42 protein-coding genes and 1 pseudogene (2 of these 43 running past the window's edge) are annotated in these 57,671 nt (G+C 73.0%); 27 read left to right on the forward strand and 16 right to left on the reverse strand.

Features of this window, described 5'->3' with window-relative positions:
* The 5 genes from gcvP to JN535_RS00725 all read left to right on the forward strand — a co-directional run.
* A protein-coding gene (gene gcvP, locus JN535_RS00705; RefSeq protein ID WP_205201069.1) for an aminomethyl-transferring glycine dehydrogenase crosses the window boundary here: on the forward strand, positions 1-1,071 show its final stretch. 1,989 nt of this gene lie to the left of the window's left edge; 1,071 of the gene's 3,060 nt are visible here — the last part of the coding sequence; its start codon lies off the left edge, out of view; the stop codon is at positions 1,069-1,071.
* Positions 1,068-2,294, forward strand: coding sequence for a glycine cleavage system aminomethyltransferase GcvT (gcvT, locus tag JN535_RS00710; RefSeq protein WP_205201070.1), 1,227 nt, complete (start codon positions 1,068-1,070; stop codon positions 2,292-2,294). The genes gcvP and gcvT overlap by 4 nt, the downstream gene beginning before the upstream one ends.
* A 37-nt stretch (positions 2,295-2,331) precedes the next feature.
* Positions 2,332-2,709 (forward strand): glycine cleavage system protein GcvH, encoded by a 378-nt coding sequence (gcvH, locus tag JN535_RS00715; protein ID WP_205201072.1) that lies wholly within the window; start codon positions 2,332-2,334, stop codon positions 2,707-2,709.
* 286 nt (positions 2,710-2,995) lie between these two features.
* On the forward strand, positions 2,996-3,250 hold the full coding sequence (locus JN535_RS00720; protein WP_205201073.1) for a helix-turn-helix domain-containing protein: 255 nt from the start codon (positions 2,996-2,998) through the stop codon (positions 3,248-3,250).
* A 79-nt stretch (positions 3,251-3,329) separates the two neighbouring features.
* Complete coding sequence (locus JN535_RS00725; RefSeq protein WP_205201075.1) at positions 3,330-3,758, forward strand: (deoxy)nucleoside triphosphate pyrophosphohydrolase; 429 nt, start codon at positions 3,330-3,332, stop codon at positions 3,756-3,758.
* 294 nt (positions 3,759-4,052) lie between these two features.
* Here JN535_RS00725 and JN535_RS00730 read toward each other — a convergent pair whose 3' ends face one another.
* Positions 4,053-6,146: a glycosyl hydrolase family 28-related protein gene (locus JN535_RS00730; protein WP_205201077.1), complete on the reverse strand. Its 2,094-nt coding sequence runs from the start codon at positions 6,144-6,146 to the stop codon at positions 4,053-4,055.
* A gap of 288 nt (positions 6,147-6,434) precedes the next feature.
* Between JN535_RS00730 and JN535_RS00735 the strand changes: the two genes are divergently transcribed.
* The 3 genes from JN535_RS00735 (at position 6,435) to JN535_RS00745 (ending at position 9,057) form a co-directional block, all read left to right on the forward strand.
* On the forward strand, positions 6,435-6,704 hold the full coding sequence (locus tag JN535_RS00735; RefSeq protein ID WP_205201079.1) for a type II toxin-antitoxin system VapB family antitoxin: 270 nt from the start codon (positions 6,435-6,437) through the stop codon (positions 6,702-6,704).
* Complete coding sequence (locus tag JN535_RS00740; RefSeq protein WP_205201081.1) at positions 6,701-7,111, forward strand: type II toxin-antitoxin system VapC family toxin; 411 nt, start codon at positions 6,701-6,703, stop codon at positions 7,109-7,111. Before JN535_RS00735 ends, JN535_RS00740 begins: the two co-directional genes overlap by 4 nt.
* Positions 7,112-7,182: 71 nt before the next feature.
* A complete protein-coding gene (locus JN535_RS00745) occupies positions 7,183-9,057 on the forward strand; it encodes a lipase family protein (RefSeq protein ID WP_307868025.1) in 1,875 nt (624 codons plus the stop codon).
* Positions 9,058-9,064: 7 nt separating this feature from the next.
* Here the strand turns inward: JN535_RS00745 and JN535_RS00750 are convergent, their stop codons facing one another.
* The 4 genes from JN535_RS00750 to JN535_RS21365 form a co-directional block, all read right to left on the reverse strand.
* Positions 9,065-10,363, reverse strand: a complete 1,299-nt coding sequence (locus tag JN535_RS00750) for an enolase C-terminal domain-like protein (RefSeq protein WP_307868026.1) — start codon at positions 10,361-10,363, stop codon at positions 9,065-9,067.
* A complete protein-coding gene (locus JN535_RS00755) occupies positions 10,360-11,229 on the reverse strand; it encodes an NAD-dependent epimerase/dehydratase family protein (protein WP_205201082.1) in 870 nt (289 codons plus the stop codon). The genes JN535_RS00750 and JN535_RS00755 overlap by 4 nt, the downstream gene beginning before the upstream one ends.
* A 20-nt stretch (positions 11,230-11,249) precedes the next feature.
* The gene (locus JN535_RS00760) at positions 11,250-11,636 is read right to left on the reverse strand and encodes a hypothetical protein (RefSeq protein WP_205201084.1); all 387 of its coding nucleotides are present in this window, start codon (positions 11,634-11,636) and stop codon (positions 11,250-11,252) included.
* A gap of 226 nt (positions 11,637-11,862) precedes the next feature.
* Positions 11,863-13,422, reverse strand: a complete 1,560-nt coding sequence (locus JN535_RS21365; protein WP_205201085.1) for a LuxR C-terminal-related transcriptional regulator — start codon at positions 13,420-13,422, stop codon at positions 11,863-11,865.
* Between the two features lie 384 nt (positions 13,423-13,806).
* Here JN535_RS21365 and JN535_RS00770 point away from each other — a divergent pair, with 384 nt between their 5' ends.
* From JN535_RS00770 to JN535_RS00790, 5 genes are all read left to right on the forward strand, one after another.
* Positions 13,807-15,027: a metal-dependent hydrolase family protein gene (locus JN535_RS00770; protein WP_205201087.1), complete on the forward strand. Its 1,221-nt coding sequence runs from the start codon at positions 13,807-13,809 to the stop codon at positions 15,025-15,027.
* A gap of 215 nt (positions 15,028-15,242) precedes the next feature.
* Positions 15,243-16,652 carry a glutamate decarboxylase gene (locus tag JN535_RS00775; protein WP_205201088.1) on the forward strand — a complete coding sequence of 470 codons (1,410 nt, stop codon included), beginning with the start codon at positions 15,243-15,245 and terminating at the stop codon, positions 16,650-16,652.
* A gap of 93 nt (positions 16,653-16,745) precedes the next feature.
* Positions 16,746-17,483, forward strand: a complete 738-nt coding sequence (locus tag JN535_RS00780) for a hypothetical protein (RefSeq protein WP_205201090.1) — start codon at positions 16,746-16,748, stop codon at positions 17,481-17,483.
* A gap of 51 nt (positions 17,484-17,534) precedes the next feature.
* Complete coding sequence (locus JN535_RS00785; protein ID WP_205201092.1) at positions 17,535-18,218, forward strand: GAP family protein; 684 nt, start codon at positions 17,535-17,537, stop codon at positions 18,216-18,218.
* A gap of 1 nt (position 18,219) precedes the next feature.
* On the forward strand, positions 18,220-19,920 hold the full coding sequence (locus JN535_RS00790; protein ID WP_307868029.1) for a cation:proton antiporter: 1,701 nt from the start codon (positions 18,220-18,222) through the stop codon (positions 19,918-19,920).
* 9 nt (positions 19,921-19,929) lie between these two features.
* Here JN535_RS00790 and JN535_RS00795 read toward each other — a convergent pair whose 3' ends face one another.
* Positions 19,930-20,715, reverse strand: coding sequence for a tyrosine-protein phosphatase (locus JN535_RS00795; RefSeq protein WP_205201094.1), 786 nt, complete (start codon positions 20,713-20,715; stop codon positions 19,930-19,932).
* An 11-nt stretch (positions 20,716-20,726) separates the two neighbouring features.
* Complete coding sequence (locus JN535_RS21100) at positions 20,727-21,284, reverse strand: HdeD family acid-resistance protein (RefSeq protein WP_205201096.1); 558 nt, start codon at positions 21,282-21,284, stop codon at positions 20,727-20,729.
* Positions 21,285-21,595: 311 nt separating this feature from the next.
* Between JN535_RS21100 and JN535_RS20460 the strand changes: the two genes are divergently transcribed.
* Positions 21,596-22,207 carry a DUF308 domain-containing protein gene (locus JN535_RS20460; RefSeq protein WP_240200415.1) on the forward strand — a complete coding sequence of 204 codons (612 nt, stop codon included), beginning with the start codon at positions 21,596-21,598 and terminating at the stop codon, positions 22,205-22,207.
* 556 nt (positions 22,208-22,763) lie between these two features.
* Here JN535_RS20460 and JN535_RS21370 read toward each other — a convergent pair.
* Together JN535_RS21370 and JN535_RS00810 are read right to left on the reverse strand one after the other, a co-directional pair.
* Positions 22,764-24,158 (reverse strand): annotated as a pseudogene (locus JN535_RS21370) (FUSC family protein); the annotation flags it as partial.
* A gap of 549 nt (positions 24,159-24,707) precedes the next feature.
* Positions 24,708-26,360, reverse strand: a complete 1,653-nt coding sequence (locus JN535_RS00810) for a helix-turn-helix domain-containing protein (RefSeq protein ID WP_205201099.1) — start codon at positions 26,358-26,360, stop codon at positions 24,708-24,710.
* A gap of 194 nt (positions 26,361-26,554) precedes the next feature.
* Between JN535_RS00810 and JN535_RS00815 the strand changes: the two genes are divergently transcribed.
* The 9 genes from JN535_RS00815 (at position 26,555) to JN535_RS00855 (ending at position 49,217) form a co-directional block, all read left to right on the forward strand.
* The gene (locus tag JN535_RS00815) at positions 26,555-34,339 is read left to right on the forward strand and encodes a DUF7507 domain-containing protein (RefSeq protein WP_205201100.1); all 7,785 of its coding nucleotides are present in this window, start codon (positions 26,555-26,557) and stop codon (positions 34,337-34,339) included.
* Between the two features lie 168 nt (positions 34,340-34,507).
* Positions 34,508-34,987, forward strand: a complete 480-nt coding sequence (locus JN535_RS00820) for a hypothetical protein (RefSeq protein ID WP_205201102.1) — start codon at positions 34,508-34,510, stop codon at positions 34,985-34,987.
* A gap of 73 nt (positions 34,988-35,060) precedes the next feature.
* A complete protein-coding gene (locus JN535_RS00825) occupies positions 35,061-35,453 on the forward strand; it encodes a nuclear transport factor 2 family protein (RefSeq protein WP_205201104.1) in 393 nt (130 codons plus the stop codon).
* 49 nt (positions 35,454-35,502) lie between these two features.
* Positions 35,503-38,592, forward strand: a complete 3,090-nt coding sequence (locus tag JN535_RS00830; protein ID WP_205201106.1) for an amino acid adenylation domain-containing protein — start codon at positions 35,503-35,505, stop codon at positions 38,590-38,592.
* Between the two features lie 154 nt (positions 38,593-38,746).
* A complete protein-coding gene (locus JN535_RS00835; protein ID WP_205201107.1) occupies positions 38,747-39,232 on the forward strand; it encodes a 4'-phosphopantetheinyl transferase family protein in 486 nt (161 codons plus the stop codon).
* Positions 39,233-39,403: 171 nt separating this feature from the next.
* Positions 39,404-46,579, forward strand: coding sequence for a DUF5979 domain-containing protein (locus tag JN535_RS00840; protein ID WP_240200478.1), 7,176 nt, complete (start codon positions 39,404-39,406; stop codon positions 46,577-46,579).
* A 157-nt stretch (positions 46,580-46,736) separates the two neighbouring features.
* A complete protein-coding gene (locus tag JN535_RS00845; protein ID WP_205201110.1) occupies positions 46,737-47,159 on the forward strand; it encodes a VOC family protein in 423 nt (140 codons plus the stop codon).
* A 100-nt stretch (positions 47,160-47,259) separates the two neighbouring features.
* Positions 47,260-48,567: an amidohydrolase gene (locus JN535_RS00850; protein WP_205201112.1), complete on the forward strand. Its 1,308-nt coding sequence runs from the start codon at positions 47,260-47,262 to the stop codon at positions 48,565-48,567.
* Between the two features lie 47 nt (positions 48,568-48,614).
* Complete coding sequence (locus tag JN535_RS00855) at positions 48,615-49,217, forward strand: hypothetical protein (protein WP_205201113.1); 603 nt, start codon at positions 48,615-48,617, stop codon at positions 49,215-49,217.
* An 84-nt stretch (positions 49,218-49,301) separates the two neighbouring features.
* Here the strand turns inward: JN535_RS00855 and JN535_RS00860 are convergent, their stop codons facing one another.
* The 4 genes from JN535_RS00860 to JN535_RS00880 form a co-directional block, all read right to left on the reverse strand.
* Complete coding sequence (locus JN535_RS00860) at positions 49,302-50,297, reverse strand: DUF2510 domain-containing protein (protein WP_240200416.1); 996 nt, start codon at positions 50,295-50,297, stop codon at positions 49,302-49,304.
* Between the two features lie 173 nt (positions 50,298-50,470).
* Positions 50,471-51,823, reverse strand: a complete 1,353-nt coding sequence (gene clpX, locus JN535_RS00870) for an ATP-dependent Clp protease ATP-binding subunit ClpX (protein WP_205201115.1) — start codon at positions 51,821-51,823, stop codon at positions 50,471-50,473.
* A gap of 208 nt (positions 51,824-52,031) precedes the next feature.
* A complete protein-coding gene (locus JN535_RS00875) occupies positions 52,032-52,979 on the reverse strand; it encodes a permease prefix domain 1-containing protein (protein ID WP_205201116.1) in 948 nt (315 codons plus the stop codon).
* On the reverse strand, positions 52,976-53,320 hold the full coding sequence (locus tag JN535_RS00880; RefSeq protein WP_205201118.1) for a PadR family transcriptional regulator: 345 nt from the start codon (positions 53,318-53,320) through the stop codon (positions 52,976-52,978). Before JN535_RS00880 ends, JN535_RS00875 begins: the two co-directional genes overlap by 4 nt.
* Positions 53,321-53,441: 121 nt before the next feature.
* Between JN535_RS00880 and JN535_RS00885 the strand changes: the two genes are divergently transcribed.
* Positions 53,442-54,152: a metal-dependent transcriptional regulator gene (locus tag JN535_RS00885; protein ID WP_205201119.1), complete on the forward strand. Its 711-nt coding sequence runs from the start codon at positions 53,442-53,444 to the stop codon at positions 54,150-54,152.
* 117 nt (positions 54,153-54,269) lie between these two features.
* Here JN535_RS00885 and JN535_RS00890 read toward each other — a convergent pair whose 3' ends face one another.
* On the reverse strand, positions 54,270-54,896 hold the full coding sequence (locus JN535_RS00890) for a superoxide dismutase (RefSeq protein WP_115942715.1): 627 nt from the start codon (positions 54,894-54,896) through the stop codon (positions 54,270-54,272).
* A gap of 197 nt (positions 54,897-55,093) precedes the next feature.
* Here JN535_RS00890 and arfB point away from each other — a divergent pair, with 197 nt between their 5' ends.
* Positions 55,094-55,531 carry an alternative ribosome rescue aminoacyl-tRNA hydrolase ArfB gene (gene arfB / locus JN535_RS00895; RefSeq protein WP_205201121.1) on the forward strand — a complete coding sequence of 146 codons (438 nt, stop codon included), beginning with the start codon at positions 55,094-55,096 and terminating at the stop codon, positions 55,529-55,531.
* A gap of 36 nt (positions 55,532-55,567) precedes the next feature.
* On the opposite strand, the gene JN535_RS00900 is transcribed toward arfB, so the two are convergent.
* A complete protein-coding gene (locus tag JN535_RS00900; RefSeq protein ID WP_205201123.1) occupies positions 55,568-56,197 on the reverse strand; it encodes a putative glycolipid-binding domain-containing protein in 630 nt (209 codons plus the stop codon).
* Between the two features lie 62 nt (positions 56,198-56,259).
* On the opposite strand from JN535_RS00900, the gene JN535_RS00905 reads away from it, so the two are divergent.
* Positions 56,260-56,679: a VOC family protein gene (locus JN535_RS00905; protein ID WP_205201125.1), complete on the forward strand. Its 420-nt coding sequence runs from the start codon at positions 56,260-56,262 to the stop codon at positions 56,677-56,679.
* On the opposite strand, the gene JN535_RS00910 is transcribed toward JN535_RS00905, so the two are convergent.
* A complete protein-coding gene (locus JN535_RS00910; RefSeq protein ID WP_205201127.1) occupies positions 56,676-57,278 on the reverse strand; it encodes a helix-turn-helix transcriptional regulator in 603 nt (200 codons plus the stop codon). The two genes, JN535_RS00905 and JN535_RS00910, sit on opposite strands and share 4 nt — an antisense overlap.
* Before the next feature lie 232 nt (positions 57,279-57,510).
* On the opposite strand from JN535_RS00910, the gene JN535_RS00915 reads away from it, so the two are divergent.
* A protein-coding gene (locus JN535_RS00915) for a fatty acyl-AMP ligase (protein WP_205201129.1) crosses the window boundary here: on the forward strand, positions 57,511-57,671 show its beginning. The gene runs 1,666 nt beyond the window's last position; the window shows 161 of its 1,827 coding nt (coding positions 1-161); the start codon lies at positions 57,511-57,513; its stop codon lies beyond the right edge, outside the window.

Here is a 57,671-nt window from a genome sequence, read left to right on the forward strand (position 1 = left end):
CACGGGACGAACGCGGCGTCGGCGGCTCTGGCGGGTCTGCGGGTCGACGTGGTGAGGACGGCCGAGAGCGGCGAGGTGGACCTCGACGACCTGCGCGCCAAGCTCGCCGACCACGGTCCCCGGGTCGCCGCGATCATGATCACGTACCCGTCGACGCACGGCGTCTACGAGGAGCACGTGCGCGAGGTCTGCGACCTCGTACATGAAGCCGGTGGTCAGGTGTACATCGACGGCGCCAACCTCAACGCGCTCGTCGGCCTCGCGCGCCCGGGCGAGTTCGGCGGCGACGTGTCGCACCTGAACCTGCACAAGACGTTCTGCATCCCGCACGGCGGGGGAGGGCCCGGCGTCGGCCCGGTCGCCGTCGCCGAGCACCTCGTCCCGTTCCTCCCCGGCGACCCGCTCGCGCCGGGAGCGGCCACCCCCGTCTCGGCGACGCGGTACGGCTCGGCCGGGATCCTGCCGATCTCGTACGCGTACGTCGCGCTCATGGGTCCGGACGGGCTGACGGAGGCGACGAAGACGGCGGTGCTCACGGCGAACTACGTCGCGAGCCGCCTCGCCGACCACTACCCGGTGCTGTACACCGGGCCGAACGGCCTGGTCGCGCACGAGTGCATCCTCGACCTGCGCCCGATCACGGCCGAGACCGGCGTGACGGCGGAGGACGTCGCCAAGCGCCTCATGGACTACGGGTTCCACGCGCCGACGCTGTCGTTCCCGGTCGCGGGCACGCTCATGGTCGAGCCGACCGAGAGCGAGGACCTGGCGGAGCTCGACCGGTTCGTCGACGCCCTCGTCGCGATCCGCGGCGAGATCGACGCCGTCGCGTCGGGCCGCTGGGCCGTCGAGGAGTCCCCGCTGCGCGGTGCGCCGCACACGGCGGCGGCGCTCGTCGCGGAGACGTGGGACAAGCCGTACTCGCGCGAGCTCGCGGCATACCCGGTCGCGAGCCTGCGGTCCGGCAAGTACTGGCCGCCGGTGCGCCGCATCGACGGCGCGCGGGGCGACCGCAACCTCGTGTGCTCGTGCCCGCCCCTGGAGTCCTACGTGACGGGAGACCTCGCATGACCGACAGCACGGAGCAGCAGACCAGCGGGCCCGGCGGGCCGACCGAGAAGCACAGCCCGCTGCACGACGAGCACGTCGCGCTGGGCGCGAACCTCACGAGCTTCGGCGGCTGGCTCATGCCGCTGCGCTACACGTCCGACCTCGCCGAGCACCGTGCGGTCCGGGAGGCCGCGGGCCTGTTCGACCTGTCGCACATGGGCGAGATCGAGGTCGCCGGACCGCAGGCGGCGGCCGCGCTGGACCACGCGCTCGTGGGCGACCTCAGCGCGGTGGTGCCCGGGCGGGCGCGCTACACGATGATCTGCCAGGAGGACGGGGCGGTCCTGGACGACCTCGTCGTGTACCGGCTGGACGAGGAGCGGTTCCTCGTCGTCGCGAACGCGGGGAACGCGGACCTCGTCGCGCGCGAGCTCGCGACCCGTGCCGCGGGCTTCGACGCCACGGTCGACGACCAGGGTGCGCGGACGGCGCTCGTCGCGGTGCAGGGCCCTCGCGCCGAGGAGATCGTCGTGGGCCTGACGGACGAGGCGGAACCTGCCGCCGAGACGGTGCGCGCGATGAAGTACTACGCAGCCGCCCCCCTCGCGCTGCGGACCGCCGCCGGCCCGGTGGAGGCGCTCGTCGCGCGCACCGGGTACACGGGCGAGGACGGCTTCGAGCTGTTCGTGCCGGCCGACCGCGCCACGGACCTGTGGCGCACGGTGCTCGCCGCCGGTGCGCCGCTGGGTCTCGTGCCGGCCGGCCTCTCCGCGCGCGACTCGCTGCGGCTCGAGGCGGGGATGCCGTTGTACGGGCACGAGCTCGACACCACGACGACCCCGTACGAGGCGGGCCTCGGACGCGTGGTGAAGCTCGACAAGGTCGCCGCCGACGGCACGCCGCTCGAGTTCGTCGGTCGGGCCGCGCTCGCGGCGCGCCGGGCGTCCGCGCCCGCGCGCGTGCTCGTCGGCCTCAAGGGCCTGGGGCGCCGTCCCGCCCGGGCGGGGTACGCCGTCGTGCTCACCGACGCCGAGCCCGGGGGAGCGGTGGGGGAGTCCGCGCGCCGGGTCGGCACCGTGACCTCGGGGGCGCCCTCGCCGACGCTGGGCCACCCGATCGCGCTCGCGTACGTGACGCCGGAGCTCTCGGCGGAGGGCACCGAGCTCGCCGTCGACGTGCGCGGCCGCGCGGAGCCCGTGGTGGTCGTGCCGCTCCCGTTCTACCGTCGTCCCCAGCAGTCCTGACCCGCCCCAGCCGTCCCAGAGCTCGAAGGAGAACCCCATGACCGAGGCCCAGTTCCCGGCCCACCTGCAGTACACGGCGGAGCACGAGTGGATCGACGGTTCGGACCCGGCCGTCGTCGGCATCACGGCGACGGCCGCCGAGGCGCTCGGTGACATCGTCTACCTGGAGCTGCCGGAGGTGGGCTCCGAGGTGACGGCGGGCAGCGTCATCGGCGAGGTGGAGTCCACCAAGTCGGTGTCGGAGCTCTTCTCGCCCGTCACGGGCACCGTCGTGGAGGTGAACCATGCCGCGATCGACGACCCGGCGGTCGTGAACTCCGACCCGTACACCGACGGCTGGCTGTTCAAGGTGGACGTCGTGGAGACGGGCGACCTGCTCACCCCGGACCAGTACGCAGCGCACGTCGGGAACTGATCTGGTCGACAAAGTGTGACGCAGATCACACCTCTCAATCGGCGTCGGACGGCGTGTGGAGTCCTTCCACCGCGTCGTCCGACGCCGGTTCCGTCTCCCCGGAAAACCACCCTGACCTGCGAAGACCAGCCCGCGCGCGACGCGCCCGACCGGCTTGTGACGTGCGGTCAGATCTCGGGGTGAAAAGTCGCGTCATGAACGGGACCTTGGTCCATCTCTTCTTGTAGCAACACACCGGAACTCGCCACGTGGGGATGACGTGACCGGAGAGCATCTGGAGGAGAACATGAGCACCATCGAGCTGGTCCGCCCTGCGGCGGCCCCGTCGGAGCTGGTCGCCACGCCGATCGCTCCGCTGACCCGCCGCGAGCGGGTCGTCCTGTCGAACCTGTCTGAGGACGTCACGCTCGAGCAGATCGCCACCAAGCTCTTCGTCACGCGCAACACGGTGAAGTCCCAGGTCCGCAGTCTCTACCGCAAGCTCGGGGTCTCGACGCGCGCCGAGGCCGTGGCGTGGGCGCGGGCGGCCGGCCTGCGCTGACGAACGGCCCGGCGCTCCCGCCTGGCCGCGGGCGTGACCGCGTCACCCGCGCGACACGACGTCGTGCGACACTCCGCGTATGACTCTGCGCAGACTGGTGGTGGCCGCGGCGATCGTCGACGATCTCGTCGCTCCGCGGCTCCTGCTCAGCGCGCGCCGGTCACGACCGTCGCACCTCGCAGGTCGCTGGGAGTTCCCCGGGGGCAAGGTCGACCCCGGGGAGACGCCGACGCAGGCGCTGCACCGCGAGCTGCGTGAGGAGCTGGGCGTCGCCGTCGAGCTCGGTGACGAGCTCGTGGGGCCCGACCACGGGACGTGGATCATCACCGACCGTCACGTCATGCGCCTGTGGTTCGCGCGCATCACCGCGGGGGAGCCGCAGCCGCTCGTGGAGCACGACGAGCTGACCTGGCTCGACGCCGGGAGCTGGCTGACCGTGCCGTGGCTGGACGCGGACGTGCGGATCGTCGAGGCGCTCGCGCGCCAGGTCGCGGCCGAGGCGGTCTGACGCGGCACCCCGTGCCGGCGTCGTGAGGTGCCGTCAGTCGCCGTCGATGACCGGCATCGCGGCAAGCCGGCGTTCGACCTCGCGCCGCGGCCGCAGCCGGACGACGAGCACGTCCGGGGCGTCTCGCGGGATCTCCGCCGGTACGACGTGCGCCACAGGCGAGCGACGACGTCGTCGTCCTGTCCGCGGAGAAGCATCGGCCGACCCTGGCCACCACCCCGTCCGTGAGTGCACGAGAGAGCCGCGGCCGAATCGATCCGACCGCGACTCTCTCATGCGCTCAGCGGGGTGGGGTCAGCCGGCCGGCTGGACCCACGGGGATGGGGCCGGGGGAGCGACGACCGGGGGCCGGTCGGTGCAGCTCGGCGCGTTCGGCACGAACCGGCCGAGCCAGTTGACCGTGCCCGGCTCCCACGGGCTGAGCGACGTGCCGTCGTTGCCGCCGAGGTCGGTGAGCGTGAACTCGGTGCCGCCGTCCGGGAAGTTGAACGCTCCGCAGTTGTTCACGCCCGCCCAGCCGACGTTGCGCGCGTCGACGTTCTCGAACGACGCGCCGCCACGCACACGGGCGCTCACCACGGACGTCCCGGTGCCGTCGACCCGCACGTCCTTGAACGCGACGCCCTCGATCGCGACCTGGTCCTTCACCCCCCAGTCGGAGACCAGCATGATCGCGTTGTAGGTGCTGTCGAGGTAGTGGTCGCCAGTGACCCGGACGTCGGCGTCGATGTCGCGGTCGAGCGCGTAGAACCAGATCGCACCGAGCCCGATGTTCCAGTTGAGCTCGTAGGTGCCCGCGCGCACCGCGGTGTTGTCGGTGAGGTCGAGCCGCCCCGCGAACGGCTCGGCGCCGAACCGCGACCCGACGTGCAGCCCACTGCCCTCGCGCACCGGGTCGGCGACGAGGTTCGCGCGCACCGTGGTGTCCGTGCCGCCGTAGACCGCGATGCCGTTGGCGAGGGTGTTCGACTGGATCGTGTTGTTCTCGAACACGTTGCCGGAGTTCTGCAGCTTCTCCGACCACAGGGCGAGGCCGTCGTCGCCGGTGTTCCGGACGAAGACGTTCCGCACGACCGAGTTCGTCACGCCCCCGTGGAAGTTCAGGGCGTCGGCGATCTGGTCGACGACGACGGTGTTCTCCACGCGCAGGTCGTCCATCGGTCCGTCGAACCACAAGCCGACCTTGGTGTGCTGGATGTACAGGCCGGAGATCGACGACGCGCTCAGCGCCCCGCCGACGCCGTTCACCTGGTCGGTGTCGATGCGCTCGCGCACGTCCCCGACGATCGCGAAGTCGCGCAGGTGCACGTTCGTGCTCCCGCCCTCGTCGGCGTACTTCCCGTAGAACCCGACCCCGGTGTGCACGGACCCGTCGGGGGCGGGCGCGTCGAGCGCGACCTCCTTGCCCCGGAAGATCGTGTACCAGCTGCCGGCGCCCTGGATCGTCACGTCGTCGACGACGACGTGACGGTTCACCTGGTAGACGCCCGGCGGGACGTACACCTCGAGGCGGTGCTTCCTGGCGAACGCGATCGCCTTGTCGAGCGCGTCGGCGGAGTCGCGTCGGCCGGTGGGGTCCGCCCCGAAGAGCAGCGCGTTCGCCGCGAGCAGGCGTACCTTCGGCGGCGCGACCTTCTCGGAGTCGAGCAGGTCGACGACGGTCCACTCCGCGGCTCCGCGCGTGGGCACCGTGAGGCGGACGACGTCGCCCTTCTTGTAGGTCTTCCCGAGCAGGAGCCGCTGCTCGTCGTAGAACTTCATGGGGCGGAACGGCTTCTCGAACGTCGGGGTCGGCGAGGTCTCCGCGGGGACGCACGCGCACTCGGTGACCCACCAGCCGGGCTGGAGGAGGTCCGCCGTGGGGTCGTTGGTGAACGGGTACTGGTTGTACAGGTAGGAGTATGCCGACGTGAGCGTCATACGCCGGTCGAGGCCGACCTTCTTGCCCTGGCGCAGGACCGACACGTCGAGCGGCGACGTGATCCCGCCGCCCGTGGGGGAGTCGGGGATCGAGTACCTGACCGTGATCGCGTTCGCGTCCGCGGGGAGGGTGAACTCCACCTTCTGCCCCGCCGTGAGCCGGACGGCCGAGCGACCCGATGCCTCGGCCTCGATCGTGTAGGCGTCGCGCCCTGGACCGATCACGGTCCCCGTCGTCACGGCGTTCTCCGCCTCCTGCTCGAGGAACGGCACGGCGGCCCCGCGGCCCTCGACGAGTGCAGGGTCGACGGCGGCCCGTGTCACCACGGCCGGGGCCGGCGGCTGGGGCTTGCCGTGGGCGAGGGCCGCCGACGCGGTGCCCGCCACGAGCGTGAGAGCGACCGCCGTCGCGGCCGCGACGCGAGCGCGACGGCGGCGCGCCGAGGGGTGGTTCGTGCTGCGAATCATCGTTGACCCGTCTTCTCTCGGGAGGCGTCCGCCTCCGTGCTCACCGGAGGGCGTGCTGACCTTCCGGCCCGCTGCGCGGTCGCACCTCCGCGCAGGGTCGTCTCGTGCCGAACACTAGAGCGCCGTCGAGGCGAACACAAGGCTCTGTAATGATATTGCGCTCGATAGTCCATTTTTTGCGTGCGCAGTCCGCGCCTGCCGGTCGACGGAGCGCGAGCCGTGGACACCGGTTGAGCACGCGTCTACCCTGGGTAGACGAACTGCTCCGCCATGGTAGAAGGGTGTCCGATGAGCCTCAACATCAAGAACGAGCGCACCCACGCGCTGGTGCGCCGGCTGGCGGAGACCACGGGCCAGTCGCAGACGAGCGCGATCGAGGAGGCGGTCCAGCACCGTCTCGACGAGGTGCTCGAGTCCCGGTCGAGGGGCGACGAGGCCGTCGCGGCCCGACGCGCCGAGATCGCCCGGCTCCTCGACGAGATCCGCGTCGACCTCGACGTCGACAGCGTCCGTGCCGCCGAGGCGTCCCTCTACGACGAGAGCGGTCTCCCTCGGTGATCGTCGACACCTCGGCGATCGTCGCGGTCGTCCTGGGCGAGCCGGGTGCCGACACGCTCTCCGAGATCCTGCTCGCCGCCAGCCGTCCGCGTATGGCCGCACCGACCCTCGTCGAGCTCTACGCCGTCCTGGACAACCGGTCGTCCCCAGCACAACGTCGCCGGCTCGACGCCCTCCTCGAGCTGTACGGGATCGAGATCGAGCCGTTCACGGCCGAGCACGCCGAGATCGCCCGCGAGGCCTACCGGGAGTTCGGCCGGGGGAGCGGACACCCCGCGCGGCTCAACCTCGGGGACTGCTTCGCGTACGCGCTGGCTGCCGCGACGCGCGACCGGCTCCTCTTCGTGGGCGACGACTTCTCGCGCACCGACCTGCGCCCCGCGCACGAGGCCGCACCGCCGGCCTGAGCCGCCACCGCGCGCCGGGCGCCGACGACGGCCGACGCGCGGAGCGGCCCCGTGCCCGGTACGTTCGCGGCGTGAGCCGCCTCGGAGCCAGGATGCGCGCGTCGGTCGCCGCCGCGGGGGAGAGGGTCCCGCCGTGGGCGTCCGTGACGCTCGGGGTCGTGTGCGCGCTCGTCGGCGCGGTGCTCGTCCTGCGCCCGTTCGCGTCGCTCGCGCTCCTGGTGGTCGCGGTCGTCGTGGGTGCCGTCGTCCTCGGCGTCACGGAGCTCGTCGCCGGTCGGTCGCCCGACCGGGGCGACGAGACCGGCCCCGGCGCACCGCAGTCCCCGCGCTGGCCGCACGTCGCGCGCGGCCTTGTGTTCCTGGCGCTCGCGGTCGCGGTCGTCCTGTGGCCGGCTCCGTCGATCGTCGTCGTCGCGGTCCTCGTGGGCGTCGGGCTCGTCGTCGCGGGTGTGCTGGACGGGTTCGAAGGACTGCGGTCGACCGGCGCCGACCGCTGGACGCGCCTGGCGCTCGGTGCGGCCTCGGTGGTGCTGGGCGTGCTGGCCCTCGTGTGGCCCGACGTCACGGTGCTCGTCGTCGCCGTGGTCTTCGGCGTCCGCGTCGTGGTCCTCGGCGTGCGCCTCGTCGTCTCCGGGGTCCGCCGTGCTCGCGCGCAGGCGGGACCGTCCGGCGCCACGTACGGCGCCGTGCCCGTCGGCGCGGGCGGCGCGCTCGCCGCGCGCGAGCCGTCCGAGCCCCGGCGCCACGGCCGGGTCGCGCTCGTCGGGGCGGTCCTCGCCGTCGTCGCGGCCGGAGCGCTCGCCGCCGTCAGCGTCGGCCTGCACCGCGCGGCGCGGCAGGTCGACGCGTTCTACGACCCGCCCGCGTCCCTCCCGGCCGAGCCCGGTCGCCTCGTGCGGGCAGAGCCGTTCACGCGGAAGATCCCCGACGGCGCGACCGCGTGGCGCATCCTCTACACGACCACCCGCGACGAGGGCGAGCCTGTCGTGGCGAGCGGGATCGTCGTCGTGCCGGACGCCCTCGAGGGCGACGCCGCGCCGCCCGTGGTCGCGTGGGCCCACGGCACGACGGGCTCCGCGCGCGGCTGCGCGCCGTCGGTCCTCGACGAGCCGTTCGAGTCCGGCGCGTTCTTCCTGCTCGACGACGTCCTCGCGCACGGCTGGGCGCTCGTCGCCACGGACTACGTCGGCCTGGGGACCGACGGACCCCACCCGTACCTCGTCGGCCAGGGCGAGGCGCGGTCCGTCCTCGATGCCGTCCGCGCCGCGCGCGAGCTCGACGGCGCGACGCTCGGCGAGCAGACCGTCGTCTGGGGCCACTCGCAGGGCGGACACGCCGCACTGTGGACCGGGGCCGTCGCCCCGGAGTACGCGCCCGACGTCCCTCTCGCCGGCGTCGCCGCGCTCGCGCCCGCGAGCGACCTCACCGGCCTCGTCCCCCACCTGGAGAACGTCGCGGGCGGCAGCGTGTTCGCGTCGTTCGTCGTCGAGGCGTACGACGCGATCTACCCGGACAGCGACGCGGCCGGGTACGTCCGTCCCGGGGCGCGGTTCGTCGTGCGGGAGATGGCGTCGCGCTGCCTGTCCGAGCCGAGCACGCTCGTCTCGGTCGCCGAGGCGTTGTCGATGGACCAGCCGCTGTGGACGACCGACCCGACGACGGGCCCGCTGGGCGAGCGCCTGGCCGAGAACGTGCCGACGGGTCCGGTCGCCGCGCCGCTGCTCGTCGCCCAGGGAGCGTCCGACACGCTGATCCTCCCCACCGCGCAGGACGCGTACGTCGGCGCGCGGTGCGCCGCCGGACAACCGGTCGACTACCGCACGTACCCGGGGCGCGACCACGTCGGGCTCGTGCAGGCCGACTCCCCGCTCGCCCCGGACCTCGTGCGGTGGACCGAGGCGCGCCTCGCGGGCGAGCCACCGACCCCCACGTGCGCCGCGGGGTGACCCGACCTCAGGGGGCGACCAGGCCGCCGTCGGGCGCGCGGACGCCCGCGGCCCACGCGTCGTGGCCGGCGAGGTCCGCCGGGTAGCGGGCCGCGGCGCGCTCGTCGAGGTCGACGCCGAAGCCCGCCGCGTCGTGCGGGCGCAGCCACCCGTCGACGATCCGCAGCGTGCCGGGGAAGACCTCGTGCACGGCGTCCGAGTACACGTGGCCCTCCTGGATGCCGAACGCGGTCGACGTGACGTCGAGCGCGACGTTCGCCGCGGCACCCACCGGTGACGTGTCGCCCGGCGCGTGCCAGGCCGTGCGCACCCCGACCATCTCGGCCGCCGTCGCGATCGCCCGGCCCGCGCTGAGGCCGCCGATCGCGCTGATGTGGCACCGGATCAGGTCGACGCCGCCGCCGAGGACGAGCCGCGCGGCGTCGGGGAAGGACGTCGCGAGCTCGCCCACCGCGATCGGCACGGGTGAGGCGGCGCGCACCTCCGGGAGGCGGTCCCAGTGCTCGGGTGCGAGGACGTCCTCGAGGAAGAACGGGCGATACGGCTCGAGCGCCCGGGCGAGCATGACGGCCTGCTTGGGCGTGAGGCGCGAGTGGACGTCGTGCAGCAGCTCGACCTGCTCGCCCAGCGCCTCGCGCGCCGCCGCGAAGAGCCGCGGCGTGCGGCGCAGGTACTCCTCGACGCTCCACCCGTGGGGGTGGGGCGCCGCGGGGTAGCCGGGCTCGGGGTCCGCGGCGGTGCCGTAGTGCCCGAGGCCCGGCTGGCCGGTCTGGATGCGCACGTGCCGCCACCCGGCGTCGACGATCCGCGCCGCGTCGTCGACGGTCTCCTCGACGGTCCGCCCGCTCGCGTGGAGGTACGTGTCGGCCGCGTCGCGGACCTTGCCGCCGAGCAGCTCGTGCACCGGCATGCCCGCGCGCTTGCCGGCGATGTCCCACAGTGCCATGTCGAGGCCGGAGATCGCGTTGTTCCCCACGGGCCCCTCGCGCCAGTAGGGCGCGAGCCGCGCGAGGCGCACGAGGTCCCCGATGTCGCCGGGGTAGCGGCCGACGACGATCCGCTCGAGGTGGCGCTCCACGTACGCGGCCACGGCGTGCCACCGCTGCGTGTACGTCGCGCACCCGAGCCCGTACAGGCCGGGCACGTTCGTGTCGACGCGCACGACGACGAGCGGGATGCCGTCCGGCGCGGTGACGATCGCGCGCACGCCGGTGATGCGCGTGCCGTCGCGCGCGGGCCAGGGGTTCGCAAACGCCGGGTCCACGGGGTCGACGGTGGGCAGCGGCGTGGGCGGGGCGTCGGTCACGGAGACTCCGGGGTGGGACGGGCGTCGGGACGGTGGATCGAGTGCCGTGGGCGGAAGCCGAGCAGCTCGCGCGCGCGGCGCGTGTCGACGAGGCCGTCGCGCGGCCCGATCGCGCGGGTGAGCGGCACGTCGGGGGCGAACCGGGCAAGGAGGTCGGGCGTCGGGGCGTCGAGGAGCGTGTCGTCCGCGGCGAGCCCGACGACGTGCGCGCCCGCCAGGTCGGCCGTCAGCCCGGCCTCGATCGCCCGGACGGCGTCGCGCAGGTCCAGGTAGGCCCAGCCCTCGCGCGCCATGACGCGCGGGTCGCGTGCGACGGCCGTCGCGTTCTCCCGGAGCCCCGCGGCGTCCCGGACGAAGGGGAAGCGGAGCGCGACGACGTCGATGCCCCACCGCCGCCACGCGGCCCGGGCCGCGGCCTCGTCCGCCTGCTTCGAGAGCGAGTACGCGTCGGCGACGTCGGCGGGCACGTCCTCGTCGAGCGGGTAGTAGGCGGGCCGGACGTCGTGCGGGTTCATGGGCACACCGAAGGCGTTGATGCTGCTCGCGATCACCGCACGCCGCACGCCCCGCTCGCCCGCGAGCGAGAGCACCGCCCAGGTCGCGGTCGTGTTGGTCGCGTACACCTCGAGCGGGGTGCCCAGGTCCGGGTGCGGGATCGCCGCGAGGTGCACGACGGCGTCCGCGCCGGCGAGCCCGCGGCTCACGTCCTCCGCGCGGCGGGCGTCGCCGACGACGAGCCGGTCGGCGGGGCACGGGTGCTCGAACGCGGTGGACAGTGCGGTGACCTCGTACCCGCGGTCGAGGAGGTGGCGCACCGTCGCGCGGCCGATGCCGCCGTCGGCACCGGTGACGAGGATGCGCGTCATGGCCTCACCCTACGTCGCCGTCACGGGTGGTCGTCACGTTCTTGCGGTCCGCTTGTCGAGGTCTTGCTCTCGGGCGGGGCGGCGCCCGCTCGTGCGCGGAGCATGCTCGCGACGTCCGCGAGCGTGCTGCCCACCGCGCGCGGCGCGCGCTCGGGGCGGAGGTAGCGCGCGTCGTCGTCCGGGTCGTCGGCCTCGTCGGGCGCCACGTCCGCGCCGGTCCAGGCTCTCGGGGTGTCGGGCGGGACGGGTGCCGCCGTCGTGCCCGGCACCACGCGGGCGCCGCCCGCGCGCCATGCGAGCGTCGCGTCGACGAGGCGCCGGTACACGCCCGCGTCGAGCGGGTCGCGGAGCCACGCGTCCGCCGCCTCGGCGACGTGCCGCGCAAGCCGCGCGTCCTGGTCGGTCATGCGGTCCTCCTCCCGCGCCGGTGCCTTGAGGGGCGAGCCTAGACCCGGCCGGTCGTCGCCACCGGACGGGCCCCGCTCGGAGCGGCGGGTGCCGTCGACCGGCTCGCGGGCGACGACGGGACGCGCACCTCGTGGCGGACCTGCGTCGGATCGAGGTCGCGGGGGCTCGGCGCAGGGCCGGTCGGGTGCGGTCCGGCTCGACGGCTGCCGCGCCCGACGACGAGGGTCAGGGTGTCGGGAGCCTGCTGTCGTCGGTCGCGTTCGTGAGGAAGAGGGCGCTGAGCTCGATCGCCTCGTTCCTCGTCGAGCATCCGAGCTTGCGGTAGAGGGACTTGAGCTGCGACTTGATCGTGTTCGGCGAGACGTGGAACTGGGCAGCCAGCTCGGCGACGGTGCGATGGAGGGGGAGCGCGTACAGCACGCGCCGCTCGCTCTCCGTCAGCGCCGACCGGTTGGGCACGTCGCGCAGCTCGAGGCCGTCGACCGAGCGGTCGAACTGGAGTGCCGAGTGTTCGCCCAGGCGGTCCCGGACCGCGTCGACGAGCTGCCGCGGCGTCGACGCGATCAGCCGACGGATGTCGCCCGTGCTCGCGGCACGAGCGACGGCCAGCGCGGTGTGGTGGCTGACCCTCCCGTTGTGGGCCTGCTCGAGCCATGCCGAGAGCACCACGTGCTCGGCACGCAGACGAGGGCCGAGCGGCGAGTCGCCGGCAAGCCGCCGGAGTGCCTTCGTCGCGGCGTCGAGGCGGCCCAGGTGCAGGTCCACCCGGACGGCGGCGAGCCTGGTCATCGGACCGCACCGGGACCGGTCCTCGGCCAGGCGGCGCGCGGTGACCTCGTCGCCCATCGCGAGCAACGCCTCGATCGACACGGCCGCGACGATGTCGTTCGCGATCGAACCGTGCTGACGCGGATGAGACTCCTGAGCGAGCTCGGCCACCTCGATCGCCTCGCTCGGCCGGTGCTGGGCGACGAGCGCGCGTGCACGGGCGAGGAGCGCGAACGGCCACGTCATCTCCACGCTGTGGTAAGGCTCGAGCCGCGCGAGCCGCAAGTCCATGTCCGCGCTCATCCGGTCGACGGCGATGAGGGCCTCGGCGGTGGCCTCGGTCGCGTGCGTCGACCTCTCGTGCGCCGGGGTGGGGCCGGGCTTGTGCGAGCCCTCGTCGAGCGCCGTGCGCGCGTCGTCCAGCGATCCGCGCAGCGCGTGGGCGAGGGCGAGCCGGCTCAACGCGAACCGCTCGGCATCCGGCTGGATCGAGTGCCGGCCGAGCTCTCTGGCCGTCGCGAACTCCAGGAGCGCCCGGCGTGAGTCGCCGGCCAGGAGGTACGTCGAGCCGACCTGGACGTGCGCGAACCAGAGGGGCCCGTCGGTCCGCTGGTGCCACTCGGCATCGACGTTCGCGAACCGCTCCGCGAGACGCTGGGCGCAGACCACCGCCGCCGCGACGTCCCCGCTGAGGCGGAACGCGAGCATCTGGGCGAGGGCGAGGAAGTCGAACTCCTCCGGGCTCAGGGTCCGCGCCTCGTCGGGATCGATGAGCGGCTTGAACGGGCGGTGCGTCCGGGCGAGGAGGGGTGTCATCGGATGGACGATGCGGAGCGCGAGGTACCGCTCGAGCATCGTGGCCGGCAGCCCTTCGATCGTCCGGACGAGCAGGTCGTAGTGCGAGCTGTAGAGCGGCCAGAGGTTGGTCATCGCCGCCGCCGCGATCGCCTCGGACGACCCCGAGTCGACCGCCTGCTCGAGCGCGGCGAGCGCCGCGTCGGGGTCGTTGAGGTTCACGAAGCCCCCCGCCCGGCGTCGGCGGCAGCTGCTTCCCCGGATCTGCCCCGCCAGGTCTCCGCGCACCGCGGCGGACGTCTCCCCCCGCTGTCGAGAACGTCGTTCGACATCGTCCGTCAAACCTCCAGATCGGCCGCTCCGGGCCGCAGGTCGGTCAATCCGGATCCAGTCGTATCACGGGACCCGCAGATCAGCATGCCCAAGAAGAGGAATGACGGGTGAAAGCGCGGGTGAAAGGCCGGGTGGCGCACCGTATGAGGGGGAGGGGGAAATTGCGGACTCGACGTCCGGTGTGCAAGTAGTGCTGGTTAGCATCGCCGCATGAGCGCATCCACGACGGCAACCCAGCGAATGATTATTCGGAATGTCCGAGTTTTCGACGGCGTGAGCGAAAAGACGCTCGACAATGCGGACGTACTGGTCGAGGGCCAGCACGTCGTCGCCGTCTCGTCGTCACCCGTCGGGGGCCACGAGACCGACGGCGTCATCGAGATCGACGGCGCGGGGAAGTTCCTCATGCCCGGCATGAGCGACGCGCACGCGCATTTGATGGGCAACGCCAACACCATGATGGATTTCGTCCAAGGGCCGACCGGGACGTTGTACGGCAACACCATCGCGGAGGCGCGGCGCATGCTCCTGCGCGGGTTCACGACGGTGCGCGACATGGGGGGTGACACGGCGCCGGTGAAGGCGCTCATCGACCGTGGCGTCTTCGAGGGCCCGCGCATCTTCCCGAGCCAGGCGATGATCTCCCAGACGTCGGGGCACGCGGACTTCGCGTTCGTCTACGACGTGCCCCAGGAGTTCGGCGGTCGACCGAGCCGCACCGACGATCTCCACTTCACGCGCGTCGCCAACGGCGTGCCCCATGTCCTCGCCGCGGTGCGCGAGCAGCTGCGGCAGGGAGCGAGCCAGATCAAGCTCACCCTCGGCGGCGGAGCGGCCTCGATGTACGACCCGCTGAGCACGCTGCAGTACACCCCGGAAGAGATCCGCGCCGCCGTGCAGGCGGCGTCCGACTACGGGACCTACGTCGCCACGCACGTGTACACCGTCGACGGCATCCGGCGTGCGATCGACGCCGGCGTCCGTTCCATCGAGCACGGTCACCTGGCCGACGAGGCCACGATCCGCCTCGTGGGAGAGACCGGGACGTGGCTCTCGATGCAGCCGTTCGCTGAGCCGGACCACCACTACCCCGACCCGGCGCGCGCCGCGAAGAACGCGCAGATCTGCACGGGGACGGAGCAGGTGTACGAGTGGGCGAAGAAGTACGGCGTCAAGACCGCGTGGGGGACCGATCTTCTCCTGGAGCCGCAGTCGGCGTCCCGGCAGAGCGTCATGGCGGCGCGCATGAGCGAGTTCTACAGCAACGTCGAGGCGCTGAGGATGCTGACGTCCGGGAACGCGGAGCTGTTCGAGCTCGCGGGGGAACGGAACACGTACCGTGCCGGAAAGCTGGGCGTCATTGCCGAGGGGGCGTGGGCCGACCTCGTGCTGGTCGACGGTGACCCGCTCGCCGATCTTTCCGTGATCGCCGACCCCGACGCGAACTTCAAGCTCATCGTCAAGGGGGGAAAGGTCGTCAAGAACACGCTTTGACCGCGTCGGAGGTGACCTCGGAGAAATCGGGGTGACCGAAACCAGAGCGGACGTCGGGGCCGTGGGGAATGCGGCGGGAACGCACCGGGCGAGCACGTTCGAGACGCCTTCGTCCGGGCGACGCTCGCCGGCGTCGCCATGACGGCCTCCACCGGGACGGCACGCCGCGACCGTCCACCCACGACCGACCACCCACCGAGCATCAGGAGGACAGCATGACCGTCAACACCACGAAGGCCCGCCAGACGACGAACGTCGACCCCACGCTGAGCGTCAACCCGGTCTTCGTGCGGCCCGGAGAGGCGACGGAGTTCGACAAGTTCACGATGCCCGGGGGCCCGAGCCTTCCGGAGACGGCGTACCAGATCGTGCACGACGAGGCGATCCTCGACGGGAACTCCCGCCTGAACCTGGCGACGTTCGTGTCCACGTGGATGGACGACTACGCGCTCAAGCTCTACAGCGAGTCGGCCGACAAGAACATGATCGACAAGGACGAGTACCCGGCGACGGCAGCGATCGAGGACCGCTGCTGGCGGATCCTCGCCGATCTCTGGCACGTGCCCGACCCCGCCGACACCATCGGGACCTCCGCGATCGGCTCCTCCGAGGCCTGCATGCTCGGCGGGCTGGCGCTCAAGCGTCTCTGGCAGGAGAAGCGCAGGGCCGAAGGGAAGTCGACCGAGCGGCCGAACCTCATCATGTCCGCCGCGGTGCAGGTCGTCTGGGAGAAGTTCTGCAACTACTGGGACGTCGAACCCCGGTACGTGCCCGTCACGCCCGACCACCTGGTGCTCGACGGTTACGACCTCGAGGACTACGTGGACGAGAACACGATCGGCGTGGTCGCCATCCTGGGCCAGACCTTCACCGGGCTCTACGACCCGGTCGAGACGATCGCGAAGAAGCTCGACGAGATCGAGGCGAAGACCGGGCTCGACGTCAAGATCCACGTCGACGGGGCCTCCGGTGCGATGGTGGCGCCGTTCTGCCAGCCGGACCTCGTCTGGGACTTCCAGATCGACCGCGTGAACTCGATCAGCACGTCGGGCCACAAGTACGGCCTCGTGTACCCCGGAGTCGGATGGGTGGTCTGGCGCAGCACGGCGGTGCTTCCCGAGAGCATGATCTTCCACGTCAGCTACCTCGGCGGCGACATGCCGACCCTCGCGCTGAACTTCTCCCGGCCGGGCGCACAGGTCCTGCTGCAGTACTACCAGTTCCTGCGCCTCGGTCGGGAGGGTTACCGCGAGGTCCAGCAGAACTCGATCGACGTCGCCACCTATCTCTCGAGCGGGATCGCCGACATCGGACCGTTCGAGCTCGTGAGCAAGGGCGACACCATCCCGGTGTTCGCCTGGGTGCTCAAGGACGGTTACACGGACAAGTGGACCCTGTACGACCTTGCCGACCGGCTCCGGATGAAGGGCTGGCTCGTCCCGGCGTACCCGATGGCGGACGACATGGCCGACGTCGTCCTGCAGCGCATCGTCGTCAAGGTCGGGCTCAGCCGTGACCTGGCCTCGGCGCTCCTGGCCGACATCAAGGGCGAGGTCCAGTTCCTCGACGCGCTCGACGCGCCGCTCCCGCGGGAGGCCTCGAGCGGGTCGCACTTCCACCACTGAGCCGGCACCGCGGGGCGAGGGCGGTCTCGCCGCCCTCGCCCCGCGGCCGTCCCGTCCACCCGTCCCGCCGGCCCACCGAGGGGAGCCGCCGCCATGAGCGAAGCGGTCATGACCGCGTCCGTCCGGCCACGGCCGTTCCTGGTCCCCACCCTGACGAAGCAGTGCTGGGGGTTCATGATCGGTTCGTCGTTGTTCGCGATCGGCTCGGCACCGGGGTTCGGGTCGTGGGCGGGGTCCTCCGTCGCGAACCTCCTCTACTTCGTCGGGGCGATCTTCTTCACCGCGGCCGGGCTCGCCCAGCTCCTCCTCAGCGGGGCGGTGAGCGTCCCGGTGAGCTACGCGCCCGGGCGCATGGTGCGGGCCGAGTGGCTGACCGCGTCGACCCAGTCCTTCGGCACGATCATGTTCAACGTCAGCACGACCGCCGCGCTGTACGCGAGGACGCGCCACGCCGAGACCGAGTACGTGTGGAACCCGGACGCGGCCGGGTCCCTGGCGTTCCTCGTGAGCGCCAACCTCGCGTTCGTCGCCTACGCACGGGTGAGCGGGACGTTGTGGGACCCCCGGCGGATCGGATGGTGGTCGGTGGTCGTCAACTTCGTCGGGTGCGTCGCCTTCGCGGTCTCCGCCGTCGGGGCGTTCGTCCTCCCGGACGGGTCGGCGATCAGCAGCTCGCTCGCGAACGGCGGGACCTTCGTGGGCGCGCTCTGCTTCTTCGTCGCGTCGTTGGTCGTCCTGCCGTGGTGGAGCCGCCGGCGCGCGACCCAGGCGGCCCCTGCCGACGCCGGGCGCGACGGGAGCCCCGGCACGGGGCCGGCGGACGGCGACTGAGCCGGGAGACCGGCGCGACCCACACCTCTCGACCGACCCTGGGACGGGCACGTGCTCACAGTTCTCGCAGACCTGCTGACGATCGGCGTCGCCGTGGCGATCAGCCCGCTCGCGATCGTCGCCGTGATCCTCATGGCCACGTCCGGCAAGGGGCGCACCAACGGCACCGCGTTCGTGCTCGGCTGCTACACGTTCGCGATCGTGTTCATCGGTCTGCTCGTGCTCCTGGGCCGGTCGAGCGGGACCGACGAGGCGGGCTCCGAACCGCACTACACCGTCGACGCCCTCGAGATCGCGCTCGGGCTGGTGCTCGTGGCGCTCGCGGTCGTGCAGTGGCGGAAGCGGTCGTCGACCCAGACGCCGAGGTGGATGGAGAGCATCGACCAGCTCACGCTGATGAAGGCCTTCCTCATCGGCGTGCTCATCTCCGGTCCGCTCTCGCCCAAGGACCTGCCGCTGCTCGTCGCCGCCGGAGGACGGATCTCGCAGGCCTCGCTCGCCGTGGCCGAGGTCGTCGCCGTGATCCTCGTCTTCGGGCTCCTCGGCATCACGGCGGTGGCGATCCCCTGGGTGCTCAGCGTCGTGGCCCCCGGCCAGGTCGAGAAGAAGCTCGCCGGGCCACGGGACTGGCTCGTCGCGAACCACGCGGTGATCATGACGGTGCTGTTCGTGATCCTGGGGGCCAAGCTCATCGGCTCCGGCGTCTCCGACCTGACGACCGCGGGAGGGGCGTGACGTGTCGACCGAGATGCTGCTGGTCGTCATCTCGGCGGTCGTCCTCGTCGTCGTCGTCACCGTGCTCGCCCGGAAGGTGGGCGTCGCCGGCCCCCTGCTCCTGGTGGGCATCGGCGTCGCGGTCAGCTACGTGCCCGCGATCCCGCCGATCTCGGTCGAGCCGAACCTGATCCTCGTCGGGGTGCTGCCCCCGCTCCTGTACTCCGCCGCCGTCGCTGCGCCCCGGATCGAGTTTCGCCGGGACTCGACCGCGATCGGCGGCCTCGCCGTCGTCCTCGTGATCGTCAGCGCGCTCGTGCTGGGCGTGTTCTTCGCATGGGCAGTACCCGGCCTGGGACTCGGCCTCGGTATCGCCCTCGGTGCGATCCTCAGCCCGACGGACGCGGTCGCCACCTCGATCGTCAAGGAGCAGGGGGCGCCGCGCCGCGTGCTCGCGGTGCTGGAGGGGGAGAGCCTGCTCAACGACGCCACGGCCCTCGTGACCCTGCGGACGGCGATCGCCGCGGCCGCGGTGGGCTTCTCGGTGCTCGGCACGGCCGGCTCGTTCGCCTGGGCGGTGACGTCGGCAGTCGTCGTCGGGGGCGGGGTCGGCGCGATCGCGCTGCGGGTGCGGTCCTGGACGCGGAGCGCGACCGCCAACACCGCGCTGGGACTGACGGTGCCCTACCTGGCCTATCTCCCGACCGAGGCGCTGGGGGGCTCGGGAGTCGTCGCCGCCGTCGCCGCCGGTATCGTCTGCGGTCGCGGCGCGACGCGGTGGCTCACTCCGGAGCAGCGGATCTCCGACAAGCTCAACTGGCGGACGGTCGAGTTCGTCCTCGAGGGCGCGGTCTTCCTCGCGATGGGCCTCGAGCTCTACGGGATCGTCTCCCACGGCGACGCCGACGGGGCGGACCTGATGGCCGCACTGTGGATCGCGCCGGTCGCGCTCGTCATCCTGACCGGCATCCGTGCCGCCTACGTGTTCCCGATGCTCGGGCTGCACAACGGTCGGGTCCGCAGGTCGGTCGACAGGCGTCTCGCCGCCCGTGAGAGGGCGTTGCGCGACGGCGAGGAGCGTCCCCGCGCACGGGGGGTCCTCGGCGAGCGGGGGAGCGTGAGCGCGCCGGAGTCCATCCGCCGGCTGCGCAACGACATCGACTACTACGAGGCCGCCCCGCTGACGTGGAAGGACAGCACCATCGTCGTCTGGGCAGGCATGCGAGGCGTGGTGACCCTCGCCGCGGCCCAGACGCTGCCGGAGCAGACCCCGGCGCGCGACCTCCTGGTCTTCATCGCCTTCGTCGTGGCGGCCGGGAGCCTGATGCTGCAGGGACTCACGCTCCCGGCGCTCGTCCGCCGGCTCAGCGGCCCGACCACGGACAGCGCCACGCCCGAGGACGTGCGCCTCATCCATGCGGACCTGCACGAGACGGCCGAGCGGGCCGTCGCTCGCCGCACGGTGGCGCGTCCCGACGCGACGGCGTTCCCGCCGGAGCTCTACGAGACGTCGCGGCCCTGGTTCTTCGAGGTGGGACGTGCCCGGCAGGACGCCGGTCCAGACGCTCTCCGGTTCGAGCTCGCGCTGGTCGGCATCATGAGGGAGCGGTTGCGCCGTCTCACGTCCTCCGGTCAGTACGACAGCGGTGCCGCGCAGTACGTCTTCGACGAGCTCGACGCGTACGAGATCACGCTGCGTCTGCACCTCGCGGGCGGCGGGTGACGCGGAAGCTCACCCGGCGAGGCGTCGCCGGACGGTGCTCAGCTCGCGCGGCGTGAGGCCGCCCGACATCAGGTACTCCGCGCTCCCGCCGCTGGCGTCGACCCACGCGAGCGCCTGCTGGATCGCGGACGGGGGCGTCTCGGTGGCCAGCGTCCGCAGCTGCGGCGTGACGGTGATGCCGAGCGACTGGATCATGTGGATCATGCCGTCCGCCCACGGGCCGGCGAGGTTGCGCTGGGACTGCGCGTAGTCGTCGACGGTCGCGCTGCGCTCGACCCCCACGGCGTCGAGGAGGAGCGCGACGGCCACGCCGGTCCTGTCCTTGCCCGCGGTGCAGTGGACGACCACGGCCGTCGGAGCGCCGTCGTGCGAGGCCGCGATGATGCGCGCGACCTCCGCGAACGCGGTGGCGGACCGCTGCAGCATCCAGACGTAGAGGTCGCCCAGCGCCGGCAGCGCCTCGACGCCCGCACGGAGGGTCTCGGACGACGTCGCACCGGCCGGGTCCACCAGGGCGCCGACCTGCTCGCCGATGGCCCCCTGGGCGATCGCCAGCCGGACCGTGTCGAACGGCCTCGTGCTCGGGAGCCGGTCGGGCGCGGCCTCGCGTTCGGCGGGCGTGCGGAGGTCGGCGACCACACCGATCTCCGTCGTGGCGAGCTGGGCGACTCCCTGGTCGGTGAGGCTTCTCAGCGCCTCGGACCGGTAGAGCACCCCCGGGCGGCTGTAGCCGCCGCCCCGGAGCGGGAGCCCGCCGGTGTCGCGAAAGTTGTAGAGGCCGTCGAGCGTGGTCATGGTGCGGCTCCTCATGCCCGGACGGTTCCGTAGCGGAAGCCGCGCACGATGTTGACGAGGCCGAGGACGATGAGGGACAGCCCGAGGAGCCACCACAGCACGGTGACCCCCCAGAGCGGCGTGAAGAGCAGGACGACGCCCGCGACGATCGACAGGATCGCGAACAGGATCGAGATCGTCTTCGATGCGGCGTCACGGAGCGAGGTCAGGTCCACGATGCCCTCGACGATCCACAGGATCCCGACGAGGATCCCGAGGAACAGCGCGAGGAAGGTGGTGGTCTGGCCGAGGTTCAGGAACGCCAGGACGCCCGCGACGATGAACACGACCCCGAGAAGGATCCGGCCCACGCGCGCCCACCCGCCCCGACCGCCGCTGAAGAGCCCGAGCCCGAGGTGGACGAGGCCCGCGATGATCGCGTAGGCCGCGATGATCGCGGTGACGACCATGGCGGTGCGTCCCGGCCACACGAGGATGAGGACGCCGAGGATCGCGCTGACGAGCCCGCTCACGCCGACGGCGGTGCGGATGCCGTTGACCGTGCGGATCGTTCCGGAATTCGTGCTCACAGACGTCCCTCTCGTGCAGTCGGTCGCACGGCCGCTCGCCGACGACCGTGCCGGCCGCGTCGGGCATTGCCACGCCTTTCAGACCGATGATGTCCAATGCGCCGCGATCCCGCTGGGAATTCATTGAATATCACCCCGGCGCTCACCCCGGCGGTCACCCGGTTTTCCATTGAATGCGCAGGGGAGGCGGGAAAGATATGCTCGCCCGGACGTCGCCGCGCATCCGTGCGGCACGGGATTTTCGTCGGCGCACGAAATGTCTCCGCCGATCGGTGGATCGGACGTCGTCCTGCGACGAGAGGTCAGGCGGCATGTCGACACCGAGCCCACGCACCATCCCGGAGAACGACGAGCCGGGCTCCGTCCGGAACCGTCTGCGGACGGTCTACCGGTGGAGCGGCGTGGTGGCCCTCGTCCTCGGGATGCTCGTCCTGGCCTGGCCGACGAGGACCGCACAGGTGGCGGCCGCGATCGTGGCCGTCTATGCGCTCGTCGTGGGCGTCGTCCACCTGTCGTTCGCGTCCTCGCGCTCGCGCGCGCGAGGCGCACGCGTCGGTTTCGGGTTGCTGGGAGCGCTCGGCGTCGTCGTGGGCGTCGTCGCCCTCACCCACCTGGGCCGTGCCACGGTCTGGCTCGCCGACCTCGCGGGCGTGCTCGTCGGCGCCCTGTGGATCGTCGAGGGCGTCGTCGCCGTCATGACGATGCGCTCCGAGGCGGCGGTGCCCGGTTCCCGGCGTCCGGCAGCCTGGACGCTCACGTTCGCGGGCGTCAGCGCTCTCGCCGGCGTCGTGCTCCTGCTGGCTCCGATGTGGGGTGTCGCGGCGCTGTGGTGGGTGCTCGGCGTCTCCCTCGTGGTCCTCGGCGTGATCCAGATCCTTCGGGCCGCGGGGACGGGCCCGTCCCCGCGGGCGGCCGCGTCCTGATCTCCGCGAGGCGCCGCAGGGCCCACTCGACCCTGCCCAGGGCGAAGAGCGCCGACGTCTGGGACCCGCTCGCGTCCGACGGCAACCGGTGGACCCGGGAGATGACCGACGCGGGCAGCGTGGACGTGCCGTCCCGCGCCTGGTCGAGCTGGCCCCGGGTGGCATCCGCAGCCCTTCGGACGACGGCGATCGCGTCCTGCACGACGAGGTCGCCGTCCCCGTGGCGCCCGACCCCCTGAGCTCCGCGCGCCATCACCGCCTGCGCGAGGATGCCGCACGCGCGGGTCGCGACGTACATGAGGTGGACGGCGGACACCTCGGTCACGTGTCGGCCGAGCAGCGCGGTCGACATCGCCTCGAGGGTCTGGTCGACGTCGTCCCGTGCAGCCTCGAGATCGTGCAGCGCCGCGAGGGCCTCCTCACCGTCGCCGTGCCCGCCGAACGTGCGGTCCGCGACCTGGAGGAGCCCGTCCAGCGCCTGGAAGTAGGCGCTCACCTTCACCGCCAGAGCGGGGTGCGAGCTCGCCGAGAGGATCAGGTAAGCGCACAGGACGCCGATGACCGCCCCCGCCAGGGTCTCCTCGAGGCGGAGCTCGAGGACGTCGTGGCGGAGGACGCCGAGCATGGCATAGATCGCGACCACGACGACCGTCATGAAGAACGACGTGTAGACGTAGCTGACCGGCCCGAGGTAGAGCATGCCGAACACGGCGGCGACGCTGATCCCGACGAGCAGGCTCGTGTGCTGGTGGGCCACGAGCACGGCGCCGACCCCGACGACGATGCCGCCCGCCGTCCCCGCGACCCGCCGGTAGGCACGGGTGAGGACGCCGCCCCGCGTGGTCGTCCCGGCGAAGATGACGAACGCGCTCATCACGGCCCAGTACCAGCGGCTCGCGGAGATGGCCTCGCCGACGGCGGCGGCCGCCGCCGCCGCGATCATCGCCTGCACCGCGAGCCGGCTCGTCGGCGCCCACTGTCGCCACGGGGTCCAGCGCCGACGGAGTGAGGGCCGCGCGGGACGCGGCGGCGCGGCAGCCCCGACGCCGGTCCGCGCGTGGGCGGACGACGAGACCGGAGCATCGTCCGGGAGCGCCGGGGTGCCGTGCGTCTGCTCGGTCCGGCGCAGTCGGGCGTGCGCGAGCGTGCTCCGTGCGACGAGGTACTCGAGGACGCCGTCCCCGGCGGGTCGCTCTCGCGACGACAGCGTCCGGGTCGCCCACGCCGTCGCGGACTCGATGCGGTCGCCCGAAGGGTACGGGCCGAGCACGGCCTCCAGGTGCGCGAGCGCGGTGCGGTCGGCAGGCTCCGCGCTCCGCGCTCCGCGGTCGGCGGCACGGACCAGCTCGTCGCACGTCTCCTCGGTGCAGACCCGGGCGTCGAGCACGAGCCGGGCGAGCGACCGCTCGCTGCAGCCGACGTGGCGGGACGTGGAGTAGTCCTGCTGCCACGACGTGAGGGCGCGGCCGACCGCGTCGATCCGGGCGAGCCGGGTGCGGAGAGTGCCGGCGCGTACCGGGTGGGACGCGGAGCGGAGCGCGGCGGCCGACGCGATGCGCAGCTCGGCGAGGAGCGCGAGCAGCGTGCGGCGAGGGTGCTCGAGCCGGAGGAGGGCGCGCGCGGCGGCCTGGGTCGCGACGGCACCGACCGCGATCAGGCAGTAGGCCGGCAGCTCCCCGGCGGTGGGCCGCATGAACAGGGTGAAGAGGTAGCCCATGAACGCGAGCATGCCGATCGCTGCCGCGCGGGGCCCGTACCTGCGGACCCACGTCGCGGCGCCGGTCAGCGCGACGAAGACCGCGAGCAGTGCGGGCCGGTACGCGGACAGCAGCGTGGCGACGGCGATCGCCGTGGCGACCGTGGGGACCAGGAGAAGCGCCGTGCCGGCACGGGCGCGAGGTGTGCGGTCCTGGACGACGTTGCCCGCCTGGACCGACAGGAACACCGCCATGGCGAGGTAGCCCGGGTCGGCCTGGAGGCGCCGCACGACCTCCAGCGCGAGGACCGCGCTGCACAGCACTCCCGCCGACACGACCGTCGCGGACGTCAGGCGCGTCCGTCCGGGATCGCGTGCGGTCAGGGTCTGCGCGACGCGGGGCGGCCCGTCGGGACGTCGTGAGGCGGCCACGACGGGGCCTACGGGACCGTCGTCCCGGCCCGCGCTGCCATCAGGTCCCGGTGGAAGCCCATGTCCCGGACCACGACGACCGAACCGTCGGCGTCGGGCCGGACGACTCGTGTGCACATGGCGCAGTCCTCCTGGGTGCGGATTCCCGTGGCCGGGAAAGTCGTCGCGCGGCGCGTTCCCGTCGCCAGGAAAAAGGCCTGCCGAGTCTCAAACCTGCACCGGTGCGGCGCTCGGGGCGACCACCTCGGTCGGTGGCCTTGACGATTCCTCGTGCCGCGCCCTCGAAATGCATCGCGCTTCTCGGACGGTAGCACCAGGCATTTTCAGGCGTGCGACCACGAGCGAAGTTCACCCGAGCGTGCACACGGGACGTCACCCGTTCCTCACCCGTGCGCGACGCAGCCCGGGTGCGCGGTTCGCGTCCAGCAGCCCGAGCTCCTGTGCCGTCGCGAGCGCCTCCCTGCGGTTCGCGGCACCGAGCTTCTCGTAGATCTTGCGGATCTGGGTGCGGACGGTCGTGATGGCGACCCCGGACTTCTTGGCAGCGCTCTCCGCCGTGTGGCCCTCGCCCAGGGCCTGGAGCACCTCGCGTTCCCGGGGCGACAGCCGCACGGACGCGACGGGCGCTGGAGGGTTGTGGCCGATCTCCACGGCCCCGCCCCGCAGGAGGCTCGGCACTCCCGCGAGCCGCGTCAGGGTCTCGAGCTCGTCCCGGTGCATCGACAGGAACGGCGCGATGTGCCGTGGGGAGGCACGCAGGCGGACCGCGCTCTGGAACCACGTCCGCGCGCGGTCCTCGCGGCCGGAACGCAGATGGGCGACGGCGAGGACGACGTGCAGGTCGATCACCTCGGCGCTCGAACGGGCCGATCCCTGCAGCGAGCTGGAGGCGAGGCGGACCGCCTCGTGGTGCTCGCCGACCGTCAGGTGCGCCCAGGCGTGGGAAGCGGCGAGCCACGGCACGTCGTCGTGGTCGTGGGCGAACCGCAGCACACGGCCGACGCCGCCACCGGTGCGGAGCAGGAGCTTCGCCTCGGCCCGCAGCAGGAGCCTCCCGGTCAGGGTCGCGGGGTCGGCGTCGACGGTCCCGTGCGCGAGACGGGCCTCGTCCAGCTCGCGCAGGCCGCGGACCGGGTCGCCGTAGTGCGCCTGGAAGGCGGCGCGGGTGAAGGCGAGGAAGGGCCAGAGCTCGACGAGGTCGGAGCTCCGTCGGACGGCCCTCAACCACCCGAGGGCCGACTCCGGATCGCCCTCCTCGACAGCGATCTGGGCCCGGACGACGGCGCCCACGCCGGCGTCGGAGCCACCGATCCAGGCGGGGACAGGCACGGAGCTCGAGCTCCCGCGGAGCCAGTCCCGAGCGAGCTCGAAGTGCCCGTGGAACGCGCTCAACAGCGCGAGGTGGGCGGCGGCGAGCAGCCCGGCGTAGTGCGCGTGCGGCTCGTCCCCCGCCTCCGTGCGGGCGCGGTCGAACAGCTTCACCGCCGGGTCGACCGCGCCTCCGAGCATCGCGGTGATCCCGCGCTGGAGGCTCAGCCAGCCCGGCCGGAACCGGGTCTCCGTCGCGCCCCACGGCAGGACGGACCGCGGTGAGGACTGGACGACACGGGCGTCGACCCAGGCGCCGAGGCGTTCCGACACGTCGTAGCTCCGGCGGTACCGGTGTGCCATGACGCTCGCCGTCCCGGCCGCGACGAGGTCCGGCATCCGGCTGAAGGTGCCGAGCCGGTTGCCGTACCGCAGACCGGCCCGGGTGGCGAGCTCGAGCATCCGTGCCAGGCCCGACCCGTCGTCGACGTCGTACGTGGCGCGACGGTGCGCGAGGAGGGCGAGGTCGGTCAGGCGGGGTCGCTGCTCGACCACCACGGGAGGAAGCCCTACGAGGGCTGCGAGCACCTCGGGTGCGAACCGGTCGGGCAGGTCGTACCAGAGCTCGTCGAACAGGAGCTCGATCTCGTCGACGTCGACGGCATGCAGCGCCTGCAGGATCTCCTTCCGGGTGGGAGAGTCTCGCGGCCGGGCCATACGGGCAATCTTGGCGGAGTGTCCGTTCCTCGCAAGCGCAGCGGCGATCGAGGGCGGGTGAAGATTTCACAGAACTGATGATGCCGGTGATGATTTTCGCCGACTTTCGCGTCACGCGCGGTGGTGACCGGGGTCCTATGTGGGTGTTCAGCGTGCACGCGAGGGGCGCGTGCGCACGACGAAGGGGACACCCCATGCACGGTTTCGCTCGAGGCGACGGCGGCAACGGCGCCGCATCGCCGCGCACCAGGTCGACGGCGGCACGACCCGCCCGTCACGCGCGCACCGCGACGCGGCGCGGGTCACGCGCACGCCGGTTCCTCGGTGCGGCGCTCGCGCTGGTCACGGCCGGGGCCGGTCTGACCGCTGCGGCGGTCCCGGCGACGGCGGCGACGGTCTACGAGATCGAGGCCGGCTGGGCCGAGTCGACGCCGGAGGTCCTGCAGACGGGCGACGCCGTCTCCGCGACGTGGTGGTTCAACCTCAACGACGACGCCGCCGCCCCGGGCAACGCCCCCGTGGAGAACGTCACCATCACCGTGACGGCCCAGGGCGCCGTGTTCGACGCGCTCCCCCCGGCGTGCCTCACCGACGGCGTGGACCCGGCGTCGAGCATCTCCGAGGACGGCACGGTGCTCGTGTGCAACGTCGGGACCCAGGACGAGGGCACCGCGTACTCGCTGTCCACGCCGATGCGCGTGACGGCCGTGACGGGCGAGCCTGTGAGCGCCGGCGCGACGATCGCCGACCAGCAGGCCTCGCTGCCCGAGATCCCCGTGCAGAACGCGTACCTGCAGGACATCCACTGGGTGGAGAGCACGGCTGGGAGCGCGAACAACGGCAGCTCTCGCGACTTCACGTTCAACTGGACGCTGTTCCACGGCGCGAACAGCCCCGCCGGGCCCGCCACCGTGACCTACAACCTCACCGTCGCCAACAGCGTGGGCGCGACCACGCAGCTCGGCCCGAACCTGTGCACGGCGTTCCAGAGCGGCACGGCCAGCGGCCACCCCTGGTCGGGCGGCACGCACGACGCGAGCCAGACCGCACCGTTCGTCGGCTCGTGCACGCTGACGCGCAACAGCTCGACGTCGTACACGCTGACCCTGTCCGGGATCGACTACAGCCACGCTCAGGCCCCGACCATGGACTCCAAGGGTGACCGGCTGCCGACGGACCGCGTCGCGGTCGCCTCGGGGCAGATCCAGCTACGGCTGGTCACGACGGCGGGCTCGGGCAACGTCTCGGTGACGTCGAACGCGCCGACCTACACCGCGGTGGACGGGCAGACCGTCGGTGACGACCCGGCGAACAACACCTCGACGAAGAACTGGGTGAGCGGCACCTGGTCGCACGCGTGGCAACCCGCGTACACGGGTCAGAGCTCGAACGTGTGGGCCGACACCTACAGGGTCGCCCCCGAGACGGAGCTCGGCGCGGGCGTGCGGGTGATCTACCCGAACGTCCAGAACCAGGCCTCCACCCAGGGTGGTCTCTGCCTGGTGCTGGACACGCGCTACGTCGAGTTCACGGGCGCGCTCACCCGGTTCGACAACGGAACGACGGGCGAGCCCGCCGGTCTGCCCGTGGCGTACTACACCGGCAACTCGGCGCTCGTGAACCCGACGAGCGGCTCCTACGACCCGAACGCCTTCACGTGCGACGGGACGACGGGGTGGACCACGACGGCTCCGGCCGACCTGTCGACGGTGAAGGCGGTCCGGGCCACGTACACGATGACCGCGGCACGGTGGCAGCGCGAGATCGTCCTGCAGGCGACGCAGCGGCTCCTGCCCAGCGCCCAGGTCGGCCAGGACGTGTGGACCTGGGGGTCGTACATCAACCCGGGGTCCGCCACGAACACGTGGGTGAACGCGGCACGGTCGATGTCCCCGGCCGACGCCGGCCAGAGTGCGACGCTGACACCGGACGCGCGCTACCCCTTCGCGCAGGCCGGACGCGACATCGTGCGGATCATCGGGGTCACGCCGGACGTGTCGAAGTCGGTGCTGCCGACGACGGTCGACCCGGGCGGGCAGGCGACGTACACGCTCAGCTACTCCGCGAACGGGACCGGGTCGGTCGCCCCCACGGTGGACGGCTACCAGCTGGTGGACACGCTGCCGCTCGGTGCGACCTACCTCGCCGGGTCTGCTTCGCCGGAGCCGGTGGTCACGACGAACGGCGCCGGGAAGCAGGTGCTGACCTGGACGCTGGACGGGGTGCCGACGAACGCGGTGCAGACGTTGACCTACGACGTGGCGTACGCCGACGACGTCGACGCGGGCGAGCGACTGGTCAACACCGTCACCGCGTCGGCGGAGGGCGTGCAGTCCGAGACTGCGACCGCGTCGGTGGTCGTGAACGAGTCCGGCCTGACGAAGATCATCAAGACCGCCGACCAGGCGTTCATCCCCAACCTCACCGGTGACGGCGCGGGCGAGGGCTCGTGGACGGTGCTGGTGCGCTCGGAGGACCCGCTGCCCCAGGAGTTCGTCGACGTCATCGACATCCTCCCGTACGTGGGTGACGGCCGCGGCACCGCGTTCTCGGGCTCCTACCAGCTCGACGGACCGGTGACGTCCTCGATCGGGGGGACCGTCTACTACACGACGGCCGACCCGGCGACGCTCACCGACGACCCGGCCGACGCCACGAACGGCGCGGCGGGCGACGTCGCGGGCAACACGGTGGGGTGGACCACCACGTACACCCCTGACGCCACCGCGGTGCGCGTCATCACGGGGACGCTGGCCGCCCGCGGCGAGCTCACCATCGCCGTCCCGGTGGTCACCGACGGCATGGTCGGCGGCGACGTGCTCGTGAACCGCTCGCAGGGACGCGCGGAGAACACGCGCCTGGTGATGCGGACGTCGGCCTCGACCGCGATCGCGAACTACTACTCGGCGTCGCTGAAGAAGTACGTGCAGGACGCGGACGGCGAGTGGCGCGACGCCAACGACCCGCTGGACTACCCGCAGTTCCGTGTCGGTGACACGGTCCGGTACCGGATCGCGGTGGAGAACACCGGGCAGGGCACGCTCACGAACGTCGTGGTGTCCGACGACCTGCAGCCCGAGCTCGGGTCGTTCACGATCGAGTCGCTCGCCCCGGGCGAGGTCCAGACCCACGAGTTCGAGATCGTGCTCACCGAGCCGGTCGCGGACTCGGTCGTCAACACGGCGTGCGCGGACGCGGACGTCCCGGCCGACTCCGGCGTCGAGCCGACGATCAACTGCGACCCCGCCGGGTTCGTCGTGGTCGGCACGCCGACGCACACCAAGGAGATCGTCTCGGCGACCCCCGTCGGTGACGGGCAGTGGGAGGTCGTGTACGAGGTCGTCGTGTCGAACACGCAGACCCCGTCGACGACGTACTCCCTGACGGACGAGCTGCACTTCACGGACCAGGCGACCATCGTCTCGGCCGCCGTGACGCAGGCGCCCGACGGCGTCGTCCTCGCCGACCCGGCGTGGGACGGCCAGGAGAACCTGACCATCGCGTCGGACGTGCCGCTGGCCGGGAACGACGACGAGGGGTACGCCCCGCACGTCTACCGCGTCACGGTCCTGGCGGACGTGCCGCTGCAGCTCGACGGTGCCGGCACCGGTCCGGACGCGCCGACGGCGTGCCCGGCCGAGGGGTCGGACGCGAACCAGGGGTTCAACAACACGTCCGGGATGACCGGACCGGAGGGCGAGGTCGAGGAGGACCAGGCGTGCGCGCCGATCCCGTCGATCGACATCACCAAGACGGTCTCCGCGGGCCCGACGCCCAACGGTGACGGGACGTGGACGGTGACGTACGACGTCGTCGCGACGAACTCCGGCGCGGCGGACGGCGTGTACGAGGTCACGGACCGGATGACGGCGGACGGCGACCTCGCGGTGGTCGCCGGGTCCGTCACCGCGCCCGACGGGGTGACGCCGAACGCGTCGTGGACGGGCCAGGGCGACGAGGGCGCGCCGGAGAACGTCATCGCCTCGGGCGTGACGCTGCCCGCGGGTGGCACGCACACGTACCAGGTCGACGTCGTGCTCGGGATCGCCGAGGGCGTCGAGGGGGCGCCGGTGATCACGCCGTGCTCGGCCGAGCCGGGCGCCTCTCCTGGTGGCCTGTCGAACGCGGCCGGGGTCGAGCACAACGACCTGACCGACTCGGACGAGGCGTGCGTGGCGATCGCGTACATCGTCGTCGACAAGTCGATCTCTGCCGGCCCGACGCCGAACGGTGACGGAACGTGGACGATCGTCTACGACATCGTGGCCGAGAACGTCGGCGGCGAGTCGGGCGAGTACGACGTGTACGACCGCCTGCACTACGGCGAGGGCATCGAGATCCTCGACGCGGCGGTGTCCACGGCTCCGGACGGGGTCGAGACGAACGCGGACTGGACCGGCCTGGGTGCGGAGGACGCCGACCCGGCGAACCTCGTCGCCTCCGGCGTCGAGCTCGACGCGGGCGCGTCGCACACGTACCAGGTCGAGGTCACCGTCCAGATGGACGAGGCCACGATCGACCCGGTGGACCTGCAGTGCCCGCCGCCCGGGTCGGGCGCGAACGGTGGCCTGGCGAACTCCACGAGCCTGGACCACAACGGGATCGTCGCCGAGGACGGGGTGTGCGCGTCGCTGCCCCTGATCGGCATCGAGAAGTCGATCTCCGGCGGGCCGACCCCGAACGGTGACGGGACGTGGACCATCACGTACGACCTGGTCGCCACCAACACGGGCCAGGCTGCGGGCGACTACGACGTGGTCGACCGACTGCAGTACGGCGAGGGGATCGTCGTGGAGTCGGCCGCCATCACCTCGGCACCCGACGGTGTCGAGCCCGAGGCTGGCTGGACCGGTCAAGGAGCGACCGGCTCAGCCGACAACCTGGTCGCCTCGGGCGTCACGCTCGAGGCGGGCGCCGCGCACACCTACCAGGTGCAGGTCGTCGTCTCGCTCGACCGGGAGGTCGTGACGCCCGAGACGCTGCAGTGCCCGGAGCCCGGCTCGGGCGAGAGCGGCGGGCTGGCCAACTCCACCGAGCTCACGCACAACGGTGAGACGCAGGGCGACGACGTGTGCGCGACCCTGCCGCTGATCGACGTCACCAAGACGGTCTCGGCGGGGCCGACGCCCAACGGTGACGGGACGTGGACGGTGACGTACGACGTCGTCGCGACGAACTCCGGCGCGGCGGACGGCACGTACGACGTCACGGACCGCATGACGGCCGACGGCGACATCACCGTCGTCTCGGGTGCGGTCGTCTCGGCGCCGGACGGCGTGACCCCGTCCGCGACGTGGACCGGTCTGGGCGCCGAGGGCGCGGCCGAGAACGTCATCGCCACGGGCGTGAACCTGCCCGCGGGCGAGTCGCACACGTACCAGGTGCAGGTCGTCATCGCGCTCGCCGAGGGCAGCGAGGGCGCCCCGGCGGTCTCGGACTGCGCCGCGCCCGGGACGGGCGAGGACGGCGGTCTGTCGAACTCCGCGGGGATCGACCACAACGGCATCCCCGACTCGGACGAGGCGTGCGTGACGATCTCGGCGATCACGGTCGACAAGACCATCTCTGCCGGCCCGACGCCGAACGGCGACGGGACGTGGACGATCGTCTACGACGTCGTGGCCGAGAACGTCGGCGGCGCGGCGGGCGAGTACGACGTGTTCGACCGGCTGCACTACGGCGACGGGATCGAGATCGTCGAGGCGGGCATCATCACCGCGCCGGACGGGGTGGAGACGAACCCCGACTGGACGGGCCTGGGTGCCGAGGACGCCGACCCGGCGAACCTCGTGGCCTCGGGGATCGAGCTGGCCGCGGGGGGAACGCACACGTACCAGGTCGAGGTCACCGTCCAGATGGACGAGGCCACGATCGACCCGGTGAACCTGCAGTGCCCGCCCCCGGGCAGCGGTGAGAACGGTGGCCTGGCGAACTCGACGAGCCTGGACCACAACGGGATCGTGGTCGAGGACGAGGTGTGCGCCTCGCTGCCCCTGATCGAGTTCGACAAGTCGATCTCGGCGGGCCCGACGCCCAACGGCGACGGGACGTGGACCATCACCTACGACCTGGTCGCCACCAACACGGGCCAGGCTGCCGGGGACTACGACCTGGTCGACCGACTGCAGTACGGCGACGGCATCGTCGTCGAGTCGGCGACGGTGGCCACGGCGCCGGACGGTGTCGAGCCGAACGCGGGCTGGACCGGCCAGGGCGAGGCGGGCTCGCAGGAGAACGTGGTCGCCACGGCGGTCACGCTCGAGGCCGGTGCGACGCACACCTACCAGGTGCAGGTCGCGGTCTCGCTCGACCCGGAGGTCGTCACGCCGGACACGCTGCAGTGCCCGGAGCCCGGCTCCGGCGAGGCCGGTGGCCTGGCCAACGCGGGTGAGCTGACGCACAACGGCGAGACGCAGGACGACGACGTGTGCGCGACCCTGCCGCTGATCGACATCACCAAGTCCCTCTCGGGCGCGGTGACGCCGGTCGAGGGCGAGGACGGCGTGTACGACGTGGTCTACGAGGTCACGGTGACCAACCGTGGTCCGGGTGCCGGGGTCTACGACCTGGACGACACCCTGGCCCCGGGCGAGGGCGTGACGGTCGTCGGGATCCAGGGCGTCGTCACCGACGCTCCGGAGTCCGTGGGCATCAACGAGGGCTTCGACGGCCTCGACGACCCGCGGATCGTGACGGCCCAGCCGGTCGACGGTGCCACCACGGCCCCGGTCGTGCACACCTACACGGTCACGGTGCGGTACGCCGTGGACCTGACCGACGTGGTCGTCGACCCCGCCGTCGACGCGTGCACGACGCCGGACGGCGGGACCGTCGCCGGTGGTCTGAACAACGTGGCCCAGGTGGGGTGGAACGGGATCGAGGGCACGGACGACGAGTGCGTGCGTCCCGGCAAGCCCACGCTCGACAAGGCGCTGGTCTCGGCGAACCCGGTCGGGGACGGCAAGTGGGAGGTCGTCTATGACCTGACCGTCGGCAACGTCGGCACCGAGGCGACCACCTATGACCTGGACGACGAGCTGCTCTTCGCCCCGGTCATCACGGTCGATTCCGTGGCGGTCACCGGGCCCGAGGGAGTCTTGGTCAACGAGGGCTTCGACGGTGACGGCGACCAGCGGATCGCGACGGACGTCGCGATCGGTGGTCTGGACGACGAGGGGTACGCCCCGCACGTCTACCGGGTCACGGTGGTCGCGGACGTGCCGTTGCACTTCGCGTCCGACGACGTGGGCGAGGACGGGACTGGTTCCCCGGCCTGCACGGTTCCGGCGGGGTCGAACACGCTGGAGCAGGGCCTGAACAACGCGGCCACGCTGACGGACGAGACGGGTGGGACGCAGACCGACACGGACTGCGCCCCGGTGCCCTCGATCGACATCACCAAGTCGATGCAGGGTGACCCGGTGAAGGGTGAGAACGGCTCGTGGACGGTGAGCTACACCATCACGGCCACGAACGACGGCGCGGCCGCTGGGGTCTACGACCTGACCGACCGCCTGCGCTACGGCGCGGGCATCACGGTCAAGACCGCGACGGTGACCGCGACGCCCGAGGGCGTGACGGCGTCGTCCACGTGGACCGGTCAGGGCGCCGAGGGCGACCCGGCCAACGTCGTCGCGACCGGCGTGGGCCTGCCCGCGGGGGCGACCCACACCTACCAGGTGCAGGTCGTCGCGAGCCTCGACGCGGGCGCGGTGAACGAGTCCACGTTCACCTGCCCCGCGCCGGGCAGCGACGGGCGTGGCGGGTTCGCCAACACCGCCGGCATCGGGCACAACGGGCTGACCGACAGTGCGGAGGCGTGCGCCACCCCGGACGAGCCCGGCAAGCCCGGGAAGCCGGGCGGGTCGCTCGCGACCACCGGCGCGACCCTCGCCTGGGTCGCGGGTGGAGCAGCGCTCCTGCTGCTCCTCGGCCTGGCCGCCCTGATGGTCGCTCGTCGGCGCCGCATCGCAGGCTGACGAGGTGCCGGACGGCCCTGTCCACGACCGCGCGTCGTGGGCGGGGCCGTCCCACCCCGGCGGAGCACTGGGGCTCCGCCGGAAGGACCAGCTTTCGACGGAGGAACGCTCATGCGTCGTGGATCTGTCCATCGAGTCCTTCTGCCCACCATGTGGGGTTATGCGAGCTTGACCCGCCGCTCGCACCCGGCGCTGCCCGGAGGTGGGGGGACGCGTCGCGTCGACACCGTCCTGCCACCCGTGCTCACCCCGGACGAGCTCGCGGACCTCCACGACCAGCTTCTTCCCCACCCCGGTGTGCGCGGCCGGGCGCTGCGCGCCCCACGGACCTCGCCCCGCCTCCGGCGCGTGCTCGACCTCGCGGTCGACGTCCGCACGACCGCTGCCCTGCAGCCCTCGGAGTCGGGGTCGGAACCGCTCCGGCCGGACGACGTCGCCCTCGCGGGGCTGCTGCGTGCCATGCGTGCCGCGTCCGAGGCCGATCTGCTTCCGGGGTCGCAGGCGTTGGCTCGCGAGCTCGTGTGGTGCGCCCTGACCGCCGCGCGGAAGGACCAGGTCGGTCAGATCGTCGATGCCACGCGCGCGCTGCATCTCGTCACCGTCACTCACGCCGGTGACGTCTCGCCCGACCGCATCGACCACGGCTGAGCACGCGCACGGTGCGCGCGCCCGCGCGCGGTCCCGACATACCAGTTCTCCGACACGACACGCAGGGGGAGTCATGGCACGGACCACGTCAGAGGTCCTCGACGAGCTGTACGAGGCGTTCAACGCCGCGGACGGTGCGGTGCTCGACCGGTTGTTCCATCCGGACGCGGTGATGGTGATACCCGGGTCGACGCAGATCTCCGGCACCTACCGCGGGAAGGCGGAGATCTTCGAGGCGTTCGCCCGGATGGCGCAGATCACCGCAGGCACGTCCCGTGCCGAGGTCCGCCGGGTCGCGATCGACGAGGTCGGCGCCGTGGTGATCGCGGTGGACCACGCGACGCGGCACGGCGAACCGGTGACCGCGGAGTTCGCCGACGTCTTCACGGTCCGCGACGGGGTGGTGACGGAGCTGCGCTTCTTCCCCGCCGACGCCGAGGAGATGGCTTACTTCTGGCGCACGTAGACGAGTGACGGCGCACCGCTGTCCTGGCGGTGCCGAGCAGGGGGTCTTCATGGACGAGGAACAGAGCATCGACAGGAGCATCATCGGCTGCTTCGACGCCCAGGCGGACGTCCGCCCGGGTGCTCCGGCGGTGGAGGACGACGCGGGGACGCACACCTTCGGTGAGCTGCGGTCGGCGTCGGTCGCCGTGGCGGCACGGCTGTGTTCGCAGGGCGTCCGGCGGGGCGACGTCGTCGGCCTGGTCGGCCCGCGAGGGCGGGACGTGCTCGTCGGCATGCTGGCGATCCTGAGGGTCGGCGCCGCCTACCTCCCGCTGGACCTGTCGCTCCCACGCGAGCGGCTCACGATGATGACCGAGCGGGCCGGGTGCCGGCTTGTCGTGGCTGCGACGGAGGCCGACGAGCTGGCCGACCTCGCGACGGTGGTCGACGTGCGCGTGCCTGGGCCGCCCACCGACGCCGACCGTGCCGTGACCTGTCCTGCGTCCGCGGACGACCTGGCGTACGTGATGTTCACGTCCGGGTCGACGGGTACGCCCAAGGCCGTCGGGGTCCCGCATCGTGGGGTGGTGCTGCTCGCGACCGCCGGCGGCGTGTACGAGGCGGGGCCGGGGCGGCGGACGATGCACGCCTCGACGCTGTCGTTCGACGCGTCGACGCTGGAGATCTGGCCGACGCTCCTCGCGGGAGGCTGCCTCGTCGTCGTGGGCTCGGACATGCTGCTGGCTCCGGACGCCCTGGCCGGGCACCTGCGCGAGCAACGGGTGGACACGGTCTTCCTGACCACGAGCCTGCTGCACCACGTCGCGCGCACGGCGCCGCAGTTCTTCGACGGGCTCGACCAGGTCCTGACCGGAGGCGAGGCGCTCGACGCGGACATGGCCCGCGTCGTCGCGGCTCGTGCCAACAGGCTCGTCAACTGCTACGGCCCCACCGAGTCCACCGTCATGGCGACCGCCCACGTCGTCGAGGCGGGCGCGGCGGGCCCCGTCCCGATCGGTCGGCCCTTGCCGTACGTCGAGTGCCTCGTCGTCGGGGCCGACGGCCGGTCGGCAGGGTCGGGTGAGGAGGGCGAGCTCTGGGTCGGCGGCGGCGGTCTCGCCACGGGCTACCTCACCGACCCTGTCCTGACCGCGCGCGCGTTCGTCGGCCCGCCGACCGGGACGCAGACGCGCGAGCAGCGGTTCTACCGCACGGGAGACCGGGTGCTCCGACGCGACGACGGGACGCTCGAGTTCCGGGGACGGATCGACGACCAGCTCAAGGTCCGGGGATTCCGCATCGAGCCGGGAGAGGTCGAGCACGCGTTGCGGAGCATCCCCGGCGTCCAGGACGCCGCGGTCCTCGCCGCCGGCGAGAACGCCGACAGGCGCCTCGTCGCCTTCGTCGTGTCGGACGGCTCGCCGCTCGACACCACGGACCTTCGGCGCCGGCTGTCGAGCCATCTGCCCGCGCACCTGGTCCCCGGCGAGGTGCACGAGCTCCCGCGGCTGCCGTTGACCGTGAGCGGCAAGGTCGATCGCTCCGCGCTGAGCGTCCTCGCCGTCGAGCCCCAGACGCCGCCGGAGAGCCTCGGCGGCGGCGACGGGTCGCCGGAGGACGTGGCGCGCGACGCCTGGCGTATCACGCTCGGCGTCGACCGCCTCGAGGAGGACCAGGACTTCTTCGAGGCCGGCGGGACGTCGCTGCGCGCGGCCCAGCTCATCGCGCGGGTCCAGTCGGCGCTCGACCTCGACGGGGACAGCGGCTACACCCTGATCCGAGCGCTTCTCTCGCAGCCACGGCTCGCCACGTTCACGGCGGCGGTCCGTGCGGTGTCGAGCGGATCGGTCGCCGAACCGCGAGCCGCCGACCGGTGGCGCCCGGACGTCCACCTCCCGGACGTCCCCGCCCTGGCCGACGTCCCGTCCCGTCCGGCCCCGGATGCGGGCGACCGTCTGCTGCTCACCGGGGCGACCGGCTTCTTCGGCTCCTACCTGCTGCGCGAGCTCCTCGCGCGGACGGACGCCGTCGTGGAGTGCGTCGTGCGCGCCCCCGACGCGGCGAGCGGCCGGCGTCGCGTCGACGCCGCCCAGGAGAAGTACGGGCACGGCGGGCTCGCTGCGACCGACCGGATCGCGGTGCTGCCGGCCGACCTCGCCGCGCCCCGCCTCGGCCTGACCGAGGACGAGTTCGACGCTCTCGCACGGCGCACCCGCCGTATCTACCACTCGGCCGCCCACGTCAACTTCGTCTACCCGTACGAATGGCTCCGTCCGACGAACGTCGACGGCACCCGGACCCTGGCCGAGCTCGCGCTGCGCGGCGGCCGGGTCCCCGTGCACTACGTCTCGACCATCGCGCTGCTCTCCGGAGCCGGCTCGGCCGGAGCACGCTTCCTCACCGAGTCCGACCCGGTGGACGACGTCGAGCGCATCTCGATGGGTTACCCCGAGAGCAAGTGGGTCGCCGAGAAGATCCTCGAGCTCGCCGCGCAGCAGGGGGTGCCGGTGTCGGTCTACCGGCCCTACGAGATCACCGGCAGGCTCGACGACGGGCGGTGGAACACCGACGCGGCGATCGTGGCGTTCTTCAAGGCGATCGTCGACATGGGCACCGCCCCCGACGCCGCGCTCCCGCTCGACTTCGTCCCGGCCGACTACCTCGCTCGTGCCGTCGTCCACCTCGCGGAGCACACGCCGAGCGCCGGCCGGACCTACCACCTGACGAACCCGCGCTACGGCCGGCTCCGCGACATGGTCGACCGTCTTCGAGCGCACGGGCACCAGGTCACGACGCTCGACTACGACGCCTGGGTGGGCCACCTGCGCGCGTTCTGCGCCGACCACCCCGACCACCCGATCGTGTCGTTCCTGCCGCTCTTCACCACGCTCGCCTCCGGTCAGGACGTCACGGTGAAGGAGCTCTACTTCGAGGACCTGTTCCCTGCCTTCGACCGCCGGCGCACCGACGAAGGGCTGGCCGGGACCGGGATCGACTGCCCGCCCGTCGACGCCGCCATGCTCGACGCGTACATCGACTGGTTCCACAGGACCGGGTGGATCGCCCCGCCCGCTCGTCGGACGGCGGACGAGCGCGACCGGGACGCCGCGCGAACCGGAGACCTCCGCCCTGTCGGGACGTCGTCTCGTGCGCGATGAGCCACCGCCCGGGGTCTGCGACATCTGGGTCGCGCAGAGCGACGACGCCGACCGGTGGGCGGCGTGGCTCCCGCCGGCCGATCGCGCCGCCGTCGACCGGCGCCGACCCGGCGCCGGGGTCCACCTGACGTCCCGCGCGCTGCAGCGTGTCGCCATGGCCGCCTACACCGGCGTCGCACCCCGCGCGTTGACCATCGACCGCACGTGCACCCGCTGCGGCGACCGTACGCACGGGCGGCCGGCGGTCCGCGGCGGTCCTCCCTACTCGGTCACACGCACCGGGTCCGTCGTCGCCCTGGCGGTGGTGGCCGACGGCGCGGTCGGCATCGACGCGGAGTGCGTGCGGCCCGGTGCGGACCTCACTCCCCTCGCGAGCCTCCTCGACATGGAGCCCACGGACACGAGGACGGTTCTCACCGCGTGGGTGCGCCACGAGGCGGCGCTCAAGGCTCGAGGAACGGGGATCGCCGACCTGTGGCCCGTCCCAGCCGAGGCGATGCAGGGCGTCCAGATCATCGACCTGGCTCTGCGCGACGTGGTGCTCGCCGTGGCGACCTCTCGGAAGGTGCGTCGCGTCCGCTGGACCGAGGCCGGCCCGGAGGGGGTGATGACGCAGGTCACAGCGACGGTCCCGTCATGATCGGGGCCGGTCCCCGTCCCAGAGCGTGGCACCGAGTTGGACACCTGTCCCACTCGACGGGTGCCGCCCTCGACCCGGACGAAGGACACTGGCTTGCCTCGCATCGAACATGGCCGTCACAGGCGACGAGATCTCTGGACCCGGCTCTGTGCCCTGACCCTCGCGGCTGTGATGGCCGTGCCTCTCGCGGTGGCGTCGACGGTGCCCGCCACGGCCGCCGAGAGCGACCCGCAGTATCTCGAGGTGAGCAAGCGCGTCGATCACGCGACCCTGTCGCCGGGCGACGTGTTCACGTACAGCGTCGGCGTGACGTGCTCGGAGACGACGTGCCTGGACGCGGTCCTCGAGGACGCGCTCCCGGCGGAGCTGGCGGGCTTCGCGATCCAGGCCGTGCGCACGACCAACGGTCCCGCGTACGACGTCTCGTGGACCGAGGACGGCCAGCCGGTCGACCAGCCCGCCGTCGTGGGTCCCGCGACCGCGGTCCGGGTCGCGTTCCGCGACGTGACCCCGGACGGCTCGGGGCTGACCGCCGGTGCGACGTTCACCCTGACCCTCACGCTCCAGGTCCCCGACGATGTCCGGCCCGGCGAGACGGACATCGTCAACACCGCCAGGACCACCGCGACGAACTCGGCGCCGGACAGCGCGAGCGCGACGGTGCACCTCAGCGTCCCGGTCGAGACGGGGGTCGACCTCACGAAGACCTGGGACCCGGCGAGCCGGACCTTCGAGGCGGGCGCGTCGTCGTCGGTCGTCCTGTCGGCGACCAACACGTCCAACACGGCGGTCGGTACGCTCGTGGTGACCGAGCCGCAGGCGGCGCAGGACGGCGCCCCCGCGCTCGACCCGAGCAGCCCCTTCACCATCACCGACCTCACGGCGCTCACCGCGAGCCCGCTGCCCGAGGGCGCCACGAGCGTCCAGGTGGACGCGTACGTGCGCGGCGACGGCGGCACGTGGACCTGGGTCACGGGTGTCCCCGCCACCGGCGCGAACCTCCCGGCCGGGGTGGACCCGGCCGCCGTCGGGGGCATCCGGCTGACCTACGCGGGCGAGATCGTCCCCGGGGCGACCGCCACGGCGCGCCTCGACCTCGCGCAGCGCGCGACGGACCGGGACGGCACGGACCTCTCGGCCGCGACCCACGTCGTCGACAACGTCGCCGTCGCGACGGCGACGGTCGAGGGCCACGACCCCGTCTCGGCGACGGCGTCCGCCCAGCACCGCGTGACGCCCGCGCACGTCGGCGTCGAGGTCGTCAAGGACATCACGCCCGCGCGGATCTCGGCGGGCGAGAGCGCGACGGCGACGATCACCGCGACGAGCGCGTCCGACGTGCCCGTCCGCACGCTCACGGTCACCGACCGCGACTACTTCACGGACGGCGTCGTGCTCGGCGGCTTCCGCACGTTCGCCTGGCCCGACGGCGCCGAGTCGGCCGAGGTCGTCCTCGACCGCGCCGACGGCTCGACGACCGTCGTCACGCTCGCCCCGGGCGAGACACCGACGGTCCCGGGCACCGACGTGACCGGGTTCTCCGTGACGTTCACCGGCGCCATCGCCCCCCGCGCCGCGGCGACGCTCGTCCTCGACGTCGTGACGACCGAGGACGCGACCGGCGACGCCGTGTCGCGCGCCACGACCAACACCGCGACCGCGCAGGTCGTCGCCCCGAACGGGCAGGACGCGACCGCCGAGGCGACCGACGCGCTCGAGCTCGTCCGGCCCTCGCTCGAGGCGTCGCTCGACAAGACGATCCGGCCGGGCACCGCCGTCGAGCCGGGCGCCCGCGTGGTCACCGGCCTCGCCGCTCGCGTCGTGGGGACGTCCGAGTACGTGAGCCCCCGCACGCTCGTCGTCGAGGACGTCTGGGCCGGTGACGCGGGCGAGTTCTGGGACGCGTTCGACCTCGCCGGCGTCGCGCCGACGCAGGTCCCCACCGGGGCGTCGCTGACCGTCGAGGCGATCGGCCCCGACGGCGCGCCGGTGCGCCTCGCCGCGTTCCCCGCCCAGGACGGCCCCTTCCTCGCCGAGCTGACGGCGGACGACCTCGCCGCGGCGCTCCCCGCGGGCGTCGCGCCGTCGGACCTCACCGGCATCCGCTTCGTCCTCGAGTCGACCACCGGTCTGCCCGTCGACGCGAGCTTCACGCCGTACGTCGTCACGCAGGCGCGCGGCACGCTGCGCTCGGGCGGTGACGTCACCGAGCGGCCGGACGAGGCGGTCGCGTTCGAGAACACCGCCACCGTGCGCGCCGAGGGCGTGACGCGCGGCGGCACGACGCTCACCGACGACGCCGAGGACTCGGCGACGGCGCGCGTCGTCACGCACGAGGGCACCGGCCCGGTCGGCATCGACAAGTCCTGGCTGCAGGGCACGGTCGCGTCGCAGTCGGGCGAGCAGCGCAGCACGGCGCTGGACTGGCGCGTGCGCGAGGGCTTCGCCTCGGTCACCATCAGCGACCCGGCGGGAGACCCGGCGGACGTCGCGGGCACCGTCTTCGACGCGTTCGACCTCGTGCGCGTCGCACCGGTCGACGCGAGCAGCGTGCCGTTCAGCACCGGCTGGTACCTGCGCTACGACACCGTGACGGCCGTCGAGCTCTTCGTCGACGGCACGTGGACGGCCGTCGCCGCCCCGGCGGGCGGCTGGGTGCAGGGCGGACGGTTCGTCGGCCACACGCTGACCGACGAGCAGCGCGCGGCCGCCACCGGCGTGCGCCTCGTCCTGGCCGAGAACACCGCCGCCCGCGAGGCGGCCCGGCAGCCGGGCGCCGCACTCGACCCCTACGCGCCCGCGCCGGGCACGGGCGTCGCCGCGAGCAGCAGCGACCGCCGCTTCGTGCTCGACTGGCAGGTGCGCAGCACGACGCGCGCCACCGGCGACTGGGTCACGCAGGAGACACCCCTCAACGGCGACGACCCCGGCACCGTGGTGAACACGGCGGGCATCGAGGCGCTCCCGGCCGCCGGCGGCGACCCCGCCCGCGACACGGACTCCGCGACCATCTCGCTCGTCGACCACGCGCCCGGTGTCGCGGTGACGAAGAGCGCGTCACCGACGCAGCCGGTCCTCGTGCCTCGCGACGGCTCGGACGCCGCACGGCCCACGGCGACCTTCACCGTCCAGGCGCAGAGCACGTCGGTCTCGCGCGCGTCGTTCGTCCGGGTCACCGACCCGGCCGCGTGCTCCGAGACGACACGCGGGGTCGGCGGCTGCCAGACCGACGGCACGGCCGAGGCGGCCGTCGCCGACCCGTTCGCGGGCGACGTCGACTGGCTCGCGCCGGGCGGCGTGGCCAGCCCGTTCGACCGGTACGACGTCACCGCCGTGCGGATCGACGCGAGCCTCGCGCACGAGGTCGACCTCTCGGCGAGCACCGCGTGGGTCCTGCACCGGACGGCGGACGGCGCGTTCGTCAGCGAGCGCACGACGGCCGCCGACCTCGTCTCGTGGGGCCCTGAGCGCCTCGCCGACGTCGTCGGCGTGAGCGTGACGTTCCAGGGGTCCGACCCCGCCACCACCGGCGGGACGATCTCTGCGGCGAACCGCCTCACGCTGACGCTCGACACCGTGCTGCGCACGCACGTGCGCAGCACGGGCGAGCCGCTCACCCTGCGCGCGGGGGAGACCGTCGAGGTCACGAACCGCGCGTTCGCGCAGTCCTCCGACCCGGTGCTCGCGCCCGGCGCTCGCACCGGAGACCTCGACGACGCGCGCGTCGTGCTCACGGGCGGCGACATCAACGTCGCACCGACCAAGTCGGTGTCCCCCGCCTCGCTGACCGAGCCGGCGCGACGCACGCCGGTGACCGTCACGCTCGGCGCCGACTCCGGCACGGGCCCGGTGAGCACGCTCGCGCCGGCCGAGGTCTGGCTGCGCGACGACGTCGCGTCCTCGCCGGAGTTCTGGGACGTGTTCGCGTTCACCGGCCTGGGCGCGCTCACCGCCCCCCGCGGTGCCGACCGTGTCACCGTCGACGTCTACGGCCCGTTCGGCGCGGACGGCGGGCTCGCGTGGGCCGAGGGCGCCCCGGCGCCCGTGGACGCACCCGTCCTGCCGGTGAGCGAGGACGCCTACCCCGACGTCCAGGGCGTGCGCGTCGTCTTCTCGCGTGCCGACGGCGGCTTCTTCAGCACCGCGGTCCCCGCGCCGGCCTGGGAGGCCGACGCCGCGTTCACGGCCGTGCTGCGAGACACCCACCGGTCCTCCGGTGACCCGGTCGTGCTCGACGGCTCGGTCGACAACACCGTGACCGTCCGCAGCGACCGTCTGAACGGCGAGGCGTCGCCGGAGCGCTCCACGAGCGCGACGATCTCCCTCTCGCAGGGCACGCGCGAGCTGGCCGTGCGCAAGCTCGCCAACGAGGGCGACCGCACGGTCGCCGTCGGCTCCGCCGTCCCCTGGGACCTGACGTTCACCAACACGGGGACCGGCTACCTCACGCTCACCGAGCTGCGCGACGTGCTGCCCGCCACGCTGGTGCACCCGGGCGACCCTGCGCCGTCGTACGCCACGTCCGAGGGCGGGCTGCTGTCCACGGACGTCGCGCTCGCCGTCGACGGCCGCGACCTCGTGCTCACGTGGCCCGAGGACGGCCGGGTCATGGCGCCGGGCGAGACGTTCCGCGTGCGGCTGTTCCTCGAGCTCCAGCCGGGCCTCACGACGGGCCAGCGTGCGACGAACCAGATGACGGTCCGGACCGAGGAGCCGCTCGAGACGTGCTCCGGCATCGACGGCGCCGCCACGACGCCGGCGTGGGGCAGCGACCCGCGCACGTGCGGGACGACCGACTTCGTCGCCCCCGTCGACGGGCCGAACCTCTACAGCGTCAAGGGCGTGCGCGGCGCGGTCGACGGCGCGACGAACCCCTCCGCGCCGGCCGCGGAGTGCCGTCCGACGCTCGAGGCGGCCGGCAGCACCTGGTACCGCACGCCGTGCGTCGCGAACAGCGTCGTCGGCGGGACGGACGACTGGGTCCTCCACGTCGTCAACGCGGGCACCACGCCCGTCGAGGAGATGGTGCTGTTCGAGCAGCTCCCGACCGCGGGGGACCGCATGCTCGTGACCGGCGCGTCGCGTGGTTCGACCTACCGTCCCGTGCTCGCCGGGATGCCGAGCCTGATCGCTCCCGACGGCACGACCGCTGTCGTGGAGGTCACGACGAGCCCCGACGTGTGCGCGGGCACGTGGCGCGACCTCGCGACCCAGGCGGTGTGCGAGCAGAACGGCGAGACGTGGGCCCCGGCCGACGACGCGACCGACTGGTCGGCCGTCACGGGGCTTCGCGTGACGCTCGACTTCCGCACCACCGCCGACGGGCGCCTCGACAGCGGCGAGGTCGTCGACGTCACGTACTCGACGGTCAACCGCATGGCGTCCGACACGACGCCGGGCGGTGTCGCGCCGGTCGTCCCGTCGGGCCCGGACGTCGCGTGGAACCAGTTCGGCGTCAAGTGGCGCTACACGGGCGAGACGACGTTCGAGCGGTTCGCGCCGAGCCAGGTCGGTGTCGCGCTCCCGACGGGCGCCGTCCGTGTCGACAAGCAGGTCACGGGCGACGCCGCGGGCTACGCGCCCGGCGCCTTCCCGGCCGAGGTCGTGTGCACGGTCGACGGCGTGACGCTGGACCTCGGTGACGCGGCGCGGCTGCTCCTGACCGCCGAGGGCGGGCTCACCGCACGCGTCGACGGCGTCCCCGTGGGCGCGGAGTGCGTCGTGACGGAGAGCGGCGAGCTCGGGGCGCACGGCGAGACGACGCGGACCGGTTCGCCGGCGACCGTCGCCGTCGACGTCGCGTCGTCGCCGCAGGACGAGGTGCCGGCCGCGCAGGTCGTCACGCTCGGCAACGGCTACGCGTTCTCGGGCCTGTCGGTCACCAAGGAGGTCGACACCGAGGCGACGCAGGAGGAGCTCGGGCCGTTCGACTTCACGCTCGTCTGCACGACGGCCACGGGCGCGCCCGTCACGTTCGACGCCGCGGGCACGACCGAGCTGCGGTTCACGATCGGCGCCGGCGAGACGTTCACCGCTCCCGAGGGCACGATCCCGGCCCGCGCCACGTGCGTCGTGACCGAGACCACCGCGGACGCGCCGCAGCGCGTCGTGGTCACCGGCGACGGCGTGACCGACCACGGCGACGGCAGCGCCGACGTGCTCGTCGGCACGACGCCCGCCGAGGTCGTCGTCCACAACGGGTACGACGCGGGCGTCGTCCGCGTGACCAAGGAGGTCGACGGGGCGGGCGCCGCCGCCTACGGGGCCGGGCCGTTCGGGTTCGACATCGTCTGCACGCGGGACGGTCGCACCGTGCTGGAGGAGGCGTTCGACCTCGACGCCGGCGCGAGCCGGACGTTCGGGACGTTCGTCGTCGGCACGGAGTGCGTCGTCGAGGAGACGACGACGGGCGGGGCCACGCGGTCCGCGCTCGCCCCGGCCGACGGCCGGGTCGTCGTGACCGGCCCGTCCGAGGGCGAGACGGTGTCCGAGGCGGTCGTCACGGCGACCAACACGTTCGACGTCGCTGACCTCGAGGTCGTCAAGACCGTCGAGGGCGCGGGCGCCGAGCTCTGGGGCACCGGTCCGTTCGAGGCCCAGGCCGTGTGCACGTGGGACGTCGACGGTGAGACGCGCACGCTCGTGCTCCCCGGCGACGGGCGCCTGGCGCTCACCGCCGCCGGCGGCTACCGCGCCGCGGTGCACGACCTGCCCGTCGGGGCGGAGTGCGTCGTCACCGAGACGCGCACGGGCGGTGCGACCACGACGGCGACCAGCGCGGACGGCGCCGTGGTGGTCGGGGGCGAGGAGCCCGCGGTCGTGACCCTGACGAACACGTTCGACGTGGCGTCCCTCGACGTCACCAAGCGCGTGGAGGGGGCGCTCGACGCCCCGGGCGCCGACGGTCCGTTCACGGTCCGCCTGGTCTGCACGCGCGAGGTCGACGGCGAGACGGTGCCCCTCGACGTGCCGGGAGGCAGCGTGCGCGAGCTCCGGGCGGACGAGACGGTGACCTTCGCCGACCTGCCGGTCGACGCCGCGTGCACCGTCGAGGAGACCGGGACCGGCGGGGCGGCGGCGACGCGCGTCTCGGTGAGCACCGACGAGCGGGACACGTCGGTCGACGGGACGACGGCGGACCTCGCGATCGGTGCGACGGGCGGCACGGTGGTCGTGACGAACGTCTTCGAGGCACCGGTCGTGCCGCCCGCCGACACGCAGGGCGCGGGTCAGTGGCTCGCCACGACCGGAGCTCGCACGGTCGGAGCGGTCGGCCTGGCCGTGCTCCTGCTTCTCGTGGGCGGTTCCCTGGTCGCCCTGCGCAGGCGAGGCCGGTCGGCCGCCTGACCGTCGTCGGGCGCACGGGTCTCGCCGAGGGTGAACCCGTGCGCCCGGCAGGTCGTCCGTCGGGGACGTCGCGACCGTTCGGCCCCGCTCCCGGCCGGATCGTCGCCCTTGCGAGCGGGCGCGCGCCGGGCGACGGTGGCGAGCGGAGGTGGTCGCCGTGGCCGACGTGTTCCCCCGGATCGCCCAGGTCGTGCTCGACACGACCGACGCCCGTGCGCTCGCGGAGTTCTACCGCGCGCTGTTCGGGCTCGAGTACCGCGCGGGCGACGAGCCGCCACCGGCGGGCGAGCCGGACCCGGCGGGTGCGGACTGGCTCGTGCTGCGCGCGGCGCCGGGCGGGGTCCAGCTCGCGTTCCAGCAGGTCGGGGTGCTCCCGCCGTCGACGTGGCCGGACGACGGTGTGCCGCAGCAGCTCCACCTCGACTGCACCGTGCCGGACGTCGCGGAGCTCGACCGCCAGCACGAGCGTGCCCTCGCGCTCGGGGCGCGCCTGCTCCATGACAGGTCGGGCGACCCGGAGGAGCCGTTGCGCGTCTACGCCGACCCGGCGGGCCACCCCTTCTGCGTCTTCGTGGGTTGACGGCGCGCCCGCTCGGTGCCCGACCCGGGGCCTGCCGGGGCGTCGTGCGGCAGCCGGCCCCGGGTTCGCCCCGGGCGACCGGGCGCGCGATCATGCGTGCATGACCGCGACCCCGCTGACGACCGCCGAGCTCACCGACGTCTACACCGACCTGCACCGGCACCCCGAGCTTGCGTTCGCCGAGCACCGCACCGCGGGCATCGTCGCCGAGCGGCTGCGCGGGTGGGGCTACGAGGTCCACGAGGGCCTGGGCGGGACGGGCGTCGCGGGCGTCCTCGCGAACGGGGACGGCCCGCGCGTCCTGCTCCGCGCCGACATGGACGGGCTCCCCGTCACCGAGCTCACCGGGCTGCCGTACGCGTCCGCGGACACCGCGACCACGCCCGACGGGCACGAGTCCGGGACGATGCACGCGTGCGGGCACGACGTGCACGTCACGTGCCTGCTCGGCGCCGCCGCCGAGCTCGCCGCCCACCGCGACACCTGGAGCGGCACCCTCGTCGTCGTCTTCCAGCCCGCCGAGGAGGTGGGCGGGGGAGCGCGCGCGATGGTCGCCGACGGGCTGTTCGAGCGCACGGGCGGGCGGCCCGACGTCGTCCTGGGCCAGCACGTCATGCCGCTCCCGGTCGGCGTCGTCAACCTCACGGCCGGGCCCGCGATGGCCGCCACCGACTCGTTCCGCGTCACCCTGCACGGCAAGGGCGGGCACGGGTCGAGCCCGGAGTCGACGGTCGACCCCGTCGTCATGGCGGCCGCGACCGTCATGCGGCTCCAGGGCGTCGTGTCGCGCGAGGTCGGCGCGGGGGAGTCCGCCGTCGTGACCGTCGGCGCCCTGCGCGCCGGCACCCAGGCGAACATCATCCCCGGCTCGGCGGAGCTGCTGGTCAACGTGCGGTCGTTCACGCCCGACGTCCGCCGTCGCGTGCTCGCCGCGATCCACCGCATCGTCGACGCCGAGGCGGCGGCCTCCGGCGCGCCCGCCGCGCCGGACTACGAGGAGGTCTCCACGTTCGACCTCATGGTGAACGACCCCGTCGCCGCCGAGCGGACGCGGGTCGTCCTCGCGCGCACGCTCGACGAGCAGCGTGAGCGCATCGAGTCCGCGGGCGGTCAGCCCGCCGTCGTCGCGCTACCCCCGCTGCCGGGCTCCGAGGACGTCGGCGACCTCGCCACGGCGGCGGACGTCCCGCTCGTCTACTGGAACCTCGGCGGGTCCGACCCGGCACTGTTCGCCGCGTTCGACCTCGCGACGGCCACCGGCATGGGCAACCTCCCCGACGGCGTCGCGCCGAACCACTCCCCGTTCTTCGCCCCTGTCCCCGAGCCGACGCTCGACCTGGGCGTCGCGCTGCTCGTCGCCGCGGCGCGCGAGTGGCTCGCCGGCGACGACCGCGACGTCCGCCCGTGAGTGCGGCGCGTCCGGCTGCCGGTGGCGCGCGGGAGCAGGGTGCCTGGGTGCCCGAGGGCGACCGCCCCCTGGTCCTGCACCTCGCCGAGCGGCGGCCGTTTTTCCTCGTCCTCGGGCTCGCGCTGATCGCCGCGGCCGTGCTCGTCCTGCGCCAGGTCGTGCTCTACCCGGAGTCGGTGCGGGTGCCCGTCCCGGTCGCGGTGGTGCTCGTGACGCTCGTCGTCGCGTTCCTCGGCGGGCTCGGCGCCGCGACCGTCTGGGCCTTCGTGCAGGCGCCGCGACAGACCGTGACCGTCGGACCCGACGGCCTGGCGCTCGGCGCCGGTAGCCTACGGCTCGACTGGGCCGACCTGGAGGCCGTCGCGGTCCACGTCACCGCCGTCCGGCCCGCGAGCACCCACCTCATGCCGAAGGGCCCGGCGAGCTCCGTCACCGTCTCGCTCCTGTGGCGCCCGCGTACCGGCTCGGACGCCGCCGACGACGCGTCGCCCCTCTCGCGCCTCGTGCTCCCGGAACCGTTCACGCACGAGCGCCTGCTGTCGACCGTCCCGTTCACGGCCGACGTCGACGTCCCCGTCGCGCGCGACCTCGACACCGCCCTGCGTCACTTCGCCGGCCAGGCCTACCGCCCCCCGGTGTTGCCGAGCTAGAACCATGGTCGCGCGAGGTAGAGCCGTGGTCGCGCGAGGTAGAACTGTGGTCGCGCGGGGTAGGGCCGTGGTCGCGCGGAGCGGCTACTGCGTCGCGACGAACACCTCGTCGGCGAACAGTCCGGGCGTCACGCGGATCAGACCGGCGTCGCCCGCGGGGACGGCGATGACGACGTTGCCGGTCGTCGTGCCGCCGTTGTACAGCTCGTCGAGACCGAGCTCCGGCTCCGGCGGGACGGCGAACGAGTCGTACGAGGCGAGGACCTCGCCTGTGCTCGTGACGTAGTCGATGGTGACCTCCATCGCGAACCCCGACTCCTCGCCCGTGTACGTGATGGTCGCGTTGACCAGGGCGTAGGTGGATCCCTCCGGCGGCGCCTCGTTGAACTCGTTGGCGGCCATCACGGCATCGGTAGCGTCGAGCTGGACCGAGTTGATCGTGACGTCGAAGTCGTCGCCGCTCACGACCGTGCCCAGCGGGACCGGGTTCTCGCGGCTCCCGGCGTCGTCGGCGGCCTCCTCCTGCTCGGGTTCGGGCGCCTCGGCGGACTCCGTGCTCTCGCCGTCCGCTGCTGGCTCCTCGGAGTCGGGAGGGGAGACCGTGACGTCGGAGTCGCCGAACGCTTCGTCGACCGAGTCGCTCACGACCGTGAGGAATACGACGAACCCCACGACCGTCCCGACGACGGAGAGCACGAGCGCCGTGATGACCGGCCACTTCTTCCCTCGCAGGAAGAAGCCGACGATCGCGAGGACGAACGCGATGGGCAGCAGCACCCACCCGACGATGAGCGCGCCGGGGATGCACGCGAACACGAAGCCGAGCACGGCGACGGCGAGGGCGACCCAACCCAGCGGGTGCGGCTTCGTCGCGGGGGACTCCACCGCCACTTGCGGGGGATCGGAGAAGGGTGCCGCCCCGCCGGTCCCGCCGGGCGCCGTCCCGCCACCGGCCCCGCCCGGCGGCGAACCCGCCGCGGGTGCGGTCTGCTCGGTCCAGGCCGAGCCGTCCCAGTAGCGGTTCGTGCCAGTCCCGTCGTCGTACCACCCCGGCGCCGGGGTACCCCCACGTGTGCTCATCCTTCGATGATCGGCACCTCGTCAGGTTCCGTCGCGTCGAGGCGCACTATTCACCCCTTCGGGGCCGGGCAGGCCGGGCGGACCCCGGCTCTACGTCGGCGGACCAGGGCTCTACTTCGGCGGAGTACGGTTCTCTCTCGGCGGAGCGGGGTTCTTTCTCCGCGGGATGCGGGTCAGGCGGACTTCTCGCGGGGGGTGCGGGTGCGCGCGGTCGCGGTGCGCGGCACGATCGTGGGGTTGACGTTGTCCAGCACGACCTCGCGCGTGATCACGACCCGCTCCACGTCATCACGCGAGGGCACGTCGAACATCACCTGCTGCAACACCTCCTCCATGATCGCCCGCAAACCCCGCGCCCCCGTCCCGCGCAACAACGCCTGCTCCGCGACCGCCTCCACCGCCCCCTCGGTGAACTCCAGCTCCACCCCGTCGATCGCGAACATCCGCTGATACTGCTTCACCAACGCATTCCGCGGCTGCGTCAGGATCCGCACCAACGCCTCACGATCCAACGCCGCCACCGACGCGATCACCGGCAACCGCCCGATGAACTCCGGGATCAACCCGAACCGGTGCAGATCCTCCGGCCGCACCTGCGCGAACAGATCCTCCCCCGCACCCGTCTCGATCGGCGCACCAAAACCCACACCCCGCTTACGCGCCCGCGCCGCCACGATGTCGTCCAACCCCGCAAACGCCCCCGCCACGATGAACAACACGTTCGACGTGTCCACCTGGATGAACTCCTGATGCGGATGCTTACGACCACCCTGCGGCGGCACCGACGCGCTCGTGCCCTCGATGATCTTCAACAACGCCTGCTGCACACCCTCACCCGACACATCCCGCGTGATCGACGGGTTCTCCGCCTTCCGAGCCACCTTGTCGATCTCGTCGATGTAGATGATGCCCGTCTCAGCCTTCTTCACGTCGAAGTCCGCCGCCTGCACCAGCTTCAACAGAATGTTCTCCACGTCCTCACCGACATACCCCGCCTCGGTGAGCGCCGTCGCGTCCGCGATCGCAAAAGGCACGTTCAACATCCGCGCCAACGTCTGCGCCAGATACGTCTTCCCCGTCCCCGTCGGACCGATCAACAAGATGTTCGACTTCGCCAGCTCCACGTAGTCCGGGTCGTCGGTCGCGAGGCCCTCGCCCGCCTCCTCGGCGGCCGCCGCGGCGCGCACGCGCTTGTAGTGGTTGTGCACGGCCACGGCGAGCGCGCGCTTGGCGCCGTCCTGGCCTACGACGTAGCGGCTGAGGTGCGCGAAGATCTCGTGCGGCGTCGGCAGCGGGCCGTCACCGGTCACGACGTCCTGCGACGCGTTCTCGGCCTCGCGGTCCTCCTCGACCATCTCGAGGCACAGCGCCACGCACTCGTCGCAGATGAACACGCCCGCGGGCCCGGCGATGAGCCGCTTCACCTGACGCTGGGACTTTCCGCAGAACGAGCACGTGAGCGCGTCTGCCGCGCGCGGACCGCGCTGCCCGCGCGTGCCGTCGCCGGTGCCGTCGGAGCGTGCCACCGTGTGCCTCCAGTCCAGTCGGTTGCGGCCGATCGTAGCCTCCGCCCACGACACGTCGGAGTGCCCACCCGCCCCGAGGCGTGCCGGGTCACCCGGCGGAGGCGTCCTCGACGTGCCGGGGCCCGCGGCGTGCCGCGCCAGGAGCGGGAGCCGGCTCGCGGCGCGGAAGGCGTCGGGCCGGCCCGGCAGGGCCGGGCGGCCGGTCAGCCTAGGCGCGGCGACCGCGCAGGGCCTTGACCCACACGTCCACGACGTCCCACGCCGCGATGACCAGGGTCATCGCGATGATCCCGTTCGAGAGCCACGTGAGCGAGTCGCCGCCGGAGGCCTCGAGGAACGCGGGGTTGACGAGGCGGTCGGTGCTCGCGAGCCACACGATCGCGCCGGCGAACAGGACGCCCGTGACGGTGTTGACGACGGCGAGTCCGACGGTCCACCGGCCCCGGACGTACGTGACGATCGTGAGCACGATCTCGGCCGCGACGATCGCGAGGAGCGCCCCGGTCCACAGCGGCCACAGGTCCGGGTGCAGGACCGGGATCACGTCGCCGTCGGCACCCCGGAACCATGCGATCGAGGGCTGGAGCAGGAGCGCGGCGGCGACCAGGACGAGCAGGCCGACGGAGACCACCGTGTCGACGAGCGAGATCTCGCGCGGCGCCCGTTCGGCGGGGAGGCGGTCGACCGTCCACGGGCCGGTGAGCTCGTCCCTGCTCCGCGGGGTGCCGTAGCGCTCGAGCACGACGAAGACGAGCGTCGTCCAGAACGCGATCTGCAGGGCGACGGACGCGGTCGTCCAGATGCCGCTCCAGATGGCCGACCCGGCGGTGGCGCCGTCGACGAGGTCGGTGACGAGCACGATGGCCCCCGGGACGAGACTGACCCAGAGCAGCATCTTGAGGAGGCGCAGCCAGTCGAGGTAGAGCGCCGGGCCGATGAGGTAGAGCGGGCGGCCGGCGAGGTCGGCGGCGAGGCGGTCGGGGTCGCCGAGGTCGTTGAGGACGTCGGTCTCGGCCCGCGCCGGGTCGGTGCCGGCCTCGACCTTGGCCTCGACGGCGTCGGCGACGGACGCGCGCAGCTCCTGCTCGAGGTCGGCGTGCTGGTCCGCGGGGACACGGCGCAGCGTGGCGGCGACGTAGCGGTCGGTGAGCGTCATGACGTGCCTTCCTGGGAGTCGATGGTCTGGAGGCTCCGCGCGATGGCGAGCCACTCGTCGAGCAGGTCGCGGGCGAAGCGCTCGCCCGCGGGGGAGGTCCGGTAGAACTTGCGCGGTCGCGCCTCGTCGGTGTTCCACTCGCTCACGAGCAGGCCCTGCTTCTCGAGCCGGCGCAGGAGCGGGTAGAGCGTGTTGGCGTCGACGGGGACGCCCGCCGCGGCGAGCGCCTCGAGGAGCCCGTAGCCGTAGCCGGGCGTGCGCAGCAGCAGGAGGCTCGCGACGACGACGGAGCCGCGACGCACCTCCTGGCTGTGCCCGGCGAAGATCTCGGGATCGGTCATGCCTCACACCATAGTGTGTGTCGCACAGCATGCGCAAGAGACACATCATCGTGCCGAGGCGAGGGCGCTAGACTGGAACGGTTCCAGAGAAGAGTGCGTCGTACCTGCCGCGGGAGGCCGAGTGACCGACCTGATCGACACCACCGAGATGTACCTGAAGTCGATCTACGAGCTGCAGGAGGAGGGGATCCCCCCGCTGCGCGCGCGGATCGCCGAGCGGCTGGGTCACTCGGGGCCGACCGTCTCGCAGACCGTGGCGCGCATGGAGCGCGACGGTCTCGTCGTCGTCGGCGGCGACCGTCAGCTCGAGCTCACGCCGCTCGGGCAGCAGACGGCGGTCCGCGTGATGCGCAAGCACCGCCTCGCCGAGCGGCTGCTCACCGACGTCATCAAGCTCGACTGGGAGCAGGTGCACACCGAGGCCTGCCGCTGGGAGCACGTGATGAGCGACCTCGTCGAGCAGCGCCTCGTCGGGCTCCTCGACCACCCCGCGCACGACCCCTACGGCAACCCGATCCCCGGGCTGCGCGAACTGGGCGAGGACTTGCCGGAGGTCGAGTACCTCGACGGCGTCGTGTCCCTGCCGGCGCACCTCGCCGCACGCGGAGCGACGGCCGGAGCCGAGGTGCGGGTCGTCCTGCAGCGCATCGCCGAGCCGGTCCAGGTCGACGTCGAGCTCCTCGCGCGCTTCGCCGAGGCGGGCGTCTTCCCGCGCCAGACCCTCGTCGTCGCCGTGAACGCCGGCGTGGTCACGGTCTCGGCCGACGGCGCGGAGACCGTCCTCGACCTGCCCGACGACGTCGCGCGGCACCTCTTCGTGACCGCGGACTGAGCCTGGCGCGGCGCGGGTGAGCCGGTCGAGAACGAGGTCGGTCCCGTCATCCGGTGGATGACGGGACCGACCTCGTCGTGGTGGGGGAGCAGGCTGGTGCTCGCCCGCGGGTCGTCGTCAGGCGGGGACGATGAGCCCGGCGGTCTGGGTCTTGGCGCGCTGGAGGCGGGCCTCGGCGTCGGACCAGTTGACGAGGTTCCACCAGGCGGTGACGTAGTCGGCGCGCACGTTCTGGTAGTCGAGGTAGTAGGCGTGCTCCCAGACGTCGAGCAGGACGATCGGGGTCAGGCCGAGGGTGAGGTTGCCCTGCTGGTCGTAGAGCTGGACGGTGACGAGCTTGGAGCCGATGGAGTCCCAGGCGAGGATGGCCCAGCCCGAGCCCTGGACGCCGGCGGCGACGGCGGCGAACTGCTTCTTGAAGGCGTCGAAGGAGCCGAAGTGCTCGTCGATCGCGGCGCCGATCTCGCCGGTGGGCTCGCCGCCGCCCTCGGGGGAGAGGTTGGTCCAGAAGGCGGAGTGGTTGACGTGGCCGCCGAGGTTGAACGCGAGGTTCTTCTCGTGCAGGTTGATCGCGGCGAAGTCACCGCTCTCGCGGGCCTCGGCGAGCTTCTCCAGGGCGGTGTTCGCGCCGGTGACGTAGGCCTGGTGGTGCTTGGAGTGGTGCAGCTCCATGATCCGCCCGGAGATGTGCGGCTCGAGCGCACCGTAGTCGTAGGACAGCTCGGGGAGAGTGTAGACAGGCATGGTTCCTCAGGTTCCTTCCGTCGGTATGCAGCCACGCTAGGACCTCGACCACGGTTGAGGTCAAGGTGGGCGCACTGTGATCTTGCAAGTCGGACGTGCGGTCCCGCTCGGTGAACGGTCCCGGGGGCGGCGCGACGACGGCCTGACGGGGCCGTCCGGGAATACCCGGCCGCGTCGTCGTCGGGCACGATGGACGGGTGCCCGACGACGCCCGCCCCGGCCTGCGCGTGACGACCACCCTGGTCGTCCCCGAGGCAGAGCTGTCGTGGCGGTTCTCGCGCTCGTCCGGGCCGGGCGGGCAGGGCGTCGACACGACGGACTCGCGCGTCGAGCTGTCGTGGGACGTCGCGCGATCGGCGGTGCTCACGGAGTCCCAGCGCGCACGCGTGCTGGACCGTCTGGGCCGGCGGGTCGTGGACGGTGTCGTCACGGTCGTGGCGTCCGAGCACCGGGAGCAGCGGCGCAACCGGGACGCTGCGCGGACGCGGCTCGCCGCCCTGCTGGCCGACGCCGTCGCCCCGCCCGGGCCGCCGCGTCGCGCGACCCGGCCGACGCGGGGGTCGGTCGAGCGGCGGATCGCCGCCAAGAAGCGGCGGACGGACGTCAAGCGCCTGCGTCGCCCACCGCAGGACTGACGTCAGCTCGACGCCGTGTTCGGCGGGGGTGCGGGGTCAGAGGCGGCGTGCCAGGTGCGGGTAGTCGACCACCAGGCCGTCGGCGTCGACCGTGAGGTCCGCGGTGAAGTCGCGCGTCGCGCTCGTGTACGTGACGACGCCCTGACCGGTCGCGGGGTCGAGCGGCTCGCGCGCGGCGTAGACCTGGTCGCTGCGCAGGACCGCCAGGGACGGCAGGTCGACCCAGGCCATGACCAGGCGCGTCTCGTCCGGCGGCGGGCGGTCGCCGAGAAGCCCGAGCCGCAGGATCGGCATCGTGTTGGTGACCGGGCACAGCGCGACGTCGCAGTCCAGCGCGTCGTCGAGCGAGGCCGGGTCGGCGATCCCCGGTGCGGCGAGGCCCGACGGCGGCGTCCCCGACTCGCGCACGTCGGCGCGCCACGCGCCGTCGGGCGTCCGGACCAGGTCGAGGTGGCGCGACCACCCGAGCCCGCGCACCGAGACGTCGAGGTGCTCGGTCACCCAGCCGGGACCGGTGCGCAGCGCCCACGCGGTCGCGTACGACGTCGCGCGCGACGTGCCCAGCGCCGCCAGCCGGTCGTCGCGCACGGCGACGGTCGCGGCCTCCAGGCGGTCCGGGTCGTCGTCCCAGCCGGTCCATGCGACGTGCCTCGTCGATGCGCTCACGCGGGCCAGTCTCGGGCGAAAAGGCGATGCCCGCGCGGCGGAGGCGTGACAAGGTCGCGCCCATGACCTCTCGTATCTCCCACACCACGTTCGACGCGCGCGACTCCTACGCGCAGTCCGTCTTCTGGGCCCAGGTCCTCGGGTACACCGACGTGCCCGGCGACCCCAACCTCCCCGGTCACGAGGAGTGCATGATCATCCCGCCCGCCGACGCGACGACGCCTGCCGAGAGCCGCGGCCACGTCCTGTTCGTCGAGGTGCCCGACGACAAGGAGCTGAAGAACCGCGTCCACCTCGACCTGCGGCCCACCGACCGCACGCGCGAGGAGGAGGTCGAGCGCGTGCTCGCTCTCGGCGCGACGCAGGTCGCGGACCGGCGCACGCCCGACGGCGGTGGCTGGGTCGTGCTCGCCGACCCGGAGGGCAACGAGTTCTGCATCCTGCGCAGCGACGCGGAGCTCGCGGCGGCGGCCGCGCGTTAGCGGTCGGTCATCCGGATCCAGCCGCGCTGGGCGGCGCGGACGCCGGCCTCGAACCGGCTCGTCGCGCCGAGCCGCCCCATGAGCCCGGCGGCGTGACGCCGGACGGTCCGCGGCGAGACCCCGAGTCGCGCGGCGACCGCGGTGTCGGTCTTGCCCTCGGCGAGGAGCCGCAGCAGCGTGTCCTCGCTCGGGGCGAGCGCGTCGTCGGCGGCCCGCGCCCGGTCCCACTCGGACTCGGCGAGGGCCCGCAGCGCGAGGACCGCGACCCGGTCGGTCACGGCGCGCGTGCGGTCCGGCCGCGCGACGAGGACGACCGTGTCGTCGAGGGCGACGAGCGACAGAGGCAGCGCCGGTGCCACGCGGTGGTCGACGGCGGGCGCCCCGGCACCGGGGGCCCCGTCGCGGGACGGCACAGGCGGCTCGAGTGCCACGACCCGCACCCGGGCGTCGGGCCGGGCCCTCTCGCGCACCCGGGCCCACAGGGGCTCCGCGTCCGGGCCGCCGTCGTCGAGCACGAGGACGTCGCGCGCACGGCGCAGCGCGACGGCCCGCGCCGAGCGCCTGGCGCCGAGGACCGGGTCTCGCTCCGACGACGTCACGCGGCGTGACTCTAGTCGAGCCCCCGTGCGGCGCTCGCCGGCCGTCCCGGCGGTCGGACCGATGTGACGAACGGGGAGGCCAACGGGCATTTGTCCGCTTCCGGACACGTCGGATTTGTTTACACCGCGGCCGACCGCTGCCAGGCTTCCCCCGGATCGCCGGGTCCGGCTTCGTGCTGCCCGGCATCCTCCGCGCCGGGACGGTCCCGGCGGCGGTGACGGAGGGGGCCACATGGGCGCGCAGCCCGACGACCTGACCCTCGTGGACCTCGTCCGCGAGCACGTGCGCGAGCGCCCGGACCACGCGGCGGTGGTCGTCGTGCCGGAGGTGGGCGAGCGGCGCACGCTCACGTACGCGGAGCTCGACGCGCAGGCGGCGGCGCTCGCGGCAGG

The organism is Cellulosimicrobium cellulans (genome assembly GCF_016921195.1).
In the GTDB taxonomy this organism is placed as follows: Bacteria; Actinomycetota; Actinomycetes; order Actinomycetales; family Cellulomonadaceae; genus Cellulosimicrobium; species Cellulosimicrobium cellulans_F.

Coding starts and splice junctions, on each gene's coding strand:
- gcvT (WP_205201070.1), top strand. CDS start 1,068: ATGACCGACAGCACGGAGCAGCAGACCAGCGGGCCCGGCGGGCCGACC.
- gcvH (WP_205201072.1), top strand. CDS start 2,332: ATGACCGAGGCCCAGTTCCCGGCCCACCTGCAGTACACGGCGGAGCAC.
- JN535_RS00720 (WP_205201073.1), top strand. CDS start 2,996: ATGAGCACCATCGAGCTGGTCCGCCCTGCGGCGGCCCCGTCGGAGCTG.
- JN535_RS00725 (WP_205201075.1), top strand. CDS start 3,330: ATGACTCTGCGCAGACTGGTGGTGGCCGCGGCGATCGTCGACGATCTC.
- JN535_RS00730 (WP_205201077.1), bottom strand. CDS start 6,146: ATGATTCGCAGCACGAACCACCCCTCGGCGCGCCGCCGTCGCGCTCGC.
- JN535_RS00735 (WP_205201079.1), top strand. CDS start 6,435: ATGAGCCTCAACATCAAGAACGAGCGCACCCACGCGCTGGTGCGCCGG.
- JN535_RS00755 (WP_205201082.1), bottom strand. CDS start 11,229: ATGACGCGCATCCTCGTCACCGGTGCCGACGGCGGCATCGGCCGCGCG.
- JN535_RS00760 (WP_205201084.1), bottom strand. CDS start 11,636: ATGACCGACCAGGACGCGCGGCTTGCGCGGCACGTCGCCGAGGCGGCG.
- JN535_RS00775 (WP_205201088.1), top strand. CDS start 15,243: ATGACCGTCAACACCACGAAGGCCCGCCAGACGACGAACGTCGACCCC.
- JN535_RS00780 (WP_205201090.1), top strand. CDS start 16,746: ATGAGCGAAGCGGTCATGACCGCGTCCGTCCGGCCACGGCCGTTCCTG.
- JN535_RS00795 (WP_205201094.1), bottom strand. CDS start 20,715: ATGACCACGCTCGACGGCCTCTACAACTTTCGCGACACCGGCGGGCTC.
- JN535_RS20460 (WP_240200415.1), top strand. CDS start 21,596: ATGTCGACACCGAGCCCACGCACCATCCCGGAGAACGACGAGCCGGGC.
- JN535_RS00810 (WP_205201099.1), bottom strand. CDS start 26,360: ATGGCCCGGCCGCGAGACTCTCCCACCCGGAAGGAGATCCTGCAGGCG.
- JN535_RS00815 (WP_205201100.1), top strand. CDS start 26,555: ATGCACGGTTTCGCTCGAGGCGACGGCGGCAACGGCGCCGCATCGCCG.
- JN535_RS00825 (WP_205201104.1), top strand. CDS start 35,061: ATGGCACGGACCACGTCAGAGGTCCTCGACGAGCTGTACGAGGCGTTC.
- JN535_RS00830 (WP_205201106.1), top strand. CDS start 35,503: ATGGACGAGGAACAGAGCATCGACAGGAGCATCATCGGCTGCTTCGAC.
- JN535_RS00835 (WP_205201107.1), top strand. CDS start 38,747: ATGGCCGCCTACACCGGCGTCGCACCCCGCGCGTTGACCATCGACCGC.
- JN535_RS00840 (WP_240200478.1), top strand. CDS start 39,404: ATGGCCGTGCCTCTCGCGGTGGCGTCGACGGTGCCCGCCACGGCCGCC.
- JN535_RS00850 (WP_205201112.1), top strand. CDS start 47,260: ATGACCGCGACCCCGCTGACGACCGCCGAGCTCACCGACGTCTACACC.
- JN535_RS00860 (WP_240200416.1), bottom strand. CDS start 50,297: ATGAGCACACGTGGGGGTACCCCGGCGCCGGGGTGGTACGACGACGGG.
- JN535_RS00875 (WP_205201116.1), bottom strand. CDS start 52,979: ATGACGCTCACCGACCGCTACGTCGCCGCCACGCTGCGCCGTGTCCCC.
- JN535_RS00880 (WP_205201118.1), bottom strand. CDS start 53,320: ATGACCGATCCCGAGATCTTCGCCGGGCACAGCCAGGAGGTGCGTCGC.
- JN535_RS00890 (WP_115942715.1), bottom strand. CDS start 54,896: ATGCCTGTCTACACTCTCCCCGAGCTGTCCTACGACTACGGTGCGCTC.
- JN535_RS00905 (WP_205201125.1), top strand. CDS start 56,260: ATGACCTCTCGTATCTCCCACACCACGTTCGACGCGCGCGACTCCTAC.